Source organism: Bacillus infantis, assembly GCF_020171945.1.
GTDB lineage: Bacteria > Bacillota > Bacilli > Bacillales > Cytobacillaceae > Bacillus_AB > Bacillus_AB infantis_A.
Map to the genome: position 1 here is coordinate 1 of NZ_JAIVAP010000022.1, position 57,671 is coordinate 57,671.

Annotated in this window: 54 protein-coding genes and 1 pseudogene; 18 read left to right on the forward strand and 37 right to left on the reverse strand. The window is 38.1% G+C overall.

Annotated elements, in window-relative coordinates; translation table 11 throughout:
- Positions 1-21 precede the first annotated feature (21 nt).
- Entirely contained in the window at positions 22-765 is a 744-nt protein-coding gene (gene istB / locus LCM00_RS21015; protein ID WP_224905726.1) for an IS21-like element helper ATPase IstB, read from the reverse strand.
- Entirely contained in the window at positions 762-2,168 is a 1,407-nt protein-coding gene (gene istA, locus LCM00_RS21020) for an IS21 family transposase (RefSeq protein WP_224905831.1), read from the reverse strand. The genes istB and istA overlap by 4 nt, the downstream gene beginning before the upstream one ends.
- Before the next feature lie 901 nt (positions 2,169-3,069).
- On the opposite strand from istA, the gene LCM00_RS21025 reads away from it, so the two are divergent.
- The 5 genes from LCM00_RS21025 to LCM00_RS21045 all read left to right on the forward strand — a co-directional run bounded on the left by LCM00_RS21025 (position 3,070) and on the right by LCM00_RS21045 (position 7,377).
- Positions 3,070-3,945 carry an Hsp33 family molecular chaperone HslO gene (locus tag LCM00_RS21025; protein ID WP_224905728.1) on the forward strand — a complete coding sequence of 292 codons (876 nt, stop codon included), beginning with the start codon at positions 3,070-3,072 and terminating at the stop codon, positions 3,943-3,945.
- The gene (locus tag LCM00_RS21030) at positions 3,938-4,672 is read left to right on the forward strand and encodes a MerR family transcriptional regulator (protein ID WP_224905730.1); all 735 of its coding nucleotides are present in this window, start codon (positions 3,938-3,940) and stop codon (positions 4,670-4,672) included. Before LCM00_RS21025 ends, LCM00_RS21030 begins: the two co-directional genes overlap by 8 nt.
- A gap of 315 nt (positions 4,673-4,987) precedes the next feature.
- Positions 4,988-5,266: a MerR family transcriptional regulator gene (locus LCM00_RS24945; RefSeq protein WP_224905833.1), complete on the forward strand. Its 279-nt coding sequence runs from the start codon at positions 4,988-4,990 to the stop codon at positions 5,264-5,266.
- 531 nt (positions 5,267-5,797) lie between these two features.
- On the forward strand, positions 5,798-6,061 hold the full coding sequence (locus LCM00_RS21040) for a hypothetical protein (protein ID WP_224905732.1): 264 nt from the start codon (positions 5,798-5,800) through the stop codon (positions 6,059-6,061).
- Positions 6,062-6,543: 482 nt separating this feature from the next.
- Entirely contained in the window at positions 6,544-7,377 is an 834-nt protein-coding gene (locus tag LCM00_RS21045; RefSeq protein ID WP_224905734.1) for an ATP-dependent DNA ligase, read from the forward strand.
- 58 nt (positions 7,378-7,435) lie between these two features.
- Here the strand turns inward: LCM00_RS21045 and LCM00_RS21050 are convergent, their stop codons facing one another.
- The 15 genes from LCM00_RS21050 to LCM00_RS21120 all read right to left on the reverse strand — a co-directional run bounded on the left by LCM00_RS21050 (position 7,436) and on the right by LCM00_RS21120 (position 25,131).
- Positions 7,436-7,711: an AbrB/MazE/SpoVT family DNA-binding domain-containing protein gene (locus LCM00_RS21050; RefSeq protein WP_224905736.1), complete on the reverse strand. Its 276-nt coding sequence runs from the start codon at positions 7,709-7,711 to the stop codon at positions 7,436-7,438.
- A 40-nt stretch (positions 7,712-7,751) separates the two neighbouring features.
- Positions 7,752-8,621 carry a C40 family peptidase gene (locus LCM00_RS21055; RefSeq protein ID WP_224905834.1) on the reverse strand — a complete coding sequence of 290 codons (870 nt, stop codon included), beginning with the start codon at positions 8,619-8,621 and terminating at the stop codon, positions 7,752-7,754.
- Positions 8,585-10,408, reverse strand: a complete 1,824-nt coding sequence (locus LCM00_RS21060; RefSeq protein ID WP_009790657.1) for a reverse transcriptase/maturase family protein — start codon at positions 10,406-10,408, stop codon at positions 8,585-8,587. Before LCM00_RS21060 ends, LCM00_RS21055 begins: the two co-directional genes overlap by 37 nt.
- A gap of 586 nt (positions 10,409-10,994) precedes the next feature.
- Entirely contained in the window at positions 10,995-11,474 is a 480-nt protein-coding gene (locus tag LCM00_RS21065; RefSeq protein WP_224905845.1) for a lysozyme family protein, read from the reverse strand.
- A complete protein-coding gene (locus LCM00_RS21070) occupies positions 11,461-12,090 on the reverse strand; it encodes a hypothetical protein (RefSeq protein WP_224905738.1) in 630 nt (209 codons plus the stop codon). Before LCM00_RS21070 ends, LCM00_RS21065 begins: the two co-directional genes overlap by 14 nt.
- Positions 12,091-12,101: 11 nt before the next feature.
- Positions 12,102-14,477: a CD3337/EF1877 family mobilome membrane protein gene (locus tag LCM00_RS21075; protein ID WP_224905740.1), complete on the reverse strand. Its 2,376-nt coding sequence runs from the start codon at positions 14,475-14,477 to the stop codon at positions 12,102-12,104.
- Entirely contained in the window at positions 14,474-14,908 is a 435-nt protein-coding gene (locus LCM00_RS21080; RefSeq protein WP_224905742.1) for a hypothetical protein, read from the reverse strand. The genes LCM00_RS21075 and LCM00_RS21080 overlap by 4 nt, the downstream gene beginning before the upstream one ends.
- A complete protein-coding gene (locus LCM00_RS21085) occupies positions 14,905-17,466 on the reverse strand; it encodes an ATP-binding protein (RefSeq protein ID WP_224905743.1) in 2,562 nt (853 codons plus the stop codon). Before LCM00_RS21085 ends, LCM00_RS21080 begins: the two co-directional genes overlap by 4 nt.
- The gene (locus LCM00_RS21090) at positions 17,444-17,875 is read right to left on the reverse strand and encodes a conjugal transfer protein (RefSeq protein WP_094769639.1); all 432 of its coding nucleotides are present in this window, start codon (positions 17,873-17,875) and stop codon (positions 17,444-17,446) included. The genes LCM00_RS21085 and LCM00_RS21090 overlap by 23 nt, the downstream gene beginning before the upstream one ends.
- Before the next feature lie 3 nt (positions 17,876-17,878).
- Positions 17,879-18,100, reverse strand: coding sequence for a hypothetical protein (locus LCM00_RS21095; protein ID WP_224905745.1), 222 nt, complete (start codon positions 18,098-18,100; stop codon positions 17,879-17,881).
- 18 nt (positions 18,101-18,118) lie between these two features.
- Entirely contained in the window at positions 18,119-19,096 is a 978-nt protein-coding gene (locus LCM00_RS21100; protein ID WP_224905747.1) for a conjugal transfer protein, read from the reverse strand.
- A gap of 12 nt (positions 19,097-19,108) precedes the next feature.
- On the reverse strand, positions 19,109-19,444 hold the full coding sequence (locus LCM00_RS21105) for a hypothetical protein (protein WP_224905749.1): 336 nt from the start codon (positions 19,442-19,444) through the stop codon (positions 19,109-19,111).
- A 44-nt stretch (positions 19,445-19,488) separates the two neighbouring features.
- Complete coding sequence (locus LCM00_RS21110) at positions 19,489-20,379, reverse strand: replication-relaxation family protein (protein ID WP_224905751.1); 891 nt, start codon at positions 20,377-20,379, stop codon at positions 19,489-19,491.
- An 11-nt stretch (positions 20,380-20,390) separates the two neighbouring features.
- A complete protein-coding gene (locus LCM00_RS21115) occupies positions 20,391-22,946 on the reverse strand; it encodes an ATP-binding protein (protein ID WP_224905753.1) in 2,556 nt (851 codons plus the stop codon).
- A 901-nt stretch (positions 22,947-23,847) separates the two neighbouring features.
- A complete protein-coding gene (locus tag LCM00_RS21120) occupies positions 23,848-25,131 on the reverse strand; it encodes a primase C-terminal domain-containing protein (protein ID WP_224905755.1) in 1,284 nt (427 codons plus the stop codon).
- 1,054 nt (positions 25,132-26,185) lie between these two features.
- Between LCM00_RS21120 and LCM00_RS21125 the strand changes: the two genes are divergently transcribed.
- The 4 genes from LCM00_RS21125 to LCM00_RS21140 all read left to right on the forward strand — a co-directional run bounded on the left by LCM00_RS21125 (position 26,186) and on the right by LCM00_RS21140 (position 31,032).
- Positions 26,186-28,018: a helix-turn-helix domain-containing protein gene (locus LCM00_RS21125; protein WP_224905757.1), complete on the forward strand. Its 1,833-nt coding sequence runs from the start codon at positions 26,186-26,188 to the stop codon at positions 28,016-28,018.
- Positions 28,019-28,943: 925 nt separating this feature from the next.
- Positions 28,944-29,708 (forward strand): ParA family protein, encoded by a 765-nt coding sequence (locus LCM00_RS21130; protein ID WP_224905759.1) that lies wholly within the window; start codon positions 28,944-28,946, stop codon positions 29,706-29,708.
- Positions 29,701-30,075, forward strand: a complete 375-nt coding sequence (locus tag LCM00_RS21135) for a hypothetical protein (protein WP_224905761.1) — start codon at positions 29,701-29,703, stop codon at positions 30,073-30,075. Before LCM00_RS21130 ends, LCM00_RS21135 begins: the two co-directional genes overlap by 8 nt.
- Before the next feature lie 789 nt (positions 30,076-30,864).
- Entirely contained in the window at positions 30,865-31,032 is a 168-nt protein-coding gene (locus LCM00_RS21140; RefSeq protein ID WP_224905763.1) for a hypothetical protein, read from the forward strand.
- A 581-nt stretch (positions 31,033-31,613) separates the two neighbouring features.
- Here LCM00_RS21140 and LCM00_RS21145 read toward each other — a convergent pair.
- From LCM00_RS21145 to LCM00_RS24950, 4 genes and pseudogenes are all read right to left on the reverse strand, one after another.
- On the reverse strand, positions 31,614-32,471 hold the full coding sequence (locus tag LCM00_RS21145) for an STAS domain-containing protein (RefSeq protein ID WP_224905765.1): 858 nt from the start codon (positions 32,469-32,471) through the stop codon (positions 31,614-31,616).
- A 72-nt stretch (positions 32,472-32,543) separates the two neighbouring features.
- Positions 32,544-33,389, reverse strand: a complete 846-nt coding sequence (locus tag LCM00_RS21150; RefSeq protein WP_224905767.1) for an SDR family oxidoreductase — start codon at positions 33,387-33,389, stop codon at positions 32,544-32,546.
- Positions 33,386-33,652 carry a MarR family winged helix-turn-helix transcriptional regulator gene (locus LCM00_RS21155; RefSeq protein WP_224905836.1) on the reverse strand — a complete coding sequence of 89 codons (267 nt, stop codon included), beginning with the start codon at positions 33,650-33,652 and terminating at the stop codon, positions 33,386-33,388. Before LCM00_RS21155 ends, LCM00_RS21150 begins: the two co-directional genes overlap by 4 nt.
- Positions 33,653-34,464: 812 nt before the next feature.
- Positions 34,465-34,946: pseudogene (locus tag LCM00_RS24950) on the reverse strand (CBO0543 family protein).
- A 732-nt stretch (positions 34,947-35,678) separates the two neighbouring features.
- On the opposite strand from LCM00_RS24950, the gene LCM00_RS21160 reads away from it, so the two are divergent.
- Together LCM00_RS21160 and LCM00_RS21165 are read left to right on the forward strand one after the other, a co-directional pair.
- Positions 35,679-35,876 carry a hypothetical protein gene (locus tag LCM00_RS21160; protein WP_224905769.1) on the forward strand — a complete coding sequence of 66 codons (198 nt, stop codon included), beginning with the start codon at positions 35,679-35,681 and terminating at the stop codon, positions 35,874-35,876.
- A gap of 228 nt (positions 35,877-36,104) precedes the next feature.
- Positions 36,105-36,890 (forward strand): STAS domain-containing protein, encoded by a 786-nt coding sequence (locus LCM00_RS21165; protein ID WP_224905771.1) that lies wholly within the window; start codon positions 36,105-36,107, stop codon positions 36,888-36,890.
- A 179-nt stretch (positions 36,891-37,069) separates the two neighbouring features.
- Here the strand turns inward: LCM00_RS21165 and LCM00_RS21170 are convergent, their stop codons facing one another.
- Positions 37,070-37,624 (reverse strand): DUF3231 family protein, encoded by a 555-nt coding sequence (locus LCM00_RS21170; protein WP_224905772.1) that lies wholly within the window; start codon positions 37,622-37,624, stop codon positions 37,070-37,072.
- A 221-nt stretch (positions 37,625-37,845) separates the two neighbouring features.
- Between LCM00_RS21170 and LCM00_RS21175 the strand changes: the two genes are divergently transcribed.
- Positions 37,846-38,871 (forward strand): DUF3231 family protein, encoded by a 1,026-nt coding sequence (locus LCM00_RS21175; RefSeq protein ID WP_224905773.1) that lies wholly within the window; start codon positions 37,846-37,848, stop codon positions 38,869-38,871.
- Between the two features lie 400 nt (positions 38,872-39,271).
- Complete coding sequence (locus LCM00_RS24795; RefSeq protein WP_318247641.1) at positions 39,272-39,766, forward strand: RsfA family transcriptional regulator; 495 nt, start codon at positions 39,272-39,274, stop codon at positions 39,764-39,766.
- 205 nt (positions 39,767-39,971) lie between these two features.
- Here LCM00_RS24795 and LCM00_RS21185 read toward each other — a convergent pair whose 3' ends face one another.
- Complete coding sequence (locus tag LCM00_RS21185) at positions 39,972-40,589, reverse strand: recombinase family protein (protein WP_224905838.1); 618 nt, start codon at positions 40,587-40,589, stop codon at positions 39,972-39,974.
- A 1,301-nt stretch (positions 40,590-41,890) separates the two neighbouring features.
- Between LCM00_RS21185 and LCM00_RS21190 the strand changes: the two genes are divergently transcribed.
- The gene (locus LCM00_RS21190) at positions 41,891-42,214 is read left to right on the forward strand and encodes a hypothetical protein (RefSeq protein ID WP_224905774.1); all 324 of its coding nucleotides are present in this window, start codon (positions 41,891-41,893) and stop codon (positions 42,212-42,214) included.
- Between the two features lie 97 nt (positions 42,215-42,311).
- The gene (locus tag LCM00_RS21195) at positions 42,312-42,587 is read left to right on the forward strand and encodes an HU family DNA-binding protein (protein ID WP_404802183.1); all 276 of its coding nucleotides are present in this window, start codon (positions 42,312-42,314) and stop codon (positions 42,585-42,587) included.
- 499 nt (positions 42,588-43,086) lie between these two features.
- Here the strand turns inward: LCM00_RS21195 and LCM00_RS21200 are convergent, their stop codons facing one another.
- On the reverse strand, positions 43,087-43,329 hold the full coding sequence (locus LCM00_RS21200; protein ID WP_224905776.1) for a hypothetical protein: 243 nt from the start codon (positions 43,327-43,329) through the stop codon (positions 43,087-43,089).
- 426 nt (positions 43,330-43,755) lie between these two features.
- On the opposite strand from LCM00_RS21200, the gene LCM00_RS21205 reads away from it, so the two are divergent.
- Together LCM00_RS21205 and LCM00_RS24800 are read left to right on the forward strand one after the other, a co-directional pair.
- Positions 43,756-44,358 (forward strand): MEDS domain-containing protein, encoded by a 603-nt coding sequence (locus LCM00_RS21205; RefSeq protein ID WP_224905777.1) that lies wholly within the window; start codon positions 43,756-43,758, stop codon positions 44,356-44,358.
- 2,025 nt (positions 44,359-46,383) lie between these two features.
- Entirely contained in the window at positions 46,384-46,746 is a 363-nt protein-coding gene (locus LCM00_RS24800) for a CBO0543 family protein (RefSeq protein ID WP_318247643.1), read from the forward strand.
- On the opposite strand, the gene LCM00_RS24990 is transcribed toward LCM00_RS24800, so the two are convergent.
- The 5 genes from LCM00_RS24990 to LCM00_RS21225 all read right to left on the reverse strand — a co-directional run bounded on the left by LCM00_RS24990 (position 46,712) and on the right by LCM00_RS21225 (position 49,450).
- A complete protein-coding gene (locus LCM00_RS24990; RefSeq protein ID WP_455768455.1) occupies positions 46,712-46,885 on the reverse strand; it encodes a hypothetical protein in 174 nt (57 codons plus the stop codon). The two genes, LCM00_RS24800 and LCM00_RS24990, sit on opposite strands and share 35 nt — an antisense overlap.
- An 8-nt stretch (positions 46,886-46,893) precedes the next feature.
- Positions 46,894-47,484: a reverse transcriptase domain-containing protein gene (locus tag LCM00_RS21210; RefSeq protein WP_455768456.1), complete on the reverse strand. Its 591-nt coding sequence runs from the start codon at positions 47,482-47,484 to the stop codon at positions 46,894-46,896.
- A 499-nt stretch (positions 47,485-47,983) separates the two neighbouring features.
- On the reverse strand, positions 47,984-48,310 hold the full coding sequence (locus LCM00_RS21215) for a YnfA family protein (protein WP_224905778.1): 327 nt from the start codon (positions 48,308-48,310) through the stop codon (positions 47,984-47,986).
- Positions 48,311-48,469: 159 nt separating this feature from the next.
- Positions 48,470-49,024, reverse strand: a complete 555-nt coding sequence (locus LCM00_RS21220) for a hypothetical protein (RefSeq protein ID WP_224905779.1) — start codon at positions 49,022-49,024, stop codon at positions 48,470-48,472.
- Between the two features lie 132 nt (positions 49,025-49,156).
- Entirely contained in the window at positions 49,157-49,450 is a 294-nt protein-coding gene (locus tag LCM00_RS21225; protein WP_224905780.1) for an antibiotic biosynthesis monooxygenase family protein, read from the reverse strand.
- 211 nt (positions 49,451-49,661) lie between these two features.
- Between LCM00_RS21225 and LCM00_RS21230 the strand changes: the two genes are divergently transcribed.
- Positions 49,662-49,817, forward strand: coding sequence for a hypothetical protein (locus tag LCM00_RS21230; protein ID WP_224905781.1), 156 nt, complete (start codon positions 49,662-49,664; stop codon positions 49,815-49,817).
- Positions 49,818-50,350: 533 nt separating this feature from the next.
- Here the strand turns inward: LCM00_RS21230 and LCM00_RS21235 are convergent.
- The 8 genes from LCM00_RS21235 to LCM00_RS21270 all read right to left on the reverse strand — a co-directional run bounded on the left by LCM00_RS21235 (position 50,351) and on the right by LCM00_RS21270 (position 57,581).
- The gene (locus LCM00_RS21235; RefSeq protein ID WP_224905782.1) at positions 50,351-51,073 is read right to left on the reverse strand and encodes a hypothetical protein; all 723 of its coding nucleotides are present in this window, start codon (positions 51,071-51,073) and stop codon (positions 50,351-50,353) included.
- A 430-nt stretch (positions 51,074-51,503) separates the two neighbouring features.
- Entirely contained in the window at positions 51,504-52,064 is a 561-nt protein-coding gene (locus tag LCM00_RS21240; RefSeq protein ID WP_224905783.1) for a hypothetical protein, read from the reverse strand.
- 100 nt (positions 52,065-52,164) lie between these two features.
- On the reverse strand, positions 52,165-53,031 hold the full coding sequence (locus LCM00_RS21245) for an ArdC family protein (protein WP_224905787.1): 867 nt from the start codon (positions 53,029-53,031) through the stop codon (positions 52,165-52,167).
- Positions 53,032-54,092: 1,061 nt separating this feature from the next.
- The gene (locus tag LCM00_RS21250; RefSeq protein WP_224905789.1) at positions 54,093-54,848 is read right to left on the reverse strand and encodes a hypothetical protein; all 756 of its coding nucleotides are present in this window, start codon (positions 54,846-54,848) and stop codon (positions 54,093-54,095) included.
- Positions 54,849-54,860: 12 nt separating this feature from the next.
- Positions 54,861-55,436 carry a C39 family peptidase gene (locus tag LCM00_RS21255; protein WP_224905791.1) on the reverse strand — a complete coding sequence of 192 codons (576 nt, stop codon included), beginning with the start codon at positions 55,434-55,436 and terminating at the stop codon, positions 54,861-54,863.
- Positions 55,437-55,535: 99 nt separating this feature from the next.
- Positions 55,536-56,003, reverse strand: a complete 468-nt coding sequence (locus LCM00_RS21260) for a hypothetical protein (RefSeq protein ID WP_224905793.1) — start codon at positions 56,001-56,003, stop codon at positions 55,536-55,538.
- A gap of 536 nt (positions 56,004-56,539) precedes the next feature.
- Positions 56,540-57,037 carry a hypothetical protein gene (locus LCM00_RS21265; protein WP_224905795.1) on the reverse strand — a complete coding sequence of 166 codons (498 nt, stop codon included), beginning with the start codon at positions 57,035-57,037 and terminating at the stop codon, positions 56,540-56,542.
- 100 nt (positions 57,038-57,137) lie between these two features.
- The gene (locus LCM00_RS21270; RefSeq protein ID WP_224905840.1) at positions 57,138-57,581 is read right to left on the reverse strand and encodes a JAB domain-containing protein; all 444 of its coding nucleotides are present in this window, start codon (positions 57,579-57,581) and stop codon (positions 57,138-57,140) included.
- Between the last annotated feature and the right edge of the window lie 90 nt (positions 57,582-57,671).

Here is a 57,671-nt window from a genome sequence, read left to right on the forward strand (position 1 = left end):
TAAAAGTTGACCACCCTCTTGTTATTTCGAGTACGTCTCTTTGAGACGATAGCTTTCTCCATTCATAGGGATGATATGGGCCTTGTGGGTAACTCGATCCAACAAGGCGGCGGTCATCTGTTCATCGTGAAATACTTCGGTCCACCTTCCGAACTCTCGGTTGCTGGTGATGATCATGCTTCCCCTCTCATATCGAGCAGAAAAGAATTGAAACATTAACTCTGCTGCACGTTGGTGATAGGGGATATAGCCCAGTTCATCAATAATCACAACATCTGCAGTCAGCCATTGCTTTTCCAGCTGGAGAAGTTTTTTCTCATCCTGGGCTTCCATCAACTCATTGGCTAGTCGGGCACCTGTGTAGTACTTCACTTTATGCCCCTGATTAATAGCTTCCTGGCCCAAGGCAATGGATAAATGTGTTTTCCCGGTACCTGAATTTCCGATGAATAAAATATTTCTCCTCTGTCTAATGTAATCTCCTTGGAATATATCCAGTATACGTCTTTTAGGGACATGGGGAGCCTCCTCAAATCGGAAAGAGAGGAGGTCCTTATGAACCGGAAATTGTGCTTTATTCCGGGCAGATTCTATTTTTTTCGCTTCCCTCTCAGCGACCTCAATTGATAAGAGGTGGTAGAGGAATTCTTCATACGTAATCTGCTGCTCAGTCGCTTCCCGAAGGTATGCATCAAGCTGCGCACGAACAGTCGGGAGGCGGAGCCTTTTTAGATACTCGTCCATTTGATATCGATGTGAGTTCAATGCATGTATCTCCCTTTCTGTAATAGTCCATCATACGAACTGAAAACGGGCGGTTTTACCGAAACAACTGGCCCGTTTTGATAATCGATGGGGGCCGGCCTTCCCATTTCCGGCTGAGTAAGTAAATAAATGAAATGCCTCGCATGTTCTGCTGTATATAATTGTTCGTGAAGACAGTTTTCCACCGCCAGGCCAATCGCTTCTTTTGAAAACTCCCGATGGAGTTTAAGTAATTTGATAAACTCTTTCCCATGTCCATATTTTGAAAGTGTCCGATTGTAGAATTCCTGATAGCTGACGGGCAGATCAGCCTTTCGCAGAGGCCGTGCATGTTGTATTGACCTCGGCTTTCTCTCCAGTTCATCAAGATAATGGTCCACCTCAAAAATTTCTTCGGAATGGTCGTAGGAACGCTCATGATTGGCAACACAGACATCATCCAGCCAAATTTCAACTCTCTCTACATATGCCAATACCTCTGCGTCTTTCCTTCCCGAGTACCTTGTCGGTACGGAGTAATAATTTGTGTCAAAGTTCACAAGGGATAGGCTGTTGATCGTTGCTTTTATTTTCCTTGCGCAACGGTGGGTCCCTAGGATTGGCAATAGTGCTTCTTTCTCCTGAACAAAACGCTCCCCCACTTTTTCTTTTGTCCTTGGCACAGAGGAATTGTCGTATTGATCGCATTTTTCCTTAAGGTATTGATTTAGTTCCTCCAGGCTGCCCACTTGCGGGACAGGGACCAAGAACTGAGACCTGGCTGTTTGGACCAATTTCTCCACCTGGCCTTTTTCATTTCCCTTGGCAGGAGCACAGTACTGGGAGTCAAACAGATAGTGAGAACGGAATTGAGTGAACGCCTCCTGTTCTTCACGCTTTGTTCCCTCAAGGACCTTCTTAACAGCTGTCTTCATATTGTCGTACACTATTGTCTTCGGGACACCTCCAAAATAATCAAATGCATCGGCATGGCCTTGAAACAAAGCTTCTTGCCTTTGATGGCGAAAGACTTTAATAAAGATTTTCCGGCTGAACAAAAGCCTCATACAGAAAAGCATTACTTTCATTTCAATCCCGTTCAAAAGGATGAAGACTTCGCCCCAATCAAACTGGGCAAACTCTCCGGGATCAAATTCCAACGGAATGGAGGACGCAGGGGGATTATGTTGCTGCTTATACTGGCGTACGAATCGGCGGATAGTAGATTCTCCACCCTTAAAGCCGTATTCATCTACCAAGCGCCTGTGGATCTGCGCAGCACTGTGGCGCTGTTTTCTAGGGGCATGTTCATCCTCTTCCAACCAACGGAGGATGAGTGGTTTGACCGGATCAATCACAGGATTAACCACTGGCTGGTTTCGTTGATACTTTGGAATTTCCGTTTGTTGCAGTGCTTTTCTAATTGTCTACCTAGATAAATTAAGATCTTTTGCTAATTGCCGGATTGAACGCCCTTCTTTAAAATGCAGTTTTCTGATAAGCTCAATATTAGCCATCTTTAACATCCTTTTTCCTCCCAAATCATACAGTTCTCGACAAACTAATGATAAGGGATGGGTGTTAAGGGTGGTCAACTTTTTAGTTAGCGAAAACCGCTAAAGTGGTCAACTTTTATTTTAGCGTTTACATTCCCCCTGACCCTTGCAGCTCCTAATCAATAACGCCCGTTTTTGATAAAATTTTAATAATTTTGGAGTTATACCAAAGAAGTAATCGCCACTTCTACACAATATATAGTGGTGTCGAAAAGTCTCTCATCACAACATGTTGATATAATGATAAATAGATTGATATAATTAGAATTATCTCGAAAGGAGGAATTCACCACTCGGAAAAAACTTTATGAAGGGAGGGGTCAATATGCAAAGAGGAATTAGCAAAGCAAGGATCAATAGCAAAATTCGAATTAGGGGTCCCGGTAGCAAAACGCGGAAAACATACGCTAAGCAAATTTCTACATGAAGAAACCCGAGGTTTCCTACGCTAAGAGAATTTGGTTTTATTGGATAGAGTCAGGGAACTGCGGATTTACAATTTTAAGACTTTTGATGCAAATCTTATGAGATGCTTTGAAAGTTATTTTTATCGGAATGTAACTTTGTATCAATAGATGAGGACATTGCAGCCATTTATCTACCTATTTCTTTTCATGTTTTATAAATCAACATACGAAACTAGACTTTGTTAGATTGAATTAAAGACAGGATCATTAAGACATGAATAATAATAAAAAAACCCTTGAACCTTACGTTACGTAATGATTTATACTTAAGAAATAATAACTTACGTAAGGAATGATTTGGAATGAAAAATCAAATAATAAAAACCCTGATCTTCAACAAACAAGTACGTCTTTACCTCATTAACAATAGTGAATTAATAAATGAAATACTTAACATTAATGCTAATTCAAGTAAAGTGATTAAAATGGCTGTAGCTAATTCACTGTCTGTCATAAGTTTACTATCTGCAACACTAAAAGGGGAACAACGTTTAAGTGTTACTCTCACCTTGAGCAATCCCAAAAGTAAAATTCACGCCGATACTGATGCTTATGGCAACATAAAGGGTTATGCAAATGAATTTTTGCTTTCACAAGACCAAGACAAATACTCAACAGTTAAAGAGCTTATTGGACTAAAAGGATCAATAAGAATGATAAAAGGCGTGAATATGAACCAATTTACAGGGATAACAAGTATGCCATATCAGGATATAGACAAAGACTTTTCTTACTACTTTAAGCAAAGCGACCAAACTGATACTTTGATTAAAACTAATATTAACTTGAGAGAAAATAATGAAATTAAATATAGTTACGGTATATATGCACAACTACTCCCACAATCCTCTAAGAATCTTTTGGAGCTTGTCGAAGAGAATTTTAAATGTTTGCAGCCTATTTTAGAAAATCTTAGCCTTTCAACAGAAGAAGAAATTATTAACACACTGAATCAATATTTTGGGGAAGCAGAGATCATCGGTCATAGCGCTACTCAATTTTTCTGTGGGTGTTCAAAAGATATGTTTTTCGGCTTATTGCATTCAATAGATAAGTTAGAATTAAAAGAGTATGTTCAGTCTGGCACACCAATAATATCAACATGTCAAATTTGCGGTAGAAACTACATATTCAATACGGAAGAAATTAAGCCCTATTTGGAGGAGTCTAATGGATAAGTACTGGAAGGTTGGAGAAATTGCTGAAATCACAGGATTATCTATTAGGACTTTAAGATATTATGACCAAATTAAACTATTAAGCCCTTCCGAATATACAAAATCAGGACACCGCAGATACTCTCATGAAGATATACAAAGGCTGGTTGAAATACTTTCTTTAAAACAAATGGGGTTTTCTTTGGATGATATTAAAGGTTTAAAAGAAAAGGATAATAATTCAACTATACTAAATACTCTTGGTAACCAAATTGAGAGCATAAAATCAGATATTGAAATCCAACAACAACTCTTAAAGCAATTAGAGAGTGTACATGATGAATTTACTAACTCTAATAAAGACTTTGTTTCATTACAGAACTTAACAGCACTATTTGAACTCATGAAAGTAAGCCAGTCCAATTATTTTAGTCAGAATCAAATAGACATGATGAGAAATCATTATCATTCTATTGATGAAAAGACACTTCGAAATAAAGAAAAAGAGTTTACTCTTATTTTAAATAAATTGAGAATAAAAAAAGAAAGTGGAGCGTCCGTTTCTAATTCTGAAGTTCAGAGTTTAGCAAGAAGGTGGCAACAGATAATTTATTCAATTTCTCCTAATAATATTGAATTTCAAAAAAACGCAGAACGTTATTACGCCGAAAACCCAGATATTGCTTCAAGGGTTGGCGTTGAGCCTTCTTTATATAAGTATATCCAAGATGCTTTATTAGACTCATAAAAACACTTTTAAAAGGTAGTGTTTCTCTACTTCTTATAAAACTAAGGAGGATGTGGTTTAATAAATAATTCTAAAAAAGTTGATTCCTGAACGTAAAGGATTCGACTTTTTCATACTGAAATTTTCTTAATGTTGTAAATCCGCATTTTTCTTATTGAACCCCTAAATTAGATAATTCATCAATAATGAACCGAAATCTTTTGATTTTATAAAAAACGAATTCGGTTTTTTATTTATGCTAAAGGCTAAGCCCATTTTTTATTTGACATTAACGTTGCGTAATACCTTAACCTTGTAATGTGGAGGTGAATTACGCTGCTTACAACTGGGGAAGTTTATAAAATAACTGGACTTACTGAACGCTCTATACGATACTATTCTAATTTAAATTTGTTGAAAGCTAATAAGAATGACAATGGTCAATTGGTTTTATTCAAGTCCGATTTAGAAAAAATTGTGCAAATCCTCGCTGCAAAAATAACAGGTTATAAACTTAAAGATTTAATAGATCGACAACCTTCATTAAAACATCTAGTCCAAAGCTTGCCTCAAAAGCTTCAAAAGTGCTTCAAAATAAGAGCTCAAGCAAAATAGCAAAAAGCTTGGCTGGATCTGTGTTAGCTCAATCTAGAACTAAGGTTAAATAGAAAATCCAATAAATAAGGAAAATCACCTCTTAATTAAGGGGTGATTTTTTATTGCTTTAATTCTCCACATTATTGTTATAAATCTAAAGTACGGTCTATACTAGTTACTTAAATTTTAGAGACATAAACTAATGTCCTGATGAATATAATGGTACGTAAGGAACTATAAGATAATAATAGAATAAATTTCAAAAAAAACCCTCAAGCTATTGACCTAGCAAAATAAATTTGGTATATTTTGAGACGATAGGCAAAAAATACGTTCTTTTTTTTCGACTAGGAGCCAAAGGTAAAAAAAATAAGCCTTAAGGCTTTTTTCTTGCTGCCGTCCTCCAGGGTACGTAAATCCCTGTTTCCATAGATCTGGCTTAGAATTGACGGTTCGAAGCCAAAAAATAATGAAAGGAAGCTGATGTTAAAATGCAGTACCTAAAGTTTATGTCCCTTCAGCAAAAATGGTGGAAGGGAGGAAGCTTAAATGAAGAAGAAAGTTTTTAATTTCATATTCACTACAGCCGTAGCAAACACCGTCTGGCATTTCATAGATGTATATGGCACAGAGTACACTTGGGACATGCCAGCATCATTATTGACTAACATTTTCTTCGGCTATTGGGGTACACAAGTGGTTATATTGTTGGTAGCAATATACCTCTTGTACTTCCTATTTGTTACAGTAGACAAATGGCACCAAAACAAACTGGACAAGGCCGTTGAAAAGGCGCTACAAAAACACTTATAAATATAGTCTATTCCTGAACCGGTCGCACGGTTCGGGAATACTTTTTTAAATTTTATTCAGGTTAGTTACTAACTAGTACGATGATATCACAATATATTAGCTAAATTCAACAATAAACATTAAAAAACAACGAAAAGTATAGTATATAGGAGTAAAAATAAAATTAACAATTAAAATTTAATTATTAATTAGAACTAAAATTAACAATACCTTAAATATCCTTTTGCGCCATTTTTTAAACACATAATACCTTTTTATTAAGATAAACAACGAAAACAACTTTTATACAATATTAATGAAAAACTCTAAGAAATTATTTATTATTAACAAACAAGGTTACTCTTTCTTAGACAAAATGGCTAATAAACAAATAAATATTTCCAAAGTCTCCCCTTAAGATATCTCACTTTATCCCTCTCATGCCAAAACCTCACTAATTACAACATGTATGGAGAGGGCTACAATAAGTTGGGGTGATCCATTTGTATATTTCTCCTATGCTGCTACACAAATCAAATGCAGCCTTTTCCGATTCTAATTTCCTAACAGAACTTAAGCTCGATGGCATAAGACTAACCCTTTCTAAATTTGATGGAAAGGTAAAATTATATACTCGTCACAAAAACGAAGTGACAGCAAAATTCAAAGAATTAATTACAATAGATATTCCGGACGGAACAATGCTGGACGGTGAAATCATTGTAACGGATCAGGATGGAAAACCAGACTTTGAAGCAATGATGGAACGCTTTATGTCCTCAAAGTCTGGCCATCCAATTCAATACTGTGTTTTCGACCTCCTATACTACAAGGGCGAAAACACGATGCTTAAGCCTTTATATGAACGAAAAGCATTGTTGGAGGGCATCCTCCCAACGGACGATAAAATCGTTTATGTACAGCATTTAGAAGGGCACGGCCAACAATATTTTGACTTGATCAAAGAACAAGAGCTTGAGGGCATTGTTCTAAAAAAGATGGATTCCATATATAGCCCTGGAACTCGTTCCGATCAATGGCTCAAAGTGATCAACTATCAATACACGAACATATGGGTCACAGGCCTAAGAAAGAATAAATTTGGTGTGCTGCTATCTTTTGAAGATGGTTCGCCAGCCGGCATAATGGAGTTTATGAAGCCAGCAGATCGGAAGAGGTTGTATGAGGAATACCGGAGATATGTCCGTACAGAAACTGAAGATTTTATATATCTAGACCCTAAATTAAAAGGTATCGTTAAATACCGTAATCTAACCAAAAAAGGATATTTGCGCATCCCTTCATTTGAACAATGGATAGCCAAGAGCCCCTGTTAATTCAGGGCGCTTTTTATTTTTCTCAAGAAAAAAGAACCGCCTTAAAGCGGTCTTGTTACTAAGAATGCACAACCTCTTTTTTTAGCTCTTTCATCAATTCTTCGATTCCATCGGGGCTTAATACAATGTTTCCAAATCGTTTATTTTTGTCGGTGACTTTTCCTGTTATGGCACAAGCCATTTCATCTTTAAATTTCTGTAGAATGATCAGATCATCTTCAACAAAAATCTCAACAGGATCCCTTTCCTTTATATCCAAGGCTCTACGAAGCTCTTTTGGAATCACAATCCGGCCAAGGTCATCCGTTCTCCTAACAACACCTGTACTTTTCATACTTCAACCATCCTCGCTCTTATTTTATCTTCCCAGTACTTCAAATACGTCTAACACGACCATTAAAAGTATTCTTCCAATAATCATTTGTCATATCAGCAATTGCCACTCCTGTAGAATCTTGAGCCCCTATAAACTTCCCATTACCGACATAAATACCAACATGTCCATCCGTTTTATAAGTATCAAAGAATACTAGGTCACCAGGCTTCATTTCATTCGGAGAAACAGGTTTCCCTAGATGTTTTAAAGTTTCAGTGCTGGTGGAAGATAACGGACCTAAGTTGACACCTACTTGAGTAAACGCCCAATGGACGAAGCTAGAACAATCAAAGCGTCCTCTTAATATGTCATTTTGATTCCTTCCCCCACCAAAGACATATACTGAGTTTCCTATCCACTTACGGCCAACGTCCGCGACTTCTACACCACTAAGCCCTTCTGTACCACCAATTGCAATATATCCCTTTACATAAGAATCGGCAAAGCCCAACACTTCTTCTACATACCAATCTGCATGATTATAAGCAAAGACTGCTTCCCGAATACGCCCTTCGGCTGCACCGTTTGCAGCTAAATATTTTGCTGCGGCAAATATAGCATCTTCTAGATCATTGGGATCTGCTTTTCCGTCTCCGTCACCGTCAACACCATAGCCCCCATACTTCGCAATTACAGAAGGGTTGGTTAATTCAGACTGAGGTATATTTCCTCTTCCTAATCCACCACAAGAAGGATGGCCCCAGCCAACCCATGTGCAAGGCATAAAGTAGAGTAAGCACCCGGCGCCTTCTTCATGTTTCCATGACAGGTTTCCAAGTACTCCTCCCCGAACCGTACGTACACCTCTCGACGTATACGGCTCTCCATTTATCAATCCAGCTTCCCGTTGTGCAGGTCCAGGTGGCATTTTACGCACAGAGCCATGGTTTTGCGATTTCTTTCAATCATTCGCTTCTCCCACCTTTTCTTGCCTTTCAGGTCTTTTAGCTTTCTTACATGATGGATTTCTAGGGGCACATTTTCGGCACCACACCATTCACATTTTTCTGCTAAAAGTCGTTTGACTAAACTCGTACTGTTATAAATGATGTTTCTTTCCGCAGGAATAGAGTCAATGTTATTTGACTTATAGACTTGGTTGTTCTTCTTGAACCCGTCTTTGTAGAAGTACGAAACTCTTTTTCCGCTGATTGTATCGTATCGCACTCCAAAATGACCATTTATACTAAATTTGCTGATGATCTTTTTTACGCTGGATTTGTATTTATTGGCGAATGTTTTATACATGCTGTACTCCATAATGTGTTTAAAGCTATCCAATTTGTAAACATTGTTCGCCAATTGGTAATAGTTATACAAACCTCTAATCTCTGCGTTGTAGACCGTCAAAATTTCTAAATCATCATTTTGAATAAGGTGGGAACGATGTGTCGATTTCCATTGTTTTGTTTTTGGGTCGATTTTCAATGCTCTGTACTCGATCAGCTTATTTCTCCAAACTTCGTGAGGCATAAGCAGTTCACAGCTCATTGTTCGGGTACGCTGTTTGTGACCACTGGCTGTATGTTTTGCCGTTTTATTATCATGACTGATTTTCACATCATACCCGAGAAAACGTGCTCGGTCCTTTGAATGTGTAATCAACGTTTTTTCTTGAGATAGTTCAATTTTTAATTCGTTCTCAAGAAAATTTGTCAAGTCACGTTTTATGATCTGGCAATCCTCTTTACTGCCAATGACTCCTATAAGAAAGTCGTCTGCGTATCTTGTGTATTGCAGCCGTTTGTAGCCATCGTCCATCGGATCTTTATAGGGTAACTCCATCATATGATTTTTAAGTGATTTCACATGAAGTCGTGCCGTTTCTTTTTCTTCCTCGTCCAATTCAGTCCATTTTTCTCCGTACTTCTTTTTAGCACGTGAGAGCCGCATTTCACGGGTTCTGTATTCACGTAATCTTTTTCTGGCTTTTCCTTTATCGAAACCCGCTTTGTACTTTTCGATAAACCGGTCAAGCTCGTTCAAATAGATGTTTGAAAGTATAGGACTGATGATTCCGCCCTGTGGTGTTCCACTGTATGTTTTATGGTATTGCCATTCCTCCATATAGCCTGCCTTGAGAAATTTCCAGATGAGGTTTATAAAGGCTTCATCCTCAATCTTTCTTTTCAAGATGGCAATGAGTGTATGGTGGTCAATATTGTCGAAAAAACCTTTAATATCTCCCTCAATAAACCATTTTGCCCCTGTAAAACGTTCTTTTACTTGTGTAAGGGCTGTGTGACAGCTTCTTGCCGGACGAAAACCGTGTGAGCGATCAGAAAAATTTGGCTCATAGATACTTTCCAGTATCATTCTGACGACTTCCTGTAATAACTTATCTTCAAATGATGGGATACCTAATGGGCGCTTTCCGCCGTTTTTCTTGGGAATATACACCCTTCTTGACGGTTTCGGCTGATAGCTGTAATCCTTCAGGCTTTCTATTAGGTTTTCAATGCGTTTTAGACTCATTCCATCAATGGTGATTTCATCGACACCTTTGGTCATATTGCCTTCTTTGCTGTACACCTTCGAGTAAGCAATAAGGTAAAATTCAGCGTTGTATAAGTTTCTATACAGTCTGCGGATTTTATAATCATCACGAGTAGTCTGTTTCGCCAGATTGTCTAACACCGTATTGGGACTTCTCATAGAGCCTCACGCTCCTTTCCAATGTTGTGTAAGACAAGATAAACTGCTCTCCTTCGCCATGTGACAGGCTTTCCCTGTCTCGGACTACTACGAGAGCTCCGTTACCATATTGGATATTCAGTACCTTTGTACATAGCCCTGTAGGGCGTTCCAACTTAGGTAATCACCATTTAGCACACATAAGAACAAGCGCATTGTAATGTCGGATGTGACGTTCGCCCTTTTCTTCTTATTGAAGACGGTCAGCCTTAGACCACTTCACAACTGACATGCAATTAATCAGTTGCGTAATCGGAAACGAACCTACAATTATTTCGTACCCTTTGGCTGTATAGCGTTTATAAATACCTTCCGCTATAGATGGGCCATTAATCCCCTCGGACTGTCATTCAGGCAGTTTAGCTTTCATCCTCGTTTACAATTTTTTTCGTCTTGCCATTCAGTCGTATCGTGGTATTTCGGTAACTTATGGCTTTCCCAGCATGCTACACTCCCCGATATTTGGTTTCCCTCACGGATAAGCTGGGTGACGACAGGTCGTTGTGGTCTAACCTGTTCCTTGCTAGTGGAAATTTCTTATGTGACCTTATGGTCGCACCTGCATATGACCAGTTGCACCTACTGGCGATATCATAGGCTGAATGGTTGAAAATCGGGTCTCTACACGATGATGGGCTGCAAGGAGATTCCACGGAACACCATATTTTTCTTGAGCAGCCATATAGATAGGAATGAATATAGCCGGGATTTCATTCAAACCAATTTCAGAAATATCTCCACCCCAAAATCCCCCGCCTTCAGGCTTCGATTCTTCCCCACTTGAAGCAACGATAAGTACCATTGCTAGGATTATACCCGCCACTAGGACCAAAACGGCGGCTCCCCCTAATATGACTGGCCAACCTAATTTTAAAGTTGCTGCTGTACCAACTTTCTGCGCCGCCTTCTTAGCAACTTTTTTTCCAGCTTGTTTTGCAGCTGCCTTCCCTGCAGCACTTGCAGCATTTTTAAAGGCAGAACTCCCGTCAGTTTCATAGTTGTCATTTGGATCATTAGTTTGGGACATTCACTCTCACATCCTCTACTTTCCATTCTCCATTGACCTGACGGACACCAAGCAAATACCAATCTTCTATATTTGTACTTGTGCCATCCGTTGCTTCTGCGCTTCCCTTTACAATGACGTTCCAGCGCACAACTGAACTGCTGGAATTAACAACAGGCGTAACCTTTGTTTCAGTGACTGTTAAATAGGACCGGTCTAAAGGCTCCCTTCTCATATTTGTTTTCATTTTTTTATATAAAGCTTCCGTCATATAAGGCTTTGCATCTTCTAAATATTTCATCGGATCATCTGCATTATAGGCATGGAATGCTTTTACAAAAGCAACTCCGACTTCTTGCGTCTTGGCCAATTCCTCTTGGGAAAAATTTTCATTTTGATCATACTCATTCTTATCCATCGCGGTCGTATCTACAGTTTTACTTGAAGTGACGGAATCGACGTTCTTTGCCGATTCCACGCTACCTCGAGATTCACTTTTCTCTGCTCCGGCTTCTTCTGTACCTAAGCTGCGGAATATAAAAGTTGCGGTAAAACCGATAACAAGAAACACTGCAAGGATGAAGCAAAACAGTTTGATCCGATCTGATTTACTGTTGTGAATATCCCAACCAAACATAAGATTCCTCCTTATTCCTCGTTTCGATTCTCCCTATTCCGATTAGCATTAATCTGTTGCTCAGCCTCCCAACGGGTTATCGGCCTATCATTTTGCCTGGCATTCTCTATTATCCGATTAACTACCTCCTCGCGGTTCTGACGAGTGGTTTCTTCATTTCTTTGAGTAACATTGTTTTCTGTCACTCTATTATTTCTTTCTGTAACTTCATTGGTGGTCCTGCTGTTATTTTCATTTGAAGAGTGACTTCTATTCACGGTTTCCTGGATATTTCTTTCTGAACTTTCATTCGATGCTCGATTTCTGTTTACTGTCTCCTGAATTGTTCTTTCCAAATTTTCATTGGATGCCTGGTTTCTGTTCACTGTTTCCTGTACATTTCTCTCTGAATTTTGGTTATTGGCGACATTGCGGTTAATGGTATCTTGCGAGGTTCTTTGTTCCGTTGTATTCTCGAATCCCCTGCGCTCTGTAAGCTGATTTTCTTGTCGCTGATTTAATTTATCTTGGTGAGAGTGCTGATTTAATAGATTAACATTACGGTCAGACTGCTGACGTTCAACAAGGTCGGCATCCTGGAAGTTTGGACGCTCCGTAGATGCTGCTGATTCACGTTGTGCATCCCTTAATGACTGACGATCGACCAAAGGAGCATTTGATACGTTATCGGTCCCTAAACGGCGTCGGCGTAAATCATCAATGTTCGTCACATTGGTATTACCTGATTCCCTTTGACTTTCCGGAGTACCCGAACCGTTTTGCCGTTCCATAAGATTATTGCTGTTAGTGGCATTTTCTATATTTGCGCGATTATGCAGTTGATTCTTATATCCTTCTTGTCCTTCCTGAAATTCTGAACCTCCCCGATCCATCAGCACAGCTGCTCCTGCAGCTGAAGCTAAATTCTCCTTGATTTGACCTTGCTGACCTTGGCGATTCGCAAGCCCCGTATTCCCTCGGGTTTTAGACCCTTTATTTCGATTTAACAACGGTCGATTGTGTACCCGTCCATTTTTCCCATCAATTTGACGCATTGTGTTCCGGGCCTGACTATATTTTTGCTTATAGCTTTGAAGGGTCTGGCCAGTGCTACTTTGAACATTATTTGCAGCCGTGGATACCATACTAAACAGATCTTTTCGCTTTGCCCAAATACCTACAAAACATATAATTTGAAGAATCATCATCCCTAAGTAACCTAAATCTGACGATTCTGTCGCACGATAAAGAATGGCGGAAATCCCAAACAAGATAGTGAGAAGTAAGGCAATGGCTATTTTCATCAACTGCGCATGAAGTAATTTCATTGCCCAATCTACGGCAGTCTGTTGCCAACGCGGCACAAGGGCCATCAAAAGTGGGACCGGCGCAAAAAGCGCTAGTGCCAAGAAAATAAGCTGAAACAAGATGATGGAGCCTGAAATCATTAAAAGAAAAATCCCGATAATGCTATTTCCGATGAACAACAAAGGGACAAAGGCTGCACGCTGTGTGATCCCGTCAATAGCCATCATTGCATTATCCTTCTCATTTACCTCTACTTCGGCTTTTTCTTGTCTTTCTTGAGCTCCTAAAATGGGATCAACAGCTAATAGGTCATTTACTCTGCCTTCATCAACCTCAGCAGTACCGTATTGCATTAGCAAATACGGTTTTTTAACCATCAGATCAAACATTTGATTGCGGATTGTAGCAATCCCTTCTTCTGCAGTATAGGAAGCTCCTGGATTAACGATGCTTGCAGATACGCCTAGAATGTCACTTTGAAGATTACTCGACCATTCATTCAGACCGCCTAAGAACTTGCCCGCATTTGAGAAGAAACCTAAAGAAAAAACGAAGATAATTAACGCGGATATTAAACCGCCCCAGGCACGGCTGCTTTCTCGCTTAACCATTCCAACATAAGTCGCCCATGTTCCCACTAGACATAGAACAAAGGTTACTAGCAACGGCCAAAGTCCATTTGCCATAAAACCGCTAGAGTTGAACCCTGCTATATTTTGGATAGCTGCGCCTATTTCATCAACAACATTTGACACAAAGTCTAATTCAAAAGCTTCTTGTACAATAACCATTGTAAAATTCGCTAACAGTACATTTAGCTGCCAAATGGCATTAATAATTTCCATCAACGCAATATAAATTTGTTTTCCAGCTCCGTCTGCCCAATTCCATGGCATCCAGTCACCTGAAGTATCAACATAGGTGTCTAGCTCGTAATGATGTTGCGGATATTCATTATAATCAAGCTCTACTTCCCCGATCGTACCTGTATCACGATCTTGAGGAACAAGGTTGTCTTGTAGGCTATCAGCTGACACAAGAATTTGCATTGAGGTTAAAAGCAAAGCAGTGATTATTACTAACCGAAAGAATTTTTTCATTGTTCATGCAACTCCCTGAGTACTTTCGGCTCCAAGTCAGCTACTAACTCATCAAAATTATAAACGTCTCCATACTGTGTTCTTTTCCATCCGTTATCTGTTTTGACGATTTCCATTCTTTCCGTTTTAGTGCTTTTTTCTTCGGGATGCTCGTAAACTATTTCATAGAAATAGCGTTCATCATTAGCTTTCCATTCTGTTAATCTATAATTCTCAACTACTACACTATTATCCGGTTCGTCTTCTGGGTCTAAGGCTGTTTGCTCTTTTTGAAGCAGTTGAACCATTTTACCCTGATCTTTTTGGATATGGGCATTAACCCATTCGACTGGAATATCAGATGATCCTTTACCCTTAGTTTCATTGTTACTGCAAGCTGCAGCAACAATAAAGACGATTGACAAAACAACGGGCAACCAAGCTTTCCTCATACAAACACCTCCGTCTCTGTCTCATCGTCCTCTTTTTCAAGAGCAATCTGCCCAGCATAATGACTCAACTTTTCTTCTTCCTGTTTTTCAGATGGTGGTCGTGTATCAAAGGCATCGAACAAGTCTGTGAATAATGCGTTAACAGATACGACCCCAACACGGCCCGTAATGTCCTGGAATAGACATTGCCCATTTTGAAGCTCCCTTAACGTGGAAGCATTATATTCAGTATGTTTCAGATTTAATAAGGAAAGAACATTTTCAATCTCTTTTGGATCTGTACTTCGGAATGCGAATTTCATGCCAATATTGTTTTTCATCTTTTCATCCAATAAGTCATTCGCATTTTGAGTAACAAAGTATATACCTGCATTCATCGAACGCCCTGCCCGGACCATTCGTGTAGCCAAATGGCTTCCTTGACTGGTATTTAAAACGGCCCATGCTTCATCCAACAGCACAACCTTGAAAACGCTGCGGTTTGAGTAAATGAATTTTAATGCGAAAGATGAAATAGGAAGCATCATGGCCACGGACAGCATTTCAGATAGACTGTACTTCTCCGGGTTAGTGTCTGGCGCAGGAAGCTCTAAGTTTTGTATCTGCAGTACATTTAATGCTGTCTCAAGACTGATGGCCGAATGGCGGTCCCCATCTCCGAAAAGCAGCTGTGCAAACGATAATTCGCTAAATGACCGAATATGCTCTCCTAGCTGTCTCGCTATTTCATCTTCACTGTTTAACAACTCGTTCATAACCTTTGTCAAAGAAGGCTTTTCAGCTTCTGCAACTGTCCGGACTGCATGTGTCAGTTTAGGGAATCTTTGAGAATCATCCAACCGCACACCTGTAAGGAATGTCAGAATATCCAATGCCAGTGTGATAGATTCTTTAATGTCCTCATGTATTGAGAAGGGGTCCAAACGCCCTTTATCTTCTAGCTTAGTAGATAGGGAAATGATGTTAACATGCCCCGATAAATCATAAAGGTCATCCCCCCAGTTACCACGCTCACCCTTAGGGTCAATTACTAATGCTTTACCGCCCGACAGAACAGACAGATACGTAATTAAGTTGGAGCTAAATGATTTCCCTCCTCCTAATGAACCTAAGAATGCAGCTGAAAGCGCATTAGTTTTTGTTCCTCTAATTCCTTGAGCCGCGCGGTTTGGCATAATATAAACAGGTTGATCGAGAATACCTGTTGTTCCAACAAAGAAACCTTCCCCATCCCCTAGCTGTTTAGTCGCTCCAAACATACCGCCTGAAACAGCTGCTGGCTCCATATAATGAATGTAATCTTTCACATATCGCTTGGCCCCAGGAAGAAATTCATTGAAGGCCAACCACTGATCCCCGTAGGGCTGCTCGACCTGAAACATCATATCTTGATAATGATCTTTAATCGTATCGCAACGGCGCTTAAGTTCATCTTCATCTTGAGCCGAAACAGAGAGAATAATTGATGTTTTAATAAGGGGCATTCTTGACTTCTGTAAGTGCGCCTCTAACTCATGAGCTTCCTGTCTCCCCTCAAGAACATTTAGCCCCGTATCATTCCCTGTCTCTCGCGCATGTCGATCTTGATCCTTTAACTCCTTTTGTTTGTTGCGAACGGCAGACAAAGCCTTTCGATTCTCTAAGGTCTCTGTACGGATGCTGATTTCTACAGGGAAATCTAGGCTCTGAATACTATAAATCCATTCCTCATTAGGAAACTCCATCTCATAAGGAACATTTGAAATGGTCAAAAATGCAACATGCCCTTCTTTTTCATCACCTTCATGAATTTGCTTTAAGATCAAACTGCGTTTAGGAGAATCGTCAACAAACCCTTCTGTCAACCGAAGCACATCATGATATAAGGGGCGACGTACCGTTATGTTTCCATCTTCAAACTCTTTATGATGGACAGTGTATGCCGGGCTCCAATTTTTAATAAGAGGCGCCTTTCCAATCCCTCGGTAGAAGTTACGCCTAATCAGCCACTGAATGGATTCTTCATTAACCGGCTCGGCTTTAAGGCGAGAATGGACCTTGTTATACACTCGGCGCTCTGCTTTTCTGTAACGATCAATCTCACCTTCTATAATATCTGGCGTATCAAGTCCAGATGCTGCATTGACACCACCAATAAATTCTTGCCAGGCTTCTTTTAAATCCTTCAGAAACGAATTTTTCTTTGTATTCTCAGGTTTTGGGAGTTTCACACCGATATAGAAACGGTACTCTGTCCCTTCCTTTCCGAGCAGCCGTTCTAATTGAATGGCTGCATCATCAGTATGTTTTTTAGCTGCTTCTTTTAATGGTCCAGATAATCTGCTTTTAAATCTCTCATGCTTTTCTTGAATGGATTGAAAATTCGGAACAACAAGCATATGTGTATCCATATTGATTTGCCAAAAGAAGGCTTTTATCTTAGTGAAAATATAGTCTTTTTCATCATCAGCAAGAAAATCATAATTATATCCAGCAAGCTGATAGTACGCCCAGCAAGATCCATCTTGAGCAAATACAAGGTTGTCTTCAAAGTATTTAACCGGAAATTCGATGTTCATCAGCTTCACCTTCCTTTTCGTGATAGCTTAACTCACGGTAACTTATAGGACTCGCATACTTGTAAGGCTTTTTGCTGCTGGTTATCTCTTTATAGCGATTACGGTAATGCGGATCTAAGTGGTATTGCGCCACCCGCAAAAAGAATCGGTGCGGCGCTTTACCATCAAGTAATTGTTTCGTGAAAAACCAGGAAAACAAGCCCGGCAAAAAGATGTACTCAATCAACCCTAAATCAATTAAACTTAGAGGGGGGATACGGTTTAGGCACCAAACTAAAATGAATCCTCCTGCAAAGAATCCTATCTGTCGATACGTGAGAGGTATCGGCAGAGGGATATCTTGAATCCCATACAATACTTTTTCTACTTTCCAGACACTGTTGTAAGTTCTTAGAATTTTAGGCTTCATAGATTACGCTCCAAAAACGGTTTCCCAGAGCTTACTCCCAAGATCTTTTACACTATCCGGCGTGAACACGAAAACCCCTACAACCATTGCAAATACAGCAAATCCTACAAACTTAGAAAACTCCCTTTTCACCAAAAAATAAATTGCGACAGCCCCGATAATGACCAAGAACAAAGCACCAATTTGAGTAGAAAACCATTCTTGAATATTTTCTCCGAAATTCATTCTCTATCATCCTCCTGATTATTGGTGATCAATCTCTTTTACTAACCAGCGATCCTCTTCCTTGGTGGCAGTTAAATGATAAGGATAGACAACTTGGGCTTTCGATTGATTCTCAACAAAGACAACATCCACAAAAATATCAAAATTGCTCTTATCCTGGCCTTCTTTGACTATGAATTTTTTCACTTCTTGAAAAGTCATGATGCCATTCATGGATTGAACATCATTTTCTTTAACATAATAAGACAACTCTTGAGGAGTACCGGTTGTATAAACTTTAAAGAAGGTGTCGAGGAATGTTTTTACTTCCTCCTGAAGTTCTGAATCACTAACCTCCCCCTCTTCATTAAGGTTTATGTCAGCAGCTAACACGGGCTTTGTTGGCTTAGAAATAAAGTATGGAACTTTATTAACGACAAACGATTGGCCATCTGTCTTGACAGGAACGACAAAATATTTTTCATATGGTCCTGCTTTCTCTTCCTTTGCTTTTGGCGGCTCCTTCTTTTCCTTTTTCGCTGCCTCTACAGCCTTTGGGTCTGGAGGTGTTACTTTTGACAATCCGTGCAGAATGCGAAGCGTGACTAGCGCTGAATCTGCACCTGTCTCTTCTACTTTCCAAATTTGAGACTTTGCCAGCTTACTATTCCATTGCATGCCTTCAAAAGCTAACCCAGCTTGTTCATCTAATCCACTGGCAAGGAATGGCGATAAACGTTCCACCCTGCTCTGCTTGGCTTTATCCGTATTCTCCCAATCAAAATAATGGACCACAAAATTTTCGGCGAATGTCTGGCCGCCTTCACCAGCTGCAAGATTAACTTTCTTTACTTCTTCTTTTGGCTGTGTATCTGCCTCAGTCGAGCCTGCCCCAGCATTGCCTACTCGAACAATGGCAACAACCGAAAGGAACAACACGAGCGTAAATCCTGTCCAAAAAGCACCTTTTATCAACTTCTTCCTGAATACCGTTTTCGGATATTCACGCTTTTTCATGCTTGCCCTCCTTTACTTCATCATCTCGTTCATCGCCTGTTTTCTGCGCTCTTTTTTCTTGGCTTCTTCTCCTAGCGCCCAAACAGCAATGCAAACAAAGATGAATAAGCCGATAGTAGCCCAGATTCCATGTTCAGCGTAAAAAAATTTCACCCACCCTATTACATCTTCTGCCGCTTCTGCAAACGGAGGGTACTGATTGTACGCAAATTGAAACAGGAAATAGCCCAGCAATATGATTAATGCGAATATTAAGAAAACTCCGAGCAGTCTTTTGCCAAAAGAGAGCAACATTTCTTTAAGGGTACTATCAGATGATGGGGAACCACGCTTAACCTTATAGCCCAAACTTTATCACCTCCTTTCATGGATTTACAAAAAATTACATTATTCTATTCTATACGTTTATACAAGCTGTAAAGTTTCTCTGGATCACTAGAATTAGACGATTTCCAAATAGTACCATACGGAGTGGATATAACATCATCATACGTGGCAAAAAGTAGTGATCCGCCAATCTTTTCTAACTCTCTCGAATCAGCTTTTTTCGCATTGAGCATTAACTGATTTCGTTCTGTCTCATTGTTTGAAACAAAGAGCACACGAACGATTCTGATAGCTTCCCCGAATATAGCATCATTTTTGAAGGTTCCTTTTCTCACATACTCGTTGTAACGCCGTACCTTATTCATGGTCACATCAATTCGCTGCCGGCTTCTTTCTAGCTCAACTAAAAATAGAATTTGTACTTTCTGTTCATTCACTGTACGCTCCAAAACAAAAGCTCCATCCGGACGAATCACAGTTGTTGAAGACTGGCGATCCTTCCCCTGTTTATCCTTCGAAACTTCACCATAATTCCGAAAGGCTCTCCTTTCAGAAAAATATTCTTTGAAAGTAAACAATTCATCTTCACTGGAAGCGTAAGCTGCCTGAATATGTGACATCCTGAGTGAATGGAAAACATAGGTTGGGGTTCGCTGCGTCCAGCGCGCATCCCAATCAGCTTCGCCTAAAATCTCTTTCGCCTCTTGGACCCCTTTGGTATCCAGGGTATACACCAGCCTGTCATTCCCTCTTGTAGTTGCTTTTGCGACCGGGAAGGACTTTATATACCCCTCTCCTTCTAACGCCTTCATTTGACGCGATATCCACGCTCTGGAGTATGGTTTTCCGTCAGCATGAACAAATATATATTTTTCGAGATACTCCACATCTGCAAATACAAGATCATGTAATGAAACGAATAGTTGTTCCTCGATTTCTCCAATTCTTTTGACCATCAGTAATCCTCCTACACCAACAAATCATCAATGCTGATCTCTTTTTTCTTTTCATCCGAATCCCTCTCTTCTCGATCATCAAGCTGATTTAAAATCTCATTAGGGTCTTTTTCAAATTCCGCTTGCATCTGATCTTCGTTTAACAAGGAATGTTCCACTGTGCTTTCTCCTGCTGTTCTTTCGGATTCTTCATATTCCACTCCTTCCACTTTACTCAAATGTTCTTTTCCTATCAATACATGACCGTCTTTAGATTGATCCTCAATAGTTTCAATTGCAGCAGCAGCTTTTTCTCTCCCTGCCTCGGCAACTTCTTCGAACACCAGTACTGAATCAAATTCATGGGTACCTCCTCTTTCTTGCTCGGCTAATTCAGGTTCCAAAAAATAAGGAAGCGCTTTCACCTCATGCTCCATGGCTTCATCAATTGTCCGTTTTTTCATTTCAGGGATAGATCTTTCATAAAGGGCAGCTCCAGGAGCCTTCATCCGAAGTAAGAAAGGACGAGTTCGCTCATTGGCCACCTGCATTCTCATATAACCATGAAACGGCTCAATATTAAGATAATCACTATCTTTTAAAACCTCTGATGGCATCGAGCGATTGACAGCCTGGGCATCCTCCGGGTTCCCTAACCTTAGTGAAACAAAGGTTCCGAAGTTCCGAAAGATGGCATCCGATACTTCGGAAGGCACTTGCCCTTTCAAGCCTTGCATACCAAGTATGATAGACGTTTTATATTTCCGGAGTTCGGAGGCAAAGGATTCTATTGCATCTGTGCTATGTTCCATCAAAGTGGGGGCTTCATCAACCATGACAAAATGATAAGGCAATTGATCTCGTTCTGCAGCAGGGGTATCAGCCCTGCTTTTTCCTGCAAGCTCGGCAAAAGTCAGACACATAGATCCAATTAGCTTCTTTTCATCACTTGTTAGTTCAGACAAATCCAAAAGAGTGATTCGGCCCTGATCCATACTTTCGCGGAAGCGCAGTCCATTGGTTTGAGCCCGCAGCATTTTTCCCAAAACTCCCGATAAAGTAATCTTTCTTAACTTATTAAGCGTGGAATTGGTTTTTTGCTGAAGCTCCCGGTCCTGAAGCCCCTGTAAATTCGAGAAATACAGATATAGATCGTTTTCTATGGGATCTTCTCTATTCAATCTTTCAAGAACACTTTCACGATAATCCGGGTCGCTCAATATCCTCTGTAGATTCGGCAAACTCGCTTCCCCTATTCGCTGCAGCGCAATGCCCCCATTAAGAAAGTTATCATCTATGTTCGGACCCCAAAAATCCTTCCATGTACGTTTTAAAACATCTGCAACTGTTTGAGCAATTTTATCCTCACTTGTCGTAAAGTCCACATCATAAACATTGAAGGGAATCTCACCTTCAGAGAACTTTATATATCGGACCAGATGCTGTTTTTCAGGAGGAATCCTAGCTGCAATGTCCTGGCATAGATCACCGTGAGGATCTATCACTGTCCCGCCAATTGCATTTCCTGCGCCATCAAGATTGATTAAATCCTCCACCAAGTTATACATAGCTGTCGATTTCCCCATCCCCGACATTCCAATAAATGCTGCATGATACCGTAATGTACCAAGATCAAACATGACAGGATGGTTCTGGCCATGATAACTGTGCGTACCAAGTGGAATCGCTAGATTAGGATCAAATGATGCCTGTTTCACTTCTTTAGGTAAAGGGGTAAATCGCATTTTCAGCCTGTTTAACTTATTATTTTGAACCCTTTCACTAGGTAGCCTCATAATGGCAGCCATTTCTTCAGTTCCTAAAACAACATGCTTTTTCTTTCTCTCCATTGAATAAATCCGTTTACGAAACTCCCACCTAAACAAAGGACGGATAGTACGGAACCACCACCACTCACGACCATATAGCTGATTCAGGCGCCCACTGGAGAATGTACCAATGGAACCTTTCGCACTTTTTATTAACAACTTTGCATCCTTCTGATCCTGGCCAAATGCAACGACCTTTATTCCAAGCCGCGACAATGATCTAGTCGATTTGCCTTCAATAGCTGACAGATAAAGCTCATTGTCCTTTTCAAGCGTTTCATCCCTTTCCCCCTGCTTATGAAACTGGCGAACAATACCTCTAAAACTTTTCTCTGTTCCATAAGCTGGCTTAATAAGAAATTGCATATGGATCTCCTGGTCATCCCCTAAACTATCAAGAAACTCAATTAACTCTGCCTGCGTATCAACCACTTCGTTATGATAAGTTTTAATCGGGACAGTCCAGTGGCTTTCAGTGAACAGCTTGGTTCCAGCATGAGGACGGGAAAAATCAATGGTATGGTCCTGAACTTCAGAAATTTCTACTCCCGGATGCTCAGCGTAAAACTTACTTTTAAACGCATTTCCAACATGTTCATCCGGAACCCATACAAAGAACCGAATATCGTTCTTAGTCGCAACAATCTCCCAGCTAATCCATTCCTGCTTTATCATTCTCCTGTACCACGGACGCTGCAAAAAGCTTAACATTGTCGCCCAGGCTGTCTCATCTTTAAAATACAAAATCTTAGAATCCATCGTTGTCTTCAGCTCATAAACTTTCCCTTCGCTAGGTATCAAAAACGGCAACAAATGGAACCTCAAACAGCCTCACCCTCCTCTAAATATTCTCAATAAATTCATGAAATTATCAATTACACTACCGACAATTAACAACTAACACCATCTTTCCAACTCAGAACTCCTACATTAACATTATCTTCTCTCTATACAAATCACTGGAACTTATCCCTTGAACTTTACTCTTTTACTCACTTGAACTCACTCTCTTGAACTTACTTACTCTCTCTTACACTCACTTACTTACTTACTTACTTACTCACTACTCTCTACTTACACTTACTTACCACACACACTCACTTACTCTCTAACTTACTACTCACTACTCCCCCCACCACTATATATCATTTGAAATCAGGTAAGTGGGTTAAATATCTAAGGTCCTGCCAAATAGTCACGGATTAACGCTCTCCCGATCCGTGACCATTTGGCAGGACCGGCCCCGGTTTGAACACCTAAAGCAGTAAATTAGATATTAAAAGTAATGAATAGTATTAATTAACAATTAGTTCAATATCTATTTGTCTCTATATTAACAGTTTGGGAATAATATACAACATGACACAGGTCCCATTTTTTAGGAGGTTGAGAATATACATTTGTACTAATATTGAAAACTAATACAACTACAAAAACCTGGCGAATGAAAGATATTAATTGAATCTTTGTTACTCAAAAAAATAAGGTTTCTATCCAGCACCTGTAAGGATCACATTAAAGGACTATTAAAACATTAAAATACAACCAGAACTCCAAGACATTCAATTAATGATAATAATTCTAAAAAATATATATTAAACAGTTACAAGATCAGAGCCAGGAAAAGGATACTATAGATATGTATTGGCAGACTGGCTCATTAACCGGACCTTGATAAAGGCTGCGATTCAGACCGGAGCAGCTTGCCCATTTCAGCGTGCAGCAAACTATCGAGCGCAGGGAATTCTAATGGCTTGCCTCCAGGGAAGTGATAAGGATTAGGCAGCAGTTCAGAAAATGACAGTTGAGCCTGCTGGATCTGCTTCCTCCGCAAATGAAGCAAATACTTGAAAACCATGCTCCGGCTGCTAATTTTCGTAATCGCTCCCCTTCCTCGTCCACTAGTGCGTTTTACAATCCTTTTCGAGCGTTTAATCACTTCTTTAAGAGAAGATACGGCCAGTCCGAATGTTTTGGCAAGCATAGTCAAAGAAGCCTCTAAAAACGGCTTTTCAGGGCTTAAGTGTTTTTGAATATATGTTAGAATGTCCTCTTCCCATTCTTTGTAATGAGACCTTTCACGAACCTCCCGGTCTTTCTTGAATTTATACCATCCTTCCCGGCCTTGAAATTTTGCCTTTCCATCTGTCCATAGAGTAAGCAAGTTTTCGGCATACGATCGCTTTACGCCTTTGTATTTGCCGGAATAGGCACTTTTTAATATCCGTTCAAATTCTTGTTTCAACAATGGTTGTGATAAGCGGCTATTAAATTCATCCAGTTCATCATAGGCGTCTTCAAATGCCCTTCCACTGGCATAATTGGCCAAGGCGAGTGTCATAATGGCGTTGTTTCGGCTCGCACTATGGTAACCTTGTTGAATGTCTCGAGCGTGAATGAGGGCATGGTACCAGTCTGTTTGCGTATAAACCCATTCCTTACCGTTCGGGTTTTGCACCAGCTGCAGGAAAGCACCCTTTTCCTGTTCTTCAAATTGTTTTGACCAGGAAATCAGCTGCACAGTATTTGCTGGCTGATCGTAGAAGTCCAAAATATTGTCTTCTGATGGAATACGGTAAAAGCCGAAAGGTGTGCAATTCAAATCAAGCGGTATATATTTCAATAAAGCTTTCCGGATATTATCAGACAAACGTTCTGCTACCCTTAAAGACTTGTAATCTTTTTGTTTATGAATGTAAAAAGGCGATTCCAGGACAAAGAAGCACTGAAACCCTCTTGGTGTTTCCACAAGTAGGTTGGGCCGCGGAAGACCTATCTCCTCGCAGCCTAAATACAGTGCATAAAGATCAACTTCTTTTGTATCGATGTCAAAACCTATGACATTGATCTGCTTAAGATTTTCTCGCACATGTCCTTTAATGATGCGCTTCTTAAAATCATAATAAGTGCCTCCGCGGTATGTATTAGGCGTCCAGTGGGTCAAATGCCGGTATTTATCCCTTAGCGCTTCATACGAAGTAATGATATACCCTTTTCCTTCTGCAAGTTCGGCTTTTGAAGGTGATACAAAGACCGCTCCTTTTCGGAGCGGATTCATTTCTTGCTCTGTCTTGCAGGATTGTATTCTATGTATAGGTTCTCTGGATCCTCTCTGCTTATACATGTGCAGGCTGTTATGTGTCATGAATTGCATAATTTCGACAGGAGAAATAACGGTCTTTGCAGCCATGCTATTTGTAGCATTGGTCAAGTGTCACACCCTCTTTTTCATTCGATTAGTACCGGTCCATGTAGTTTTCCGAAATCTTCGAAACATACTATGTGTTAGATTTTGTTGAAACTAGTATATCGAAATCGTTTTTTGAAAAAGGATGCTCTCTAAGAGAAATGCACCAAAAAAAAAAGGCCCTCGAAGCCTAGAGCTCCAAGGGCTGAAAAAAAAGTTTCATTTTTTTTATTATGCAGGTTCCGCTCAACTTTCCTCAAAAAAATTACATAATGGTGCATTTTTTCCGTTCTCATATTTTTAAAAATTTCTAACAAACCCACTAATATCAAGGTTTATAAGAAGACATACATTTAGTGATAGTAGACAGGTTCCGCTCAACTAAATGTTTTCTGGTGCATTTTTGACATACAGGTTCCGCTCAACTTTGATTTTTCCTTCTAAACTGCAACAATCAGTGTGGTAACCTCTTGATTCCTCTTGGAATCCAATTAAACGTTGAAAGCAATAGTATTTCATACTCCACAGGTTCTGCACATATTTTGCACCATAATAATAATTGGTGCTTTTATATTTTTAAAGGCTCCTACAATAAAGCGTAAATATATTAATATTTTTATAGTTCTGTGTTTGTTATAAAATGAATCAGTATTATTGAATGGTGCATTTTCAAATACTGATGCGTAACCTGTGCAGTATTTGGTGCATTTCATCCCAAATAATCATGATTTATTGCTATAATGATTATCACGTGGTGCATTTTAATATGAATACTATTCCGTTATCTTATTTCAGAAAGGATGTCTCGCTAATGAAATATGAGGATTTACCTGACCATCTGACTCTGAACTATGAATATTTAAAGATGTCTATTTTCGAAGAAGTAAAATACCTATTTCAGGATCGTCCATACATACTGAATGAATGGAGAAAAGAAGCTTATGGGCTGTCGGAAGAAGAGATGATAAAGCAGGCTCCTGGTAAATCTATGAAAGCAAGTTTGCGGGCTTTGTACTTTCTTTTTACACAGACTCTATACTCAGAAAAGCGAATTACAAAAAAAATGATTCGGGAAGCAGTCAGTCGATACCAGGAGACCATAAAAATCTTGTTGACAGAGCATTTAATAAAAGAGTTTCCCGAATATGAAATTAAAAGAAGCATGAATAAGGAGAAGATTGACGAGGCTCTCGAACGGGATTTTATCTATGGCAGCATGGATATTGACTATCACTTGATGAGAGACATCGTGACGAAAAAAAAAGAATTTAAAGAAGTTGAACCTGGATATTTAACAAGTGAAATTATTGATAATCGAGGCAATGTCAGAGGACTTGCTGAACTCAGGCCGTTTCAATCGCACTTGACTGGAGTAGCCAAAGACCAGCAGGCGATGTGGCTTGAAATGATAGAATCCACATTAAGTTCCTTGGATGAAATGACAGCCGATTTGTTCGATTTAATTACATACCTTTGGATGGTTTCCCCAAAAACAAATGACGGCTTTATTGAATTTCACAGCAACGATGCTCTACGCCTCAGGAACGTTAAAAAACGAACCTCTAAAGGAAGAGAATTAGATTTCCGAGAGGAAGACCGTTTTAATATTATGAAACGTGTGGCTGCCCTTTCTAGCATATGGGTTTCTTTAGGTGAACAAAAAGTCAAGGTTATTAATACTGCAGAAATACAAGATAATGAACTCTATAAGTTCAAAGACTTTCAAAAGATGTTTGAAATTGGGAAAATTAGAGTAGCTTACGATAAAAAGACAGGTGAAGCAAAAGGGATTTATGCCGTTCAGGTAAAACCGACATCTATTCTAACGCCTTACTTAGTCGGCCCTAACCAATCCATTGGTATTTTAGACCTTAAAGTTTTTCAATACAGCCATTTTACTCAACGAGAACAGAAGCGTCTAGCAAGGTATCTAAACTTCCAGTGGAAAATCAGAACCATCAAGCGATCTCTCCAGCAGCCATTTAAAGTATCAACGCTGCTAAAAGTAATGGACATTTCATCACGTTATAATGGAGTGCAAATTAGGGATAAATTTGAAACCATATTAGATGAGCTGCAAAAAGATGAAGTTATTAAGAACTGGGCATATTCGGAAGAAGTCAATGAAACCAAGGTTGGAAAAAAAGGATGGATCAATCAATACTGGTCTAAACTCAGTGTAACCATCTTACCAACGGATATGGTAGTGGAGGAAAATCAAAAAAACCTAGGGCTTTATAAAAGCCCTCAAATTGACGAAAGAATCATTCAATCAATTAAGCAGATAAGCCAGTCGGATTCTTTCCCTGCGTTTTATGCTTCCTCCTTCTACTCTGACAGCAAAGAACAACCCTCTAAAGGTATGGAAGCAAACATGGAGGTTGTGGACTTAAATAAAGAAATTAAAATGAGTGCTAGATTTGAACAGCAGTCCTTTCACTTTGTAGAAAATCTGCAAAATGTTAGCTTGACTCCAGAAACAATGAAAGAAACGATCGATTCTTTAGGAATTAGCATACGTCAAGCAGCCGGAGAAATGGGTATTGCCCATACAACCCTTTCTCGTTACATACGCAAAGAAAACAAGCGTCAGAACAAAAATAATGACGCTAAGATGCATAATTGGTTAAAAGAAAAAATCTAAATATGAATACTGCTTCATCCTCATCATAGCCGATAACTTTTTAACTCAAATAAACTAGTTTTTTTAGATCCAAGTTTGTTTATTTAAGGAATACGATGTTTTAAAATCAACAAAAGGCTCTCGCAATCTTTTCGGAAGGGGTTCCGAAAACAATAGGAACTGATAACGGATATTAAACCGTTTAGAATACCTTTAGTCGATTGGCCTTTCTAAGGGGCTAGCATAGGAACGCAAAGCTTATTTGTTGCTTTCAATGACAAGCCACACACTTTTAATTTTATTCTGTTGGGAAGCCAACTTTGAATACAAAACAATCAAAGGCAGATTCATACGATCTGCCTTTTTATTATTTCCCCTTATTTACGCATCGATGTATATGTTAATGCATATGTAAATGTTCACATGAATATTTTTGTTATTACTCATCTATCTTTTTTGTTGCCCTTCTAAACTAATATAAGTATATACGTTAACATTTATATATATGTTTATATAAATATTTATAAAAATATCATATTTTATTTCAAAACCAGAAGGTAATAAATCGATTAAACTAATGTTTTTTCATTGCCACTTCAAATATATTTATATTTATATAAATGTTAATATTAATAGATCAGAAGGTATATTAGAAATTTAAGCTATGTTTTTTATGTTTACCTTTACATAAACACCTATGTATATATTAATGTAAATGTAAATAATTTTTGTTGATGTTCACAGGTTAGAAGGTTTGTACTACCGTGTTTTATCGTTACATTTTACAAGCCTATTAATAAATATGTAAATATATATATAAACATTAATAGACTAGAAGGTATATACTACAGATTTAAGATATCTGTCTATTTTTATTTGCAATACATACCAATATATATGTTAATATATATATAAATGTTTATAAAACGATTAGAGGTGGAATAATATGGCCAAGATAATAACAATTGGGCTTCAAAAGGGCGGGGTCGGAAAAACGACCACAGCTGGAACGCTTTGCTACTTGTTGGCAGAGGATGGCTATAAGGTCCTTGGGGTAGATATGGATTCACAGAGCAACCTTTCCAATCTACTCACGCAGCACGACGATACTTATTTTGAAGGATGCACTGTACTGGAGGCAATCGAAGACGGAGAAGTAGAACCATACATATATAAAGTGACTGAAAATCTCCATGTGCTGCCTTCAGATGATTATCTGGCAACTTTAGCCAAGTACCTTTACACCGAATGGAAAGGAAGAAATCAATCGCTCGCTCTACGTGAGCTGTTGGATCAGGTACGAGATAAATATGATTATATTATCATTGATACGCCTCCATCGCTATCAGAACCAATGGTCAATGCCATCTGTGCCTCAGATTATGTTGTAGTATTGGCTGAAAGCTCCAAGTGGGCATTTAACGCAATCCCTCGATTTCTGGAAACGGTCGAATTTAGCCAGCAGAACATCAATCCAAACCTCAAGGTGGCCGGGATACTCCGCACCATGAATGATGTAAGGCGCGCAGACTCAAAAGCGTTTGTTGAGGTCATTGGAGAGGAATATCCAGAGTTATGCTTTGATGTAGTCATCAGAAGGAAAGCTTCCACAGGGAGGATCTCATTAGAAGGGCTTTTTGATAACAAAGAGCTTAATCAGGCATTGGATCAATATCAAGAATTTTATAAGGAGTTGTTGCAACGTGTCTAGAGCAGATGATATAAAAAGTAAGATTCAAAATACTAAAAGGAGAGACCCACGTGGAAGTCTTATGGGTCCTGCTCCAATTGAGGAAGAGAATAAAAATGTTGATGTTAATGATAATATTAACGTTAACAATAATGTACATGTAAATAATAATGAAGATGGAAGCTTGCTGAGTGAGCTAGTATCCGGGAAAAAGACAAAGAAGAAATCTGACACATTAATCAATTCCGGAATCTATTTTGAGCCTGATGTTTATGAAGTTCTCCAGTCACTCGCCAAAAAGGGTGGACGCGGGGCAAAGTCCAGGATCGTAAATGAATCATTGCGGAAAGAGTTTATTGCTGCTAATCTACTTCAAAAAAAAAGATAAACACACATTGGCATAACACCAAATACTTTTAATGGAATGTAATAATTCCAAATGAAGTGATTCTGCTTAAATTACCAAACTCTTTTTGGCTCAAAACATCCTTAACGAGAGCTATGTACCTGCATTCTTAATCTTGCATGTATTGTATAGCCTTTCATAGGAAATCTCACAAAGAATTTAGCTTTAAAAGACATATAAATACTGAGTTCTCTTTTTGTGATATATATACTTACATTAACATTAATGTATACATTAATATATATAAAGGGCTGCACCAGAATGGTGAAGCCTTTTATATGCTCCAGCAATTTTAAATTTTCTTTCTACAAATATAAAATACCAGCGAAAAGCTACTAATTGAAAAAGGGGACTAAAGGTTCCAAAATGGAAAAATCATAATTAATCAGGTATTTGTTTCCTGCCAAAGGCTTTCAAAAAATCTGACTGACTGGGACTTATTTGCATTGAGCATTATTTTAGAGATTGGGATCTATTCATCATTAAGAAATAAAAATAATATTTTACACCCTACCATCCACCTCAAAAATGTTGCTGCCCTGATTCTTGGTAACTTGAATTATCAAACGTTAATATTAATATAAATATTCACATTAACATTAATATGAGTATTGGGGTAGTACCAGCGAAGCTGGTACCAACCGCAATAAGGAATTATCAATTTAATATCCTAAATTACCTATCCCAATAACTTGTTTTGTGGCTAATTGCATAGGGCAACCCTATTGGTGAAAATTCCTTGTTAAGATAGGTGCTATAGGAGGATTATGCTTGAAAAAGAAACCAATTTTGGGTAAGGTGCTTTTATTTGCAAACTTTATCCTTGCAGCATATGGTGGAGATAATAATGATGACAGAGCTTTGCATAAGATCAACCAAGCTGCTTGGGGCATGAACAAGACGATATCCAGTTTCACTCTGTATGCCATAAAAATATGAGCCGGGATACATAAGTTTCCAAAATTAACTTGTGTACCTCGGCTCTTTGATTCATCTATCATAGGTGTATGACATAAATTGAGGACGAATATACCATTACAGATGGTTACATTTATTGTAACACCTTACTCACTTAAATATCTTAGAGATAAATTCAAAATAAATATTAGAACCGATTATGAAGGCCCAAAGAGCCAAACTGATACATAGCAATAAGAACTTTATAATTTTCTTCATGAGTTTAATATGTCTGTTCTCACCAAAAACTATTCGGGTGAAAGGGCTTTGGACAAATAGAAAGTGAGGACTGTTCTGAATATAAAAAAACAGGTACTGACCAGGTGCCTGTCCCTTAGGGTTCATCCGACTAATCTAACATATATAAAAGGAGCCATTTACTACTGCTGCATCTGGTCCCTAATCTCGATAGTTTTACTCATCTCAAGGAGCCTATTGGTCTTAGGAAACTGCTAGATGTCCGTAAAGTTGCTGATCTAGTGCAAGTCCTTCTTTTTTCATGCGGCTGGAAATACTGAGGTATCAGCAATGCGTTTTCCAAAAAAAAGCCATTAAGGCATGGATCAAGATTGAACGATATTAAAGTTTAATTGGGCTAAAGCAGCTTGTAATGTTCCAAATGTAGGAATTTTTGAAAAGTCGATTCCCAATTGTATAGTCGTTTGGGCTACTTCAGGTCTAATACCGGTAACAATGCTCTTTACTCCTATAAGTTCTAATGCAGAGACCACAATGAATATTTGATTAGCAACCATCGTGTCGACTATATGTACTCCAGAAAGGTCCATAACTAAATATTGAACTTGCCTTTCATGACATTGAAGAAGAGTTGACTCAAGAATGTGTTTCGCCCTCTGAGTGTCAATCGTTCCAATAATAGGCAATATACTAATTTTGTTTGTCAAAGTGATAATTGGAGAGCTCAGTTCTGTTACAAGCTCCTGTTGAGCGGTAAGATTTCTGATATATTCTTTCGTATATATCTTTACAAATTCTTCGATTACAGTATCAAAAACAAAATGAAATTCGTTAGTCCAGTTAAGAATATCTTCTTTAGCGATATTTAAGTCTGACCGAACGAAAAACTCATATAGCTTGCTCCAAAATATCTTTCTGAATAACTTAAATTGCTCAATAACATCTGTGAGCATGGTATTTTCTTCTACTCTGTCTTTTGAGACTTCATTTGCCCACTCATTAATAGGATCTAATTTCAAATTCATATCATTCAGTAGAAATGTTTTTGCAACGGTATGAATTAGTTTATTATTTTGAACTCTTAACTTATCTTCAACAAACTTCGGCATGTTAGAAGAATATACATTCTGATGAGATGTCTTTTTGGTACTTATCCATGTATCCGTTAATTGGCTTGCGTTCTCAATAATAAATTCGTACAACTGTTTATTTAAATTGCTCATAATGGAAAACGCTCCTTTTAAAGTATCCCATTTAGGTGCTGTTTGAATATCAAGGACGTTGTAAGAATCTTACTAGATCCAGTTATCTTTAAAATCCTCAATGTATCTCCTCATACTTATCGGCTTTTTTCCTGTAACTTTTTCGAAATCATCCTTGATCCCTTTTGCCAGCCCTAGCTTCGTTGGCATATGAACACCCACGACAACATTTACAAAATCTCTATCCTCAGATGTGTTGCTCATATACTCCTTAAATTCTTTGATTGAAGGGTTTGTGTATATAATCTTTTCTCCAAGAACTTCCGTCATCATTTCTGCAACCTCAAAAAAGTCAAGGGCTTCATTTCCAGTGATGACATAGATTTTATCTTTATGTTTTTCATTATCAATTAACGATATAGCAGAAACTTCAGCAAGATCTCTAGTGTCGACAAAGCTGGTTTTTCCTTTACCTGCCGGAACAAAGATTCGTTGTCTTTCCTTAATTTCCTTACACAAAAAGTCATTTAAATTCTGCATAAAGTATCCAGCTCGTACGAATGTGTACGGTATCCTGTAACTTTTTATCAGCTTTTCCATTTTAAAATGATGGATAAATGGCATGAATTGTACGTCTTTTAAGGAGAGATAGGTAATATGTTTAATCCCTTTTTCCTTTGCCTTTTTTAGGAAGGTATCGAATCGAAGATTTTCGCCAGGTGGATACATTAAAAATATGCGATTAATATTTTCTAAGGCCCCATCGAATGTACTTGTGTCTGAGAAATCAATAGTCACGTAATCAAAAGCACTGCCAAAATTAGCTTTAGCTTTTTCTACATTTCGAACACCACATATCAATGGAATACTTTTATCCAGTAAATTGTTAGCAACCTGTAATCCGACTTTACCGGTAAAACCTGTCACTAAAATCTTCATTTCAGTCCTCCCTTACTGTTGTATCCTTCAATTATGTCTGAAATTTTATTTAAGGTAGAAATCGTGCTTAAAAGCTCGTCCTCTGAAAAACCTTTTAAAATGTATTGAGACAACTCAACATGTTCTTTTTTCTTATCTTTTACAAGGTTTTTTCCCTTTTCAGATAAAGCTATCGTAACGACTCTGCGATCTTCCTTGCTACAATGCCTTTCAATCAAACCGTAGTTTTCGAGCTTATCAGCAATCTCGGTTGCAGCACCTATGTCACATCAAAATGATCTAAAATTCACTTGTTCTAATCTCACCCTTTTGTAAACCATAAAAAGAAATATCTTTAAGCCATGATTAATTTTCGCATTATCTTTAGGCTTCATAATTGCAATACTCATTTCACTAGCTCGTTTTAATGATGTTAATAAATCTTCATATATCTTCATTGCTATAGTCCTTTTTCATGGAGTTACCTTACCATCTAAGATAACATAATGATAAGTAAAAATTCACCTAATATCTTAACTCAAATGATTGAACCCAGAAATCCTTCCTAAAGAGCACTTTGAACAACTTCTATTGCATCATCCTTGATTAGCATTGGTGTTGCTTTTCTCCGCAGTTCTGGATGTTTTGGGGGTTGCACCATCAATCGTCACATTGGGAACAATTAATACATATTTCCGATATAAATTTCGGTATCATCTACCAAAGTCAGGTAAAGTTAGCGATTGCCTCATTTCCTAAATAAGTATGCCTCCCCCATTCTACATGAAGTGGGGGTTCAATAAAATTGTTAGTGCCCCTCCGCAAACAAGTTTTTAATACTTCTTTCTCTTCTCTACCTCAAAGGTCTGGAATGGTTAAATTACATGATACCTCTAGATATTGAATTTTTATCAGTTCTCTGTCGTTGTAGCAATATAAGTTGTCCACTTTTCTTCTTCTCCAAATTTACACGGTTATCACCAAATTAATTTAGTTTATTTCGTAAATGCTGCTGAGATGAGCAAAAAAAGAGACATGCAGTACCTTCAATGTTCATTAAAGCCTAGCAATCGAAAGATAAATGGGAAAAGTACTGCTAGTTAGTTGAAATCCTCGCCTGTTTTCTAACAAAAGCAATGAATACTCGGGAAAAAAGAAAAGCTAGGGTTTCAGAAATAAATGTGTGATACCACTTCCAACCGTTCTTAAATGTAATTAGTTTGGTTTTGCTTTCAAGAATCACCTCAATAGCTGTCATGGGAATGGTAAATATAAAAGATATCAACAGAATAGCTTTGGGATTTTTTGAAGGGTCATTTGGTTAAAAAGTACGCACATTATGGGAAATAAAAGATAATCAAATAAGATATTGATTCTAAAATACTGAGGCATGAATCTTACTGGATATTTTATCAGATTCTTGTTTGTCATAATGGCATCAATAAAGCTCGCTAAAGACCCCTTCAATAGGAATATAATGACCCAATCCCGCAAAGAATCTTTTCTTATTACCTTTACCACGAGGGCAGATCCGAGTAAAGCAAGCACTCTTAGGGTGAATTTCTCCATTTCCCTCATTCCTTTCTTCTATAGTTGGCATAAAGCATGACAGGAGTCCAAACTTCACAGTGGGTACCTTGAACCACTATTTTTCTATACTGGGCACTTTCAACCTAAAGAAGGTTCTTCTCTTTTATTCATCAAAGAAACCGACATAGATTTTCCAGAAGTGAGAAATCAATAAGGCGATATCTGTTGAGGTTGAATTTATCAGAGCTCATTGTGTTGAGATTCTTTTTTATTCTGACGGTAGATAAAATTGATTTTCTTTTTGGTATCAATTCCTTGAGAAATTAGAACAGCAGAGTAGACAGTGGTCAAAACCAATCCAAAATTCGCAATCCAAAACAAGGTGGTGAGTTTCATTCTTTTTCCTAACATACAATCTTCCTCTCTCTGTGATTTCTAGAACGGCATATCTTAAGTCATCTTCTTCTTCTGAAATAATCTAAGCAGAATGTGTATAATTCCGCTCTGGTCTTCAGCAGGAAATCCATAAACTTTCAAGGATCTCTGCCCCGATTATATAATCTACAAAGAATATTATTACCCAAAGGAGACAAAATAATTTTGAAACCTCACCCATTTAAGTGGGTGCTGATCCATTCTTTGGCGTATATAAGGCAGGCTTATCAAAGGATTACTTGTCGGAATAAAGAAAACTTTATTCCCTTAATACTTGTTGTAAAGTTTGCGGTCAATGGGCAAAAGGGTTGTTACAAATCATTTAACTATTAGGAGGCGACAAATATGGCAGAATGGAAAAAGAAACTCCTGGCTAGCGGTTTGGCGGGCGGGCTCATTTTAAGCGGATTAACTGCCTGCGGCGATGGAGTTGACCAGGATAACGGACCCAGCGATGGAGAGCAGCAAGATGAAATGGATGATGAAAATCAGGAAGATATAGACATGGAAGAGGAGGAAAATGAAGAGAATGAAGAAGAATAAGCTGTCTGATATCGATCTGTGGACCGATATTGTGTAATGATAATGCCCTGGGCTAGAATCACCTTTTGGAATGCTAGTCATTCAACAGCATTAACTAGGTTTATTCCGGCCTGGTTAGTGCTTTTTTTGTTGCAGGTGTTTTCTAGAGGGTGGAGGGTTCATTTTTTTGATGAAAAGAAAAGAGAAAAGAGAAGTCATACTTTTAAGAACAGATGTGGAGTGAACAAGATGAAGCATTACATTAATAACTTGCTAGATCGCAACCACAGCGAACTGTTTGAGCTATGGAAAAAGGAAGTGTCCAAGGGACCACCAAAGAGGCAGTTCCAAGAGGAGAGCCGATTGCTTAAAGAGCTTTATGAGTTTATTTTTAACAGCCTCAAAAATATAGATACAGATGAAATCCATGACCTTAATTTTTTATATCAGAACCTATTAGACTATCGAGGGTCATTTGAGTTTGTGACATATGGCTTTCAGTCCTTCCGAAGAGTGGCCTTACAAATAATGGTGGAGGAAGATTTGCCTGGTAGGCAGATTGTTTCCATCTACAACCAAATTGACCGATGGTTCGATCCAATCCTTATTCAACTATTAAGTGATTGCTCTCACAGCTGGGAAGAGACTTTTAACTCTCAAGAAGAAACAATGAGGGAATTATCTGCACCGTTTATCCCCCTGCTAGAACATATCGCCGTTATGCCTTTGGTTGGAGAAATGACAGAACAACGATCTGCAAGTTTTATGGAAAACTTATTGGAAGGAATCACAAAAAATCAAACTGATCTCATCTTTTTTGATATATCAGCTGTTCCGATTGTAGATACTTACTCTGCACAGGTTATCATAGACGTCACAAAGGCTGCTGGTTTGCTTGGCGCAGACTGTATGATTGTAGGGGTTCGTCCGGAAATTGCCCAGACTATGATCGGTCTAGGTATCAATCTGTCAACCATACGTACGTTCAGTTCCCTGCACAATGGTCTCATATATGCATTAAGGGGGAAAGGATGATTTAGGGATATAGCCACTGGCCAAGGAACTTGGTCTCAAAAGCCAGGAAAACAACAGCTAGCGACAGTTGCTTCATTTAAGGACAGGCTTTCTTAAGGTCTTGAGCGACTTCCCTAAATATAACCCGTCCTTTAAAAAAAGACAAAAGAGTTAACATCAACCTTTTTAAAAATTCTCCTTTAGCCGTTTTGAGGCAACCCTGGGGGATAATAATAAGGAGGTACTTTGATCCAGCTTCTTTCTCTCATTAACGTCTTTAATTCGTCACCAAAAACAATCTTTTCATTCATAAATTGTCCAAACATCAATCCTACATCATGGCGTATCGATTGACTTAATGAAGTAGCACAATGCATGACAGCCGAGACCGTTTTAATGGATAGTCCATTCATTATTTCATCATCCGTCAGTTTAGTACCTAAAGGAATGGAGTTTGGCTCTGAGTTGGGTTTTGCTTCCGACACTGGGGGGGAGTGAATCCCCTCCTTCAGCATGAAGTTTTTTAACCGATCAGATTGGGATTTACACTGGGTCAGGCTCTCTTCTAGGATTCTGATCACATCATCATCCGTTGTGGTATTTAATCCAACTTGCAGATATACAGTTGACTCATCCATGATGGCAAGGTACAGCCAGCAGGCCATGACTTCCCCTACGTGTAAAGGAGATTTATCCTCAAAATCCACTTCAAGCTTTAAAGCATTTATCAACCCTGAAAATACATTTATAGTCACGATATCCCTCCTAATTATTGTAATTATATTATTTTCCAATAATTTTTCTTTATGTATTCATTGCAAATTAACTAAAATGTGGAACGCCTGAATCTTATATCAATTGCAGTTAGAGAACCATGCTGGCGTGAAAGAGGCATTTTGAATGAGCGTTACATAATTTTAGTGTATTGAAGAAAAATAAGCCTAAGGAAATTCCTTTTCTTTATTAGGAGGGTATTATGAGCAGCGAAATTGTAAAGTTAACCTCTTCAGAAATTGCTTCTATCTGGACTAGTTACATGAATGACAGTATGTCTAAGTGTGTTTTAAGGTATTTTTTATCCCATGTAAAAGATGGGGATATGCGTGAGGTTGTTCAATTTGCGTATGATATTTCTGCTAATCACATAGAGATTTTAACGGATTTATTTCAGGAAGAGCAAATTCCCACGCCAACGGGTTTTACTTTTGATAATGATGTTAATCTGAATGCTCCCCGTATGTATACAGATATGTTTATACTGACATATATCAATCATATGGCTAAAGTGGGACTCTTAGGCTACAGCGGTTTTCTGTCAATGAGTGCCAGGGATGATATTCGGTCTTATTATAGAATTGGCCTCACTGAAACGTCCGAACTTTTTGAAAGAAGTTCAAAAGTTCTTCTTTCCAAGGGATTGTTTATTCGTTTTCCTTATATTTCTTACCCTGCCAAAACGGACAACATTGATTCAAAAAAGTACTTAAGCGGTCTCAATTTTTTCAGCAAGCAGCGGCCGTTAAATGCGGTAGAAATCTCCCATCTCTCCATGAATGTGCAGACCAATTTAATTGGAAGCAAGTTGGCACTGAGTTTTGCTCAAGCCACAGCGAGGGAAAACATCCGCAATTGGATGTTAAGAGGAAAGGATATTTCCCAAAAGCATATCAAAATCTTTACCAAAGTATTGCTTAATAACGATATTAATCCTCCTATATCGTCCGATGTCTGTATTACCGATTCCACTACGCCGCCATTTTCGGACAAGCTCACTATGTTTCATATGTCCTTGCTTAGCGCGGCTGGAACGGGGAACTATGCAACCGCTGCAGCAGCCAGCCAGAGAAGTGACCTCATCTTAAATTACGAGCGTTTGTCACTTGAGATTGCCCTATATACCAAAGAAGGTGCAAATATAGTCATTAAAAATGCCTGGCTGGAGCAGCCACCTGGTACGAAAGATAAAGAACAGTTAACCAAGAAAAAAGACACAATGGAATAGTACTACTCTTATGCAAGAAACAACTTAAACTTAAACCCGCCTATTCCTTAAGTGGACTAATGACCATTCATGTATCCATACTTTCCAAGCAGGAACCAACCAAGGCTTAAGATTACTTACCTTGGTGGACCTGTGAATGCATATGTTGCTCTACAATCTGTGAATAAAGCCATTATTAGATCAGGACTGATGGAGCTTAATTGGCTATTACAGAATTGGTCTTGACAAAGATTATATGTTGGAAAATAATTAGAGCCGAATGATCAGCATAAAGTGATTTGCCAATTGCCTTTAATAAAATTTGGCGCAGCTACAATAAAAAACCTTTACCCTCATCTAAAAAACTGAACAATTTCTACTTCGCCTAATATACTTAATAAAAACGGTTAGAGGTGGAAAAATGGGTACACATAGTAAAAATGCTTGGACCAGGGAAGAAGATATCATCCTTGCTGAAACAACTCTTCTTTCCATAAAACGAGGCGGGACCCAACTCCTTGCTTTTCAAGAAGTCGGCCAACGGTTATCAAGAACGCCAGGAGCCTGCGGATTCCGCTGGAACTCAAAGATCAGAAAGCAATATAAAAAGCAAATTGAACTTGCTAAAAAGGACAGGGAGAAGAAACTTGCCCCTACCCATGAAACACAAGAAAAAAAGCAAATGTGTAATACAGAACCCAATTCCCTTGATCTTCCTGCTCTGTCAGCCTGTATTCAGCTTCTATACTCTTTAACTACTACACATCAATCAGATGAGAAAGAAATCCATAAGCTTGAAAAAAAAGTCATGTATTTAATAGCAGAGAATGAAAAGTTGTTACAGAAGAAGAAAGAGCTAGGAACACTATTTTATAAGCTCTCTCTTTTATTGGGGCCCACGTCGTCTAACCAATGAAAGATCTATGATGAGTTTCAGCATCCTGCCACCTGTATTGGGCAGATTCCAGATATAATCCTGAAAAGTATAAATAATTAAGTCAGTAAAGCGCTTTAGAAAATAGTGCAAAAGTTAACAGGGTAAATAACGCTGTGCTGACGATAGATTATCCAACGAGGCGGAATTGGCCCCTTTAGTTGAGTAAAGGCTAGTTTCTTCTATATTATATTTGTTGCTGTATTTCCTTTTCATGCTCCTTCACTAGCTTATAAAAAGTCGTTTTTTTAACACCGGCTATTTTCATGGCTCTGACAGCTGTCAGTTCCCCGGCTTTCCATGGTTCATATACTTCTCTAAAGGCTTCTGTCACATACGCTTTTGGACGGCCAAAGACAACTCCCTTCTGCATGGCGATATCTATCCCCTCGCGCTGCCGTTTGCGGATCCGTTCGCGCTCTTCCTCAGCCATCCAGGATAGTATCTGCAATACCAAATCCGCGATAAATGTGCCAAGGCTGTCCTTATATTGGGTGGTATCCAAAAGCGGCATATCCAAAACGACTATATCGGCTTTAATGTTTTTCGTTATGTCATTCCATTCTTGCAAAATGTCCTCTTTGTGTCTTCCAAATCGATCCAGTGCATGGATGTATAGCGTATCTCCTTCACGAAGGATACGCTTCAGCAATTGATATTGAGCACGGTCAAAATCCTTACCACTTTGCTTATCTAAAAAGATATCCCGGCCGTCTATTCCCATTTTCTTCATTGCCTCTAACTGCCGGCCTTCATTTTGATCCTTGCTGCTCACTCGAATATAGCCAAACTTTCTACTATTCAGAAATATACCTCCTTATTTCTGTCTTCTTCTTCTATTCTATCAAAAATCGTCCGTAAAAGTAATGAAAATACATGAACGTCCGTAAATGGTGTTTGATAAATTTGCGAACGTCAAACAGCTCTGAGCGATGAATAAGAGCAGGAGTTCGTAAATGTGTACTTTTATGAACGTGTATACATCTAAATATTCTTATAATTTAAATTTGATTTATTTTACAATAAAAAGAGTGTCCCATTGTAACGCATGAGACATTCCAAAAGCATATAAGGTATCATCCAAGATGCTCACCACTCCGTCATCATCATGACGTTGGTACTCTCCCTGGCCATTCTCATCTACGAGTTTGGTTAAGTTGAAGATCTAAGTTCAGTTTCGAGCTGTCTTCCTGACTCCAGCCCGATTGTTTGACCTAATCATTAATAGCGTCCTCATTCATTCCTTAAGTTTACAATCTTCAAGTCAGCCATCTTCTAATGAAACTGTTCTTCACCTTCTTCAAAATGGTCATAGAGTTTAAGGTCCTTCATTTGACTTAAATATTAAGTATTAATCGCCTCATCCTTGGCCGGCAGCAGCTGTTTTATATCCAGTGAGACGATTGCCTTATGGAATGACAGGGAAGAAGTTCTTTGACAAAAAACTTCAAATGAATTCACCCAACAGTTTTAGCAGATGACACGATCTTCTTCTTTCTACGCAACAATACAATCTGCCAAGGCTTTAAATGATGAAAATTTGAGCCCATAGAAATACATGTTCCAATACTGCTTCTCATGGCAGTTCTGAAATACCAGAACCCTGATGCCTCAACATTTAGCGTTAGGCAATGGGGCTTTCCATTAAAGATCCCGCCAGAGTAGCCTTCTTAAGCTGCAGTTTCTCTATAAAATCATCAGCCATCGTTTTACAATTGTTTCCAGCGAAAGGTCGGTCTGATCTTTCATACCAGAGAAGATCAAACGAAATCCATTTTTGGGAGTTGTTCAATCTCTGAAGGCCATGGTTGAAACATAACGTGCTGTCTCCTGGATCTTCTATGAAAATGCCCTTCCAAAAACACTTAAACGACATAAGAAGCGGCTTAATTAGGTTGTTAATTTTAACATATAAATACATAATAATAAGGGCAATCTGAATGAACACAAGAAAATTAAACTTTGGAGGATATAGATGCAGAGACAAACCAAACTGATTGTAGAAAGATTTACAAACTTAGAAGATATTTTATACTCTCCAGCTCGTTGGGATTCAGGAAATATTAGCTTATTCAATCGAACAGAACAAGTTTTTTTTAGACTAGCTTGTTTTTTTTTGAGGACCCCAATACATTCTCATTGGATACGACCTCTTTATATAGTCATTTAGATGGTGAATTGTTGGAGTTTGCTTTAGCATTATTGGGTAGGTATTATCAAGAAAATTCTTACCTTCTTCAGCTCTCTTCCACAACTTTAAAAGAACATGAGCTATTTATAGATTCGAATCAGTTGGCTGATTTACTGATGAAGCATAAACTGGAACCGCGTGAACTGAAGGTAATACCAGCGCCTGACTTAATCGTTGCCGGTAAGCATTATTGGTCTCAAGAAAAGGCTGAAGCTTTTTGTAACAGAATGAAAAACTAAAATCATTGTCTTATTGGTTGCGAACTCATGTACCCTATGATACAACTAGGATAAGTTAAAAGTAAAAAAGTATATCATTTGGAGTGTGAGAGTAAAAATGAATAAAACGGATTTAATTAATCAAGTGACTCAAGCTGCTGAATTAACGGTTAGGAATGGCGGGACAGCGGTTAATACAGTCTTAGATACCATTGTAGAGGCTTTAAGAAACGGCGAAAAAGTTCAAATACCTGGATTTGGTATGTTTGAAGTTCGTGAACGAGCTGCACGTACAGGACGCAACCCTCAGACAGGGGAAGAAATAAATATTGAAGCGAGCAAGGTCCCTGCTTTTAAAGCAGGGAAAGCGTTAAAGGATGCAATAAAAGAGTAAACAGCTTTTACATGGGAGTATTGAATGCTCATTTACTCCCATTTTTAAAAACCCTTAGTGAATCATCGCTTCAGTAAGGGTTTTTTTCATATGTTTTTGTCCTCCATCCTTATATCATTAGATTTAAAGCAAGAGAGTATTCCTATCTATGAAACAGCTAGAAGTTTAGCGAAGAGCAAATAAGAATATGGATGGCATTTTAGAGTGCTAAGAAACAGGAAAAGTTACACAGAATAGGTGAAAATCTTTTGGAAGGAGCAGAATATTTGGTTGGCTCTTGGTATTTCTCTTAACATAAGCGGACATAAAAACAATTAAAATTATAAAGAGGACTCTAATTTGTACTTTCACTATCAGAAGAAGTGGGATTTGCAGTACACTGCATTCGGAGGAAAATCTGAGATGGCTTTTTGATTGGTCTATCGTTGAGGGGGAAAAAGTGTCACTCGTTAGCCTATATGTGCTTTTTCTTTTTGGATAATTAAACTGGGGTGTGACTTTAATTTACATATTTGCTCTGTTGGATCTCCTGGACGTTGGTTTGATTATACTGAGATTCAACTTGATCACGATAAATTTCTTGTAGAGCTTGCTCACTCATTTTTCGCTTCTCTGCAGCGGCCTTCATGAGTGCAATTTCATGGAACATGGCTTCAGAAAGTATTCCCCTTTTAATATTTCTTTTAATTTCCACATAAAAACCTGCTAATAACTCATCCGACAATTGTTCGTATATAGACATACATTCTCCTCTCCGAAACAGGTTAAACGCTTGTACGTATATAGTTCTAGAAAAAACAGCGAACCCCTTCTATTTTTTACTTTTTAAAAGTTTTTAAGGCTTAACCTCCCAACTTACCATGAATAGCCTATGTCATGGAGAATTACTTTTAGCTACAATTACTGCTGCTGTTCCACAATTTTTAGCACCTCCTATATGCCACATATACGGCCAGTGTTGTCCTTCTTCTAAAGTAAAAAATCAGATTAATCATCAATGTTGCAGGGGTACCCTTTTATTACATTTCGGGGCAAGTCACACACAATAAGTCGATCGGTACTACCTTGCAGGGAATTTTATAGGTATTATAGACTCAAGACAAAACCTAATGTGATATATATAGTGTCGATAAAGCACAACCTAGGAAGATCTGTATTTCCATTTAAGGTGAAGGAATTACAGCAGCCATTTAATAGGGAAGAGAGAAGATGGGAAATGAATGATCAAATGTTGCACTTAATGAAAAATTTAAAAGAAACCAATAAGGGGCATATTTTTTATGAGTATAAAGATGAAGACCTCTATATACAAAATGCCGTCTCTTTTATTGTGACGGCAGTAAAGAGCGGAAGCCATATTTTGCTTCTTGAAAATGATCGGAATATTAGGCTAATTAATAGAAAATTGAAGGATCGTTTAAGCGAGAAGGAAATCGAACGCATACACTTCACCAATAATTTTGACTTTTATTATGCAAATGGGAACTTTCATCCTCAAACCCTTTTGGAGTATTTCTCGGAAAGAGTTAGAGCTCTTGAAACCAAGGAAATTTCCGTTTGCTCATGGGGTTTAATAGAGTGGAGAGATGAGGATGACATCTCACAGCAAATTGAAGAGTATGAAAGGGAAGTTAATAAAATAATTGAAGAAAAAGGCTTACTATCTGTTTGTGCTTATGCGGCGGATCGTCTTTCCGATTCATTAAGGCAGGCTTTAATAAGGAGCCATGGGGTTCTATTAACCGACGAGGAGGTTTTCTATTTACCGTAACAATCTGTATACGTCCTTTGATAAATGTGTTAGACGATACATGGTTAGATGTTTAGTATGGTGATTATGAAAAAATGGATGGCACCAATGCTCAATACTTCGGTGTAATGCTTTTTTTCATGTACAAACAGAAAAGGTTAGTCTCAGTGAATATTCTCAAAAGGATGCTTAGAAACAGATACTGAGCTTTCGAATCAAGTAATATAGACACATTCTTTCGGTCATCCGCAATTGGAGGCTGCTCTGAATTATGTTCTTTTGCATTTCCTCATCACGCTCATGCTCGATTGAATGGCTCAATACACTAATGGATTGAGATCAATTATATACTGACTCCAAAGGTCGGTTATTTCAGAAGTGCTGAGGGGGACATACCAGGTTATATAACCCATGCAAAGAGAGCCTCCACAGTAATTCTATTGTTTTGTGTGTTTGTAGTTTAATCAGCATATCCATTAATAATATAGGGTTTTGTATCGGTTACCGCGTTTACTCTTAGGGTTCAACCCAGCATCTCTTGCAGGCTATATATATTACTGATTCTAGATGATAATTTTTGGGTGGGCATTAACCTGTACCATTGGCAATAAGGTTTTTCGGGATGGAGGTGGCTGCTTGCTTAGGATGGGGGCTATTTAGTCCTTTTATTCGTATTGTTAATAAATCGTACGGATGTGTACCATGGTTTTCTGCATGATAAAGGTCAGGAGAGTGGTATAGTTCTACTCAAACAAGGTTTAGATGAAGTCATTATTTGCTGTATAAACACCGTAGGTTTTAGTGGATTTAGAGGATTGAGTATCATCTGAATTGGGCCCTATGAATTATTAAGCATTAATGCGGCGATAAGTTCCAAACAATCTAATAGGATTTTTTCTTTCAATTTGTCATCATCAGATTCTAGATATTGTGAAATGTATATTTCCAAGTTTCTCTCAAACAAAAGATTTTCTTGATCAAATTTAGTTGGTATCATTATTAACGCCCCTTAGGTCTTGGCTTATTTCATCTCCATTACATCGTACCTCTTATAGGTAATAAATGAAACACTTTCGACACATTCAGCTTCAATTAGTCAACTAATGGCCCTATGGTTAACCCCGTGATTACATAACTTTATAGTGGAATTTTAATTTGGAATATATTTCAAAAATAGAGCATGTTATACATTATACATGCTTATTTTAGATTTCTCTTCCATTAAAAAAGCACACAATTGCCGCTAATTTACTCCCAAAAAAAGACTGAGGTACAATGTATAACAAGAATCCTTTTAAAAGGGAAATTTCAACTGGTAAGTTATCCTTTTTAAAACATACATAATGTACCTGCTTTCTTAATTTTATTTTTTTATATACAATTATATAAATATACACATTAATATATATAAAAGACTGCACCATTCTGGTGCAGTCTTTTATATGCTCAGCAACTTTAAATTTTCTTCCTTCAAATATAAAACACCTGCGAAAATCCACTAACTGGAAAATAAAAAAAGTTCTAGATTGTGAAAGTTGTGAGAGATTCAGTATTTGTTTCCTGTAAAGGGCTTTCTAAAAATCTGACAGACTGGGGCTACATTGAGCATTATTTAAGAAATTCGATTCCATCATTAGGAAACAAAAACACATTAGAGACATTCCACCTAAAATCATCAAATTGTTGCTGACCTGATTCTTGTTGACTTGAATTAACAAACATTCATATTAACATTAATATTAATATTTACATGGATAGTTAGATGTTTATACATGTCAAAAAGAAACAATAAAAGGACCCACACAATGTTATGTCAAATATGTGTAGTCCTTATTCAACTAAAGACCTTTTAGTTATATTGCATAATCTTACATAAACGATTCGAAAAAGGGAAAGATGATAATAGGAGGTATAAACATTGTATAAAAAACAGAATATCCCATATTATCTTTCAAACATAATCACATTAATTGGATTAGTTTTATTACCCTTTGCCATCGTAAAACGTTATTAAAAGATTGGGTAATTGTTTATATTGTAAGCTGTATAGGTAATCACTTTGCTGATAGATATTTGGTATCAAAAGGGTATTTAAAATATAAAAGTAAGCTTTTTAAAAATTCTAAAATCCATTTACCCTTTGACTATATTCATTATCCCTTGTTATTGCTTTATTACAACCAATGGACACTTAACAGCAGACCACTTGGTGTTTTTTTGAAGGCTATCATATTAACAACCCCTCAAATAATTTTAGAAACGCTAGCCGAAAAAAAAACAAAATTAATAACATGGAAAAAAGGTTGGAGTTGGTATCATTCATTTCTAAGTATGGTACTAAAACTGTTAATATGCAGGAGTATCATTGCAATTATTAGAATAATAAACAAAGGAAAAGTTTCTGTATAATAAGAAGGGAATGTTTTGAGATAGAAGCAAGTACCCTATTCGCTGCTTTCTCGCTTCTAACGAAGATCAGGCTATCGTCTGCGTATCTGACGAAACGCAGTCCTCTTGCTTCTAATTCCTTATCCAGTTCGTTCAACATAATGTTACTTAAAAGTGGACTAAGGTTGCCTCCTTGACGTCCCCGTCTTTGATTGTTTGGGAGATAATTCTCATTAATTTATCGTGATGAACTGTATCAAAGAATCGCTCTAGGTCAATGTCTACTAACCATTCGTGTCCATCATTTATGTACTCCAGTGCTTGAGTAATTGCCATCTCACAGCTTCTTCCTGGTCGGAAGCCGTAGCTGTATTCACTAAATTGCTTTTCAAATATGGGACTTAACTTTTGGCTAAGCGCTTGTTGTACCACTCGATCAACTACCGTTGGAATGCCAAGTTTGCGCATTTTCCCGTTTTCTTTTGGGATTTCTACTCGCAGTGCGGGTGCTGGCTGATACTTTCTTTTCCGAATTTGAGAACGAAGTTCATCTTTATGTTCTCTAAGATATCCCTTCAGTTCTTCTACACTTACTCCGTCTACTCCACTTGCACCTTTGTTGCGGTATACGCGCTTGTAGGCTTGGTTCATATTTTGGTTGCTTAAAATGTCTTCTAAAAGTTCCACACTCGTTTCTCCCTTTCCTTTCACGTGACGGTAAGACACTTCTCTTTTGAGTATCCTCTGAGATACGCTCATACTTTCCTCCTTAACACATTCTGAAGTATATCTTTCCGTGCATTCATGGTGTAGAAACACTATAAATTGTTCGGCCCTTCGTGATTTCTCACTACTATGGCTTCGGCTGACTTCTCACGATAAACCTTTTCCGACCAGCTTTCTTAATAGGGGACTCCTGAGCTGTACGTGAGATCTCCCAGGGTAAGACAACTATCTTTCCTCTTTTACTCGCCTGATTTACTTTGCAGGATTACGCACATCTTTAGGACTTTGACTTGCTTAGGAGCCTTATCCGCCGGCAAAGCCTTGATATCAGATTTCTATTCGTCGAGCCAAGATTTTGATTCACGCTTCCTTCAGCCCTTACCTCGCGATAAGTACCTTGCGCTTCTCTAGTGGTTGGTTGACGTGTACCTCCACAGTGGACTTTCACCACCTAGATAGCTGCCATGCCTGGCACACTAAGAAAAGCTGCCTGGCTTGACAGCTAATCCGGAAGATAAGAAACTGTATGAATTTATTGGCGTGGGGCAAATAATATCACAGAAACACCTATTAAACATATTCCTGCACCTGCCCAATCAAATATATCAGGTGTTTTTTTATCAATTCCCCATCCCCATAAAACAGACAAAACGATAAATACTCCACCATAGGCAGCATATACTCTTCCGAAAGAGGGAAAGGTTTGAAAGGTGGCGATAACACCGTACAGGGCTAACACTATTCCACCAGCTACTCCCCAATAATACGGCTTCCCCTCTCTTAGCCATAACCAAATTAAATATCCTCCACCAATTTCACAAACTCCTGCAAGTATAAATAAAGCAATTACATAAATCACCTAACAGACACCCTTTAATACTAAGTTGATATTGTGAATATAACACATCTTGTTCAACAAAACTGCCCCGTTAGTCATATAAGAATAGCTGCCTGGTTTGGCAGCTGTTCTGGAACATAAGCACCCGTTAGCTTAATAACTTTAAACATAGTACCCAAATCACTTCACTTTATATCTAGTTGAAACTTTCTCACTCAAGGAATCTAACGTAGAATCAAACTTATAATGAATAATCAATTGATTCGGTTCTTCCCATTCTAATTTATATGCACTGTCCGAAAATGGCTTATAGCCATCATCTGTATTAATACTGGTTAAATAAGTCATATATAATCTTGAATTTGAAAATTGGTATAGGCGGCCATAACCTCTTTCAATCACTATAAACTTTTCTTTAACGTCTGGAGATGAAAACCTCGTGTATTCAGCCTCTATTAGTAGATTTGGAAGGGACGGTACGATTATGAAAAATACCCCTATCGCAATTATTATTCCTTTTATACCTCTATCATTGAACAAATAGATTAGCGATACTATTGCCATAATTATAAGCAAATTAGATAATGCCTGATGACTAATACCGTTTGGTGGTGTCCCTATTTGAACAAATACTCCATTGATTTGTAATGTTAGCAAGGCAAAAAGTAATAAAATACTTGTAATAAATGTGATAATAGCTACCTTTAAAAATTCTTTTGTATTACTTCTTTCCACTCTTTATCACCACTCTTGAATAAAAATAGTAAATCCTTCTTCAATAATCTGCCCCTATAGTTCCATAAGATTTCCATAAAAAGAGCATCAATCCTTCGTGGATCAATGCCTCTGATAGTTTGAAAACAACAATTAAAGTTGAACCTTCTCAAAATGTTCAACTATTGGAAAAGGGTCATAAAAATGATGTAATTGCTGTTTCCATTGTTGATACTCATTGGATTGTCTAAATCCAACTGTATGGTCTTCTAAGGATTCCCACTGAACCAGTAGTAAATATTTACCCTCAACTTCCATACATCGTTGAAGATCGTGAGATATGTAGCCTTTCATTGAAGAAATAATTTTGGATGCTCCACGAAATGTTTCTTCATATTCTGCTTCCATACCTACCTTAACTTGTAGCATAACAGCTTCCAATATCATTAATTCTCCCCCTACCCTTAACAGTATAACATTACGACTTTTCCAGTTACTTTATTAAAATTAAACTAATCTGCCCCTTTTATATAATAAGAAAGCCGCCAAAATTTACAGTGACCTTGAACATTTTTTTCGAAATGTTCATCAAGTAAATGTATAAATAAAATTTTCAAGGTGAAAATATCCCTATCCAATTAAGGAGGGGTATTTAATTATGAATAACAAAAGTGAATCTTTGTTTAGTGTTGCGATTTTGGGAGTCCTTCTAACAACAATATATACAGCAATACTTGCATCACAACTTATGGCCACTAAACACAAAGTTGATTACCTTTATTTCAGAGATAAATTTGGTGGAAATCAAAAATAATTATTTTTGGACGATGTTATTTTATCGTCCTCTTTCTTTGTTTCCAAAATTTTAAGGGAACACTTTGTGTCTACTACACATTGGTAGCATTTCTTATTCCACAATACTGCCCCGTTAGTCATATAAGAAAAGCTGCAAGCACTATAATCTGTACGAAATATCTCGGAAGGAACAGGGAGTATTCTTGCTACTGGTGCTCTTCAACAAGCCACCATTATTTTGTCCAGTTTAGGTGGTTAAGTTTCCAAGTTATTATTTGAAAAAAATTGGGGTCTGGAGGAATTTGCACAGCATCAAATAATATAAACATTTATATATATGTTAACATTTACATTAGTGTATATATTAACACAAATAGCTGCACCCCATGATACGGCTTTTTATATGCTCCAGAAGTCATCATAGTCCACATTGTAACCAGACTTTTTTAGAGCCTTTATGATTTTAGCTGAGTTTTTCATGGAAGGCTGTTGATCGTCTGTTTTAGCTGACCTGCATACAAATGAATGTAGGTAAAGAATATAGTCTGTTTATTAATTCATGGATTCAATATATTTTAAAGTCCATTTAAGTTTGTTTATTACTTTGATACCCCCTATTTCGTTGGGGTCTAATAATCTTAATTCCGCTGTTATGTATTCCTTTAAACTTTCTGCAATGCCCTCTTCTCGATACATTCCATATAAGTAATTAACAAAATAAACATCGTCAAAATCCTTTAAAACAATTGGGTTAGTATTCCCTACAAACTGGTGAAATTCCATAAAAAACTGAGTATCTTCCACACTTTCGTTTGCTGGGCGAATAATATTGCTCATGATTTGTGGGTCAATTACTATACGTGGGTAATTTGCCAACTCGCTCTCCAATTTATAAGCTTTTATGAATGCTGGACCGTATGCAATTGTTCCTCTATGGTAAAGAGGCCCTGCAGATATACCGCCTCGAATCAATATTCCGCTTCTGGCCAGGATTTTTTGAATGAAATTAATATTCATTATAAAAGTATTAAAACTAACAGTATCAATATACGGAGCACTTATTACAAGGCTATCTGAAAATTGTACCATTTCAACCGAGGAATTCTCTTTTAATTTCTTCTCCTCATTATGCTGCACAAAATGTTGAATTCCTTCTAATGCTCCATGTAAAAGCTTTGCATATTCTGGATCCAAAACACTCTTACTAACTAATGCGCTAAATCCCAGAATGTCTAAGAACGCCACTAATCTATGTTCATAACTTCCAGTCATCATATCATTCCCCTCTTATTATTCTCTTTTCATTATATATAGATTTTCATTGTGGTTTCTAATTGATTTTCTGCCCTACAGTTTTAATTGTCCGCATTCTATTTTTCCTGCCAATCTATTAATCCCCTTTTCTTCAACCTTTTCAAATACGCATGAGTAGTACTCTTGAATTTTACGAAATCACATGCGGTTGTGATATCTGCATCGAGCAGATTCTTATCAATGTTTTTAAGACCTCCTGGGCCTTCCCTTTAACATTATCCATCCAGCAGGAATAGCGCACTTGCACAGGATACACGGCAAAGCAAAGCAGCAAAGGGCAGAGATTGCTTGCTATTCGTGCATACATTGCTTTCTCCTGTCCGCTCCCTTTAGCCCTAACCCCGAAAGGGGACCTTTTATAACATACAATACTCAAGCACAAAGAGTTCTCTTACTTTACAGAATCAGTGGCCCCTTTAGAAACAGGTTCCCTGTCCTTTAAATCAGCCTGGCGCTCCTGTCGAATAGTCATCGGCTTATTCTTATCCCTTTTCATTTCTTCTAAATACCGGGCTAAATAAGCATCAGTAATACGACGGGGCACATACCCTAATCGCTGCCGAATTAGATTTTCAAGAACAAACATTTTGCGTGTTATTCTTTCATAATTTACCCCTGTTTCTTCTTCTGTTTCCCGATAATCGTCTAACTCTCCGTGTTTCCGGGCCTTATAAAATATATTCATGTAGTTATATATATTAGTTCTCTCTGTGCGTGCATACTTGAGAAGACTGAGCAGTTCAAATGTTGAAAGTCTCATTAACTCCGGTGTGGTTTTCTCCAGATAAGCATCCAGCGCAAAGTCACGCACTCTGACTGAAAGGCGCTGATGATCCCGTTGCACTTGATGGTTCCCTAATATCATAATGCAAAAATCACAATAATATTTTGAACCCTGCGGCATCAACTCGCTGCCACAATACGGACATGTTATGACACTTTGTTTATCCATGTGAATACCTCCTCGCTTCTCTTCTCCTTTTAACAGGACCGCCTTTCTTTCTGGAAAGGCGGCTTGCCTTGTGCTTGCGATATTGTAAGCTATAACTCTTTTATTCTTCGTCCTTTTCGTCTTCACCTAAAATGTAGTCCGATGCTTTTTGAGCTTGTGCAGCTGCTTGAACGACAAGGCGGTTATCATCCTTTAAAGAGCGAAGCCAGGAGTTGATGTAACTTGCGCTATTTTCAATAGTGCTGTTATCAATTCCAGCTACTCCACAAAGCATTGCTGCTCCCAATTCTGCTACTAATTCTTCTTTGGAATAAACTTCATCCCCAAACGCTACATTCGCTGTAGTTACTCCGAAACGGGCAAGCCTGCTTTTATGGCCTGTACTATGAATCATTTCATGAAATAGGGTGCTGTAAAATTCTTCAGCTTTCACAAAGTCCTTAATGGGCGGGCAGTTAATTTTATCGAGTGTTGGATAGTAGACGGCTCTTCCAGAATAAAAGGTGTAATCCGGGCAGTTTATATATCCCTTATATATCTCTTCAGCTTTTTCAATGGGATCGTGATCAAATGATACTTCTTTTCTTTTACTTTCCAAACCTTCTACCTGCGAATTAATTTCAAATACCCGGTAGTATCGAAGATACGGGATTTTTTCAATTTCACCGTTTTCTTCATTCTCCTTCTCTAACCATTTCCAAAATACCACAATATTCGATTTTTCTCCCTTTTTAACCTTGCCCCCAGCTTCCTTAATTTGCTTAAACGTGGCATATTCTCCGGCTTCTAAGAGGAAGGTATTGATTCCCCTATATGGCTTTTGAGTTTTCCAGTTAACAGCTCCCCCATTGATCCACGGCTTACGCCAAGGAATAACACCCTCCTCCAATTGATCAATGATCTTTTCTGTAATCATTTCATATACGTTCTTTTTTCCTTCTAAGTTCTTCTCTTTTGTTTTTGGCATTGTCTGTTCCTCCTTTTGTTCTTTGCCTTCTGAAGCGTTTCCTTTCCCAAAGGGAAGGATTTTGCCCCTTTGACAGGAGAAACGAACAATGAGCATAGAGAAGGAGTCAAGGGAGCTCTTAGCGGAAAAGTTTTTTGTGTTGCGCAGCGTATGTAACAAAAAAGTTTTTTGCCCCTTGACTGCTTCTCTATCCGACTTAGCTTGCAGCAATTGGAGGGCGAAGCCTAGGAGGCTCCGGATGCTGTAAGGTTAGCTCGGATTGCGTTATTGTACGATTCGGAAGGCAAAGGGCAAAATCCTCATTTAATAGCAGCCGGCGGGCTGCTTTCCGCTTTGTTTTTAGGTTTTAAGGTCTTGGGTTTTTCAGGTTTTCGGCTCGTGGGGTACGGCCAGAGGCAAATGGAACAGGAACCTACGGAATGTAGGCGAAGGATGAGCCGTACAAGCCGTGGTTATCGGGCCATTTAGTAGCACAGCGACACGTACAGGCTGTTAGAAAGGGCGCTCTTCCCTTTCTTACAGCCTGTAGTGCTGCCGACCAATTCTTCTTTTAGGAAGTTTTGAACCAAAAAGTGTTAGGAATATTTCAAATAGAGAATACTTACCTGCTTTCATAATCTTTTAACGTTTACTGGAAACCTCGCAATGAATCTATCTTTTAACAAGATGAAAATACTGCGTTTTTTTGGAATAACAACGAGTATTATTCAACAGGAAGTAGAAATACATTATATTTACATAAACATTAATGTGTATGTAAATATATACATTAATGTTTCGAAATAGTTAAGTCTTGCCTATGGTTCATGAACTTCAAGATATAAGCTAAAAGCTGTAAACTGAAAAAGTGGACTAAGAGCGCCTTAAGAAGAAAATAGGATGCCACCCTTAAGCATGTACTGTTTCACGTTTACATTTTTACCATCCTGTATTGATATTAATATTTTTTGCACCATTAATGGTAAGGTTTCCTTTGGAAGCAAAACTCAGAGATTTTGTATGACTGGAATTCCATAAAAAAAATACGCTCCGTTTATGGAGACGTACTTATGATAATATGATTACTTTATAAACTTACTTCTGTTTTTATAGCCTACGAATACCAACAACAGTGCTGAAGAAAATATTGCACCATAAACAACATTAGAATTACCTTTATTTTCATCAGGAGTATATGGTGTAGAATAGTCACCGCCAACCCCGGTTTGTTCGCCGAATTCGATTATTTCTTTTTGATTTGAATACTTATCATGAATGTAATTTCTAAACTCTGGTAAACTCAACTGAGTACCCAGCATTAGAGTTGCATTTTTCGAAAACCCTTCCACTCTGCCGTTTTCAAAAATGTACCATGCATCAGCTGGCAGCTCATAAAATACTTTTCCACCATTTGATTTTTTATTGTCTAGTGCAACGGCTAAATCTTGTCCATACCCGAAAGAAGAAAGCACATAATTCCCCTTGTCATCTTTGGTTGTCCCTATCGCATTTACTGGCTTTCCATCTTGGTAAACTGCTGCAACATATTCATCTGATTTCACAAAACCTTTATCAGCAGCTAAAGCCTTCTTAGTCGTTACGAAATCATCAGACATTCTGTAGACTTGATATAACTTACCGAAACTAATTTTTTCACTTTTACTTAAATTATAGTTCATGTATTCCTCAGATCTAACGTGATCTAGCACAATGTTCACAAAGTTACCTTCTGCAAATGATTGTGCACTTTTATCTACTTCCTCTGCACTGGCACTAGGTATTAAAAATGTTAATAAAGACAAAAGAGCTACTAAAGAAGAACAAAATAACTTTTTCAAAATTTCCCCTCCTTAATTCATTTGATATCTTGTATGAGTTAATTCCCAACTACTATTATCTTTAAGGTAGCTCCAAGTACTAGTCCTGTATTCTGATGTTCTATCAGAGTAACTACTTGATTGCTTTGGATAAACGTATCTTACGTTACTTCCACTAGTGTCATAACCTCTTATTACTAGCATATGACCTGTAGAAGGATCGCTTTTCCATCCAATACGAGCCAACATTGGTTGATTCTTATCAATCTCATCAGTTATCGTGTACATTGGAGGAAGGCCTGTGCCTACATAACCAACGTAAACCTTTCCATGCTGTAATACTCTTGCAGTGTCAGCATAGAAACCTCCAGGTTCATTAGCTGAACAAGATGTAGTCGCTTTACCCGCCTTGTAAAGTGTACATTGTGAGTAATATGTGCCTGATAGGTATCTGATGACAATCTGTCCTGCCGTTACCCAACACCATTGCGATTTCTCCTGACTATAATTCTCAACTGACAAACTTTTCGATGCGGCCATACCTGTATTTGGAAACAACACTAAGATCATCAATGTTATTACCAATGGAGCAAACAACTTCCTTGCCAAAACTATCACCTCTTCTATGGTATTAAACTGCTACTTAATTAAAATATAAATGTATATTATTGTAAATAGAGGTTTTTTGTAGTAATTTTAGCCGGCAGATTATTTGTATCTTTTTTCCCAACTCGATTGAAATTCGGAAAGGTTCTCTCCATGAATTTCTTCTAAAGTCTTACCATCTATAGAAAACGGTATTCCTATTTGTGGTTCTTTGCTGTATGGAAATGTGGTAGCAGCGATAATTTTGTTATTATATAAATAGATACCTATTACTGTTTTCCCTTTTGATTGATCGCTTAGAAGTTTATTTACTCCTGTATATGTTATAAATTTTATTTTTTTCCCAACATATTGATCAGGTTTTTTATCTTGAAGTTGCCAAATTGGTTTCCATGGATCATTATTAAGATCATCTTTAGTGAAACTCACATCTTTTTCTTCTATATATTCTAGGTCTTCATACCCTTTCTCCTTAAGGAAGGCTTCTATTGAAGGATCAATCTCTTTTTTTTCCGTCATACTGCACCCCACCATAAAAAAAACAAGCAATAATATAGGAAATAGCCTCATTGCACTTTCCTCCAATCAAATAGTAATACCTATACTTATTCTGTTTATTAAGTTCATATCCTGTAATTTGTTAAAAACAGAGCATTGTAAATTTATAAAACGTACCCTGCTATCGAAATAAAAACATTTGCTGTACAGATACTCCTCGCGGCTCCGGTTTGCTTTTTTCTGCCTGCAGTATAAAGGATTCAGTTACAATCCTTTGTTCTGTTCCTTCAGAAGAGAACCTCCCAACAGGGTAGGATTTTGCCTCTTTTTAGTCTTCAGGTCCTGATTTTTTAGAACATCGGCTCGAGGGTTACAGTTGGAGGAAAACGGAACCGAAACCTACGGAATGTAGGCGAAGAAATACGCCGCAAAATCCATAGTGATCAGCCATTTAGAAGCTCATCTTAAAGTCAGACGCGGAAAGAATGTTTAGAAGACAAATTATAACTGGTTTATCTAGAAAGATGACAATTATAAATGATACGTTTTACTTCATGCAAAAAAGGAGAAGGATTCAGCCTTCTCCTCTTTATCCTTATTACAAAAATCTAAATGCCCAATCGTACTTTTTCTTCTTCACAATAATTTTCAACAGATCTCAAGGACCAATATTTAACGCCACCGACAAATAGATCTGGTTTAGGGACTTTTCCGCGTTCAAAGTAAAGATTGAGCTTTTGCCTCCCATAATTAAGCCCCTTCTGCGTTAAATAATCAGCAAACTGACTTAGACTGAAATATTCAGACCCGTTTTTAACCAGACAGTAGGACGGATGTTTAATCAAATAGGTATCTTCCCGAAAATAATCTGTTATCAACTCAAGAGCAAATTCCAGCCAATCATTATCCAACCGTTTATACAGATGCCCCAAATCAAACTCTTCTTTGTCGGGAGCTTCAAAAAACCAGGCTAACTTAAGGAAAGTAGCTTGTACTTCATCCAGCTGTATAAGAGATTGCTCAGACAGAAAAAGGGTTTCATAATCATTCAATCTTTCTTCCAGCAAGGGAAACTTCTCAACAATCTTCCGGGTTGCCTTTTTCATATTAACCCCTCCTTGTATACAATGTATACAAAATATAACATACAATGTATACATTGTATACAACTTCAACCAAAAAAAGGGAGATTCCTCTCCCTTTCTGCTACATTTGACCTTTCTCTTTCATGCTGTAGAAATCAGCTTTTGCATTGACAATCAGATGATCTAACACCTCAATCCCCAGATGCTTGCCGCATTCAACCAATCGCCTTGTGACATCTATATCTTCTCTTGAGGGAGAAACGTCCTGGCTGGGATGCTGATGCGATACGATGATCGATGCGCTGTTATTCAAGATGGCACTCTTGAATACCTCCCGCGGCATAACTAGGCTTGCGTTCAATCCTCCAACATGGCAGCGATGGACGGCAACCACCTGATTTTTCGTATTCAGACACATGACGAAGAACACCTCACGGTCATCCTCACCAATGAAATGCGCGGCCACCTTTGCACCATCTTCCGGGGAACGGATGATAAACTTTTCGTCAGCTTCAACCTCTGTGCTGACCTGCTTGATCCTTACCACTTCATAAATGGTTTCCAGCTTCATTTCCTTTTTCATTTTCGCCTCTCTCCTTTCTTTGTTCGGATCCACCTGAACCATTCGCGCAAACGGGGGGAAGGGTTCGCTTAC

Bases quoted from the DNA above. Each gene is read 5' to 3' on its own strand.
- LCM00_RS21060 (WP_009790657.1), bottom strand. From the start codon at position 10,408: ATGAGAAGTCCCAATACGGTGTTAGACAATCTGGCGAAACAGACTACT.
- LCM00_RS21085 (WP_224905743.1), bottom strand. From the start codon at position 17,466: ATGAACATCGAATTTCCGGTTAAATACTTTGAAGACAACCTTGTATTT.
- LCM00_RS24990 (WP_455768455.1), bottom strand. From the start codon at position 46,885: ATGTTGAACGAACTGGATAAGGAATTAGAAGCAAGAGGACTGCGTTTC.
- LCM00_RS21065 (WP_224905845.1), bottom strand. From the start codon at position 11,474: ATGTCCCAAACTAATGATCCAAATGACAACTATGAAACTGACGGGAGT.
- LCM00_RS21055 (WP_224905834.1), bottom strand. From the start codon at position 8,621: ATGCCACCTGGACCTGCACAACGGGAAGCTGGATTGATAAATGGAGAG.
- LCM00_RS21075 (WP_224905740.1), bottom strand. From the start codon at position 14,477: ATGAAAAAATTCTTTCGGTTAGTAATAATCACTGCTTTGCTTTTAACC.
- LCM00_RS21080 (WP_224905742.1), bottom strand. From the start codon at position 14,908: ATGAGGAAAGCTTGGTTGCCCGTTGTTTTGTCAATCGTCTTTATTGTT.
- LCM00_RS21130 (WP_224905759.1), top strand. From the start codon at position 28,944: ATGGCCAAGATAATAACAATTGGGCTTCAAAAGGGCGGGGTCGGAAAA.
- LCM00_RS21070 (WP_224905738.1), bottom strand. From the start codon at position 12,090: ATGTTTGGTTGGGATATTCACAACAGTAAATCAGATCGGATCAAACTG.
- LCM00_RS21125 (WP_224905757.1), top strand. From the start codon at position 26,186: ATGAAATATGAGGATTTACCTGACCATCTGACTCTGAACTATGAATAT.
- LCM00_RS21145 (WP_224905765.1), bottom strand. From the start codon at position 32,471: ATGAGCAATTTAAATAAACAGTTGTACGAATTTATTATTGAGAACGCA.
- LCM00_RS21090 (WP_094769639.1), bottom strand. From the start codon at position 17,875: ATGAAGCCTAAAATTCTAAGAACTTACAACAGTGTCTGGAAAGTAGAA.
- LCM00_RS21110 (WP_224905751.1), bottom strand. From the start codon at position 20,379: ATGGTCAAAAGAATTGGAGAAATCGAGGAACAACTATTCGTTTCATTA.
- LCM00_RS21025 (WP_224905728.1), top strand. From the start codon at position 3,070: ATGAAAAATCAAATAATAAAAACCCTGATCTTCAACAAACAAGTACGT.
- LCM00_RS21095 (WP_224905745.1), bottom strand. From the start codon at position 18,100: ATGAATTTCGGAGAAAATATTCAAGAATGGTTTTCTACTCAAATTGGT.
- LCM00_RS21030 (WP_224905730.1), top strand. From the start codon at position 3,938: ATGGATAAGTACTGGAAGGTTGGAGAAATTGCTGAAATCACAGGATTA.
- LCM00_RS21230 (WP_224905781.1), top strand. From the start codon at position 49,662: ATGAATAACAAAAGTGAATCTTTGTTTAGTGTTGCGATTTTGGGAGTC.
- LCM00_RS21175 (WP_224905773.1), top strand. From the start codon at position 37,846: ATGAGCAGCGAAATTGTAAAGTTAACCTCTTCAGAAATTGCTTCTATC.
- LCM00_RS21150 (WP_224905767.1), bottom strand. From the start codon at position 33,389: ATGAAGATTTTAGTGACAGGTTTTACCGGTAAAGTCGGATTACAGGTT.
- LCM00_RS21210 (WP_455768456.1), bottom strand. From the start codon at position 47,484: ATGAGCGTATCTCAGAGGATACTCAAAAGAGAAGTGTCTTACCGTCAC.
- LCM00_RS21225 (WP_224905780.1), bottom strand. From the start codon at position 49,450: ATGATATTGGAAGCTGTTATGCTACAAGTTAAGGTAGGTATGGAAGCA.
- LCM00_RS21050 (WP_224905736.1), bottom strand. From the start codon at position 7,711: ATGAAAAGTACAGGTGTTGTTAGGAGAACGGATGACCTTGGCCGGATT.
- LCM00_RS21160 (WP_224905769.1), top strand. From the start codon at position 35,679: ATGGCAGAATGGAAAAAGAAACTCCTGGCTAGCGGTTTGGCGGGCGGG.
- LCM00_RS21235 (WP_224905782.1), bottom strand. From the start codon at position 51,073: ATGATGACTGGAAGTTATGAACATAGATTAGTGGCGTTCTTAGACATT.
- LCM00_RS21195 (WP_404802183.1), top strand. From the start codon at position 42,312: ATGAATAAAACGGATTTAATTAATCAAGTGACTCAAGCTGCTGAATTA.
- LCM00_RS21240 (WP_224905783.1), bottom strand. From the start codon at position 52,064: ATGGATAAACAAAGTGTCATAACATGTCCGTATTGTGGCAGCGAGTTG.
- LCM00_RS21200 (WP_224905776.1), bottom strand. From the start codon at position 43,329: ATGTCTATATACGAACAATTGTCGGATGAGTTATTAGCAGGTTTTTAT.
- LCM00_RS24795 (WP_318247641.1), top strand. From the start codon at position 39,272: ATGGGTACACATAGTAAAAATGCTTGGACCAGGGAAGAAGATATCATC.
- LCM00_RS21265 (WP_224905795.1), bottom strand. From the start codon at position 57,037: ATGAAAAAGGCAACCCGGAAGATTGTTGAGAAGTTTCCCTTGCTGGAA.
- LCM00_RS21260 (WP_224905793.1), bottom strand. From the start codon at position 56,003: ATGAGGCTATTTCCTATATTATTGCTTGTTTTTTTTATGGTGGGGTGC.
- LCM00_RS21245 (WP_224905787.1), bottom strand. From the start codon at position 53,031: ATGCCAAAAACAAAAGAGAAGAACTTAGAAGGAAAAAAGAACGTATAT.
- LCM00_RS21100 (WP_224905747.1), bottom strand. From the start codon at position 19,096: ATGAAAAAGCGTGAATATCCGAAAACGGTATTCAGGAAGAAGTTGATA.
- LCM00_RS21115 (WP_224905753.1), bottom strand. From the start codon at position 22,946: ATGGATTCTAAGATTTTGTATTTTAAAGATGAGACAGCCTGGGCGACA.
- LCM00_RS21040 (WP_224905732.1), top strand. From the start codon at position 5,798: ATGAAGAAGAAAGTTTTTAATTTCATATTCACTACAGCCGTAGCAAAC.
- LCM00_RS21165 (WP_224905771.1), top strand. From the start codon at position 36,105: ATGAAGCATTACATTAATAACTTGCTAGATCGCAACCACAGCGAACTG.